Source organism: Pseudonocardia kongjuensis, from assembly GCF_039526905.1.
In the GTDB taxonomy this organism is placed as follows: domain Bacteria; phylum Actinomycetota; class Actinomycetes; order Mycobacteriales; family Pseudonocardiaceae; genus Pseudonocardia; species Pseudonocardia kongjuensis.
This window is the reverse complement of record NZ_BAAAJK010000005.1, coordinates 8,463-64,184: the sequence shown is the minus strand read 5'-3', so window position 1 is coordinate 64,184 and position 55,722 is coordinate 8,463. Positions and strand designations below refer to the sequence as shown.

General features: G+C 73.4%; 53 protein-coding genes. 35 read left to right on the top strand and 18 right to left on the bottom strand.

What is annotated here, in order from left to right; genetic code table 11:
• Positions 1–116: 116 nt before the first annotated feature.
• Genes ABD160_RS06710 through folP form a run of 5 tightly spaced genes read left to right on the top strand, consistent with a single transcriptional unit; the run spans position 117 to position 4,927 of the window.
• Complete coding sequence (locus ABD160_RS06710; protein ID WP_344019487.1) at positions 117–1,478, top strand: aminomethyl transferase family protein; 1,362 nt, start codon at positions 117–119, stop codon at positions 1,476–1,478.
• Positions 1,478–2,419 carry a formyltetrahydrofolate deformylase gene (gene purU / locus ABD160_RS06705; protein WP_344019485.1) on the top strand — a complete coding sequence of 314 codons (942 nt, stop codon included), beginning with the start codon at positions 1,478–1,480 and terminating at the stop codon, positions 2,417–2,419. Before ABD160_RS06710 ends, purU begins: the two co-directional genes overlap by 1 nt.
• Positions 2,416–3,261 carry a bifunctional methylenetetrahydrofolate dehydrogenase/methenyltetrahydrofolate cyclohydrolase FolD gene (folD, locus tag ABD160_RS06700; RefSeq protein ID WP_344019483.1) on the top strand — a complete coding sequence of 282 codons (846 nt, stop codon included), beginning with the start codon at positions 2,416–2,418 and terminating at the stop codon, positions 3,259–3,261. The genes purU and folD overlap by 4 nt, the downstream gene beginning before the upstream one ends.
• Positions 3,258–4,079, top strand: a complete 822-nt coding sequence (locus ABD160_RS06695) for a methylenetetrahydrofolate reductase (protein WP_344019481.1) — start codon at positions 3,258–3,260, stop codon at positions 4,077–4,079. Before folD ends, ABD160_RS06695 begins: the two co-directional genes overlap by 4 nt.
• An 11-nt stretch (positions 4,080–4,090) precedes the next feature.
• On the top strand, positions 4,091–4,927 hold the full coding sequence (folP, locus tag ABD160_RS06690; RefSeq protein ID WP_344019840.1) for a dihydropteroate synthase: 837 nt from the start codon (positions 4,091–4,093) through the stop codon (positions 4,925–4,927).
• Here folP and ABD160_RS06685 read toward each other — a convergent pair.
• From ABD160_RS06685 to ABD160_RS06660, 6 genes are all read right to left on the bottom strand, one after another.
• On the bottom strand, positions 4,870–5,376 hold the full coding sequence (locus ABD160_RS06685; protein ID WP_344019479.1) for a flavin reductase family protein: 507 nt from the start codon (positions 5,374–5,376) through the stop codon (positions 4,870–4,872). The two genes, folP and ABD160_RS06685, sit on opposite strands and share 58 nt — an antisense overlap.
• Positions 5,373–6,032 carry a nuclear transport factor 2 family protein gene (locus ABD160_RS06680; protein WP_344019477.1) on the bottom strand — a complete coding sequence of 220 codons (660 nt, stop codon included), beginning with the start codon at positions 6,030–6,032 and terminating at the stop codon, positions 5,373–5,375. The genes ABD160_RS06685 and ABD160_RS06680 overlap by 4 nt, the downstream gene beginning before the upstream one ends.
• On the bottom strand, positions 6,029–6,946 hold the full coding sequence (locus ABD160_RS06675) for a fumarylacetoacetate hydrolase family protein (protein ID WP_344019475.1): 918 nt from the start codon (positions 6,944–6,946) through the stop codon (positions 6,029–6,031). The genes ABD160_RS06680 and ABD160_RS06675 overlap by 4 nt, the downstream gene beginning before the upstream one ends.
• 15 nt (positions 6,947–6,961) lie before the next feature.
• Positions 6,962–8,200 (bottom strand): FAD-dependent monooxygenase, encoded by a 1,239-nt coding sequence (locus ABD160_RS06670; RefSeq protein ID WP_344019473.1) that lies wholly within the window; start codon positions 8,198–8,200, stop codon positions 6,962–6,964.
• Positions 8,197–9,285, bottom strand: a complete 1,089-nt coding sequence (locus ABD160_RS06665) for a cupin domain-containing protein (RefSeq protein ID WP_344019471.1) — start codon at positions 9,283–9,285, stop codon at positions 8,197–8,199. Before ABD160_RS06665 ends, ABD160_RS06670 begins: the two co-directional genes overlap by 4 nt.
• Positions 9,286–9,402: 117 nt before the next feature.
• Positions 9,403–10,314: a MarR family winged helix-turn-helix transcriptional regulator gene (locus tag ABD160_RS06660; RefSeq protein ID WP_344019469.1), complete on the bottom strand. Its 912-nt coding sequence runs from the start codon at positions 10,312–10,314 to the stop codon at positions 9,403–9,405.
• A 239-nt stretch (positions 10,315–10,553) separates the two neighbouring features.
• Between ABD160_RS06660 and ABD160_RS06655 the strand changes: the two genes are divergently transcribed.
• Both ABD160_RS06655 and ABD160_RS06650 read left to right on the top strand, forming a co-directional pair.
• Entirely contained in the window at positions 10,554–11,684 is a 1,131-nt protein-coding gene (locus ABD160_RS06655) for an LLM class flavin-dependent oxidoreductase (protein ID WP_344019467.1), read from the top strand.
• Positions 11,684–13,177: an aldehyde dehydrogenase family protein gene (locus tag ABD160_RS06650; RefSeq protein ID WP_344019465.1), complete on the top strand. Its 1,494-nt coding sequence runs from the start codon at positions 11,684–11,686 to the stop codon at positions 13,175–13,177. Before ABD160_RS06655 ends, ABD160_RS06650 begins: the two co-directional genes overlap by 1 nt.
• Positions 13,178–13,245: 68 nt before the next feature.
• Here ABD160_RS06650 and ABD160_RS06645 read toward each other — a convergent pair whose 3' ends face one another.
• Entirely contained in the window at positions 13,246–14,172 is a 927-nt protein-coding gene (locus ABD160_RS06645) for a MarR family winged helix-turn-helix transcriptional regulator (RefSeq protein WP_344019463.1), read from the bottom strand.
• Positions 14,173–14,316: 144 nt separating this feature from the next.
• On the opposite strand from ABD160_RS06645, the gene ABD160_RS06640 reads away from it, so the two are divergent.
• The 11 genes from ABD160_RS06640 to ABD160_RS06590 all read left to right on the top strand — a co-directional run bounded on the left by ABD160_RS06640 (position 14,317) and on the right by ABD160_RS06590 (position 27,289).
• Positions 14,317–15,105: an SDR family NAD(P)-dependent oxidoreductase gene (locus ABD160_RS06640; RefSeq protein ID WP_344019461.1), complete on the top strand. Its 789-nt coding sequence runs from the start codon at positions 14,317–14,319 to the stop codon at positions 15,103–15,105.
• 23 nt (positions 15,106–15,128) lie between these two features.
• A complete protein-coding gene (locus ABD160_RS06635; RefSeq protein ID WP_344019459.1) occupies positions 15,129–15,992 on the top strand; it encodes an alpha/beta fold hydrolase in 864 nt (287 codons plus the stop codon).
• Positions 15,961–16,947 carry an ABC transporter permease gene (locus tag ABD160_RS06630; RefSeq protein WP_344019457.1) on the top strand — a complete coding sequence of 329 codons (987 nt, stop codon included), beginning with the start codon at positions 15,961–15,963 and terminating at the stop codon, positions 16,945–16,947. Before ABD160_RS06635 ends, ABD160_RS06630 begins: the two co-directional genes overlap by 32 nt.
• Positions 16,944–17,816, top strand: coding sequence for an ABC transporter permease (locus tag ABD160_RS06625; RefSeq protein ID WP_344019455.1), 873 nt, complete (start codon positions 16,944–16,946; stop codon positions 17,814–17,816). The genes ABD160_RS06630 and ABD160_RS06625 overlap by 4 nt, the downstream gene beginning before the upstream one ends.
• The gene (locus tag ABD160_RS06620) at positions 17,813–19,450 is read left to right on the top strand and encodes a dipeptide ABC transporter ATP-binding protein (protein ID WP_344019453.1); all 1,638 of its coding nucleotides are present in this window, start codon (positions 17,813–17,815) and stop codon (positions 19,448–19,450) included. Before ABD160_RS06625 ends, ABD160_RS06620 begins: the two co-directional genes overlap by 4 nt.
• On the top strand, positions 19,447–21,036 hold the full coding sequence (locus ABD160_RS06615; RefSeq protein ID WP_344019451.1) for an ABC transporter substrate-binding protein: 1,590 nt from the start codon (positions 19,447–19,449) through the stop codon (positions 21,034–21,036). The genes ABD160_RS06620 and ABD160_RS06615 overlap by 4 nt, the downstream gene beginning before the upstream one ends.
• A gap of 5 nt (positions 21,037–21,041) precedes the next feature.
• Entirely contained in the window at positions 21,042–22,049 is a 1,008-nt protein-coding gene (locus ABD160_RS06610; protein ID WP_344019449.1) for a ketopantoate reductase family protein, read from the top strand.
• Positions 22,046–23,296 carry a dipeptidase gene (locus tag ABD160_RS06605; RefSeq protein WP_344019447.1) on the top strand — a complete coding sequence of 417 codons (1,251 nt, stop codon included), beginning with the start codon at positions 22,046–22,048 and terminating at the stop codon, positions 23,294–23,296. Before ABD160_RS06610 ends, ABD160_RS06605 begins: the two co-directional genes overlap by 4 nt.
• A gap of 23 nt (positions 23,297–23,319) precedes the next feature.
• Positions 23,320–24,516, top strand: a complete 1,197-nt coding sequence (locus ABD160_RS06600; RefSeq protein ID WP_344019445.1) for an LLM class flavin-dependent oxidoreductase — start codon at positions 23,320–23,322, stop codon at positions 24,514–24,516.
• A 112-nt stretch (positions 24,517–24,628) separates the two neighbouring features.
• Positions 24,629–25,963 carry an SLC13 family permease gene (locus ABD160_RS06595; RefSeq protein WP_344019443.1) on the top strand — a complete coding sequence of 445 codons (1,335 nt, stop codon included), beginning with the start codon at positions 24,629–24,631 and terminating at the stop codon, positions 25,961–25,963.
• Between the two features lie 54 nt (positions 25,964–26,017).
• Positions 26,018–27,289, top strand: a complete 1,272-nt coding sequence (locus ABD160_RS06590; RefSeq protein ID WP_344019441.1) for an MFS transporter — start codon at positions 26,018–26,020, stop codon at positions 27,287–27,289.
• On the opposite strand, the gene ABD160_RS06585 is transcribed toward ABD160_RS06590, so the two are convergent.
• Complete coding sequence (locus ABD160_RS06585; protein WP_344019439.1) at positions 27,290–28,006, bottom strand: TetR/AcrR family transcriptional regulator; 717 nt, start codon at positions 28,004–28,006, stop codon at positions 27,290–27,292. It lies immediately after the preceding gene.
• An 87-nt stretch (positions 28,007–28,093) separates the two neighbouring features.
• On the opposite strand from ABD160_RS06585, the gene ABD160_RS06580 reads away from it, so the two are divergent.
• From ABD160_RS06580 to ABD160_RS06565, 4 genes are all read left to right on the top strand, one after another.
• Positions 28,094–28,837, top strand: a complete 744-nt coding sequence (locus ABD160_RS06580; protein WP_344019437.1) for an SDR family oxidoreductase — start codon at positions 28,094–28,096, stop codon at positions 28,835–28,837.
• A gap of 34 nt (positions 28,838–28,871) precedes the next feature.
• On the top strand, positions 28,872–29,774 hold the full coding sequence (locus ABD160_RS06575; RefSeq protein WP_344019435.1) for an SDR family NAD(P)-dependent oxidoreductase: 903 nt from the start codon (positions 28,872–28,874) through the stop codon (positions 29,772–29,774).
• 67 nt (positions 29,775–29,841) lie between these two features.
• A complete protein-coding gene (locus ABD160_RS06570) occupies positions 29,842–30,420 on the top strand; it encodes a GNAT family N-acetyltransferase (protein ID WP_344019433.1) in 579 nt (192 codons plus the stop codon).
• A 308-nt stretch (positions 30,421–30,728) separates the two neighbouring features.
• Positions 30,729–31,901: a DUF418 domain-containing protein gene (locus ABD160_RS06565; protein ID WP_344019431.1), complete on the top strand. Its 1,173-nt coding sequence runs from the start codon at positions 30,729–30,731 to the stop codon at positions 31,899–31,901.
• Between the two features lie 21 nt (positions 31,902–31,922).
• Here the strand turns inward: ABD160_RS06565 and ABD160_RS06560 are convergent, their stop codons facing one another.
• Complete coding sequence (locus tag ABD160_RS06560; RefSeq protein WP_344019429.1) at positions 31,923–33,038, bottom strand: type I restriction endonuclease; 1,116 nt, start codon at positions 33,036–33,038, stop codon at positions 31,923–31,925.
• Between the two features lie 334 nt (positions 33,039–33,372).
• On the opposite strand from ABD160_RS06560, the gene ABD160_RS06555 reads away from it, so the two are divergent.
• Positions 33,373–34,470 (top strand): tartrate dehydrogenase, encoded by a 1,098-nt coding sequence (locus ABD160_RS06555; RefSeq protein WP_344019427.1) that lies wholly within the window; start codon positions 33,373–33,375, stop codon positions 34,468–34,470.
• Between the two features lie 40 nt (positions 34,471–34,510).
• On the opposite strand, the gene ABD160_RS06550 is transcribed toward ABD160_RS06555, so the two are convergent.
• Positions 34,511–35,416 (bottom strand): LysR family transcriptional regulator, encoded by a 906-nt coding sequence (locus ABD160_RS06550; RefSeq protein WP_344019425.1) that lies wholly within the window; start codon positions 35,414–35,416, stop codon positions 34,511–34,513.
• A 91-nt stretch (positions 35,417–35,507) separates the two neighbouring features.
• Here ABD160_RS06550 and ABD160_RS06545 point away from each other — a divergent pair, with 91 nt between their 5' ends.
• From ABD160_RS06545 to ABD160_RS06535, 3 genes are all read left to right on the top strand, one after another.
• Positions 35,508–37,130 (top strand): SLC13 family permease, encoded by a 1,623-nt coding sequence (locus tag ABD160_RS06545; RefSeq protein WP_344019423.1) that lies wholly within the window; start codon positions 35,508–35,510, stop codon positions 37,128–37,130.
• 71 nt (positions 37,131–37,201) lie between these two features.
• Positions 37,202–37,984: a maleate cis-trans isomerase family protein gene (locus ABD160_RS06540; RefSeq protein ID WP_344019421.1), complete on the top strand. Its 783-nt coding sequence runs from the start codon at positions 37,202–37,204 to the stop codon at positions 37,982–37,984.
• 58 nt (positions 37,985–38,042) lie between these two features.
• Complete coding sequence (locus ABD160_RS06535) at positions 38,043–38,750, top strand: GAF and ANTAR domain-containing protein (RefSeq protein ID WP_344019419.1); 708 nt, start codon at positions 38,043–38,045, stop codon at positions 38,748–38,750.
• A gap of 66 nt (positions 38,751–38,816) precedes the next feature.
• Here ABD160_RS06535 and tatA read toward each other — a convergent pair whose 3' ends face one another.
• From tatA to ABD160_RS06520, 3 genes are all read right to left on the bottom strand, one after another.
• Entirely contained in the window at positions 38,817–39,056 is a 240-nt protein-coding gene (gene tatA / locus ABD160_RS06530; RefSeq protein ID WP_344019417.1) for a Sec-independent protein translocase subunit TatA, read from the bottom strand.
• A gap of 49 nt (positions 39,057–39,105) precedes the next feature.
• Positions 39,106–40,095: a ferritin-like domain-containing protein gene (locus tag ABD160_RS06525; protein WP_344019415.1), complete on the bottom strand. Its 990-nt coding sequence runs from the start codon at positions 40,093–40,095 to the stop codon at positions 39,106–39,108.
• Between the two features lie 518 nt (positions 40,096–40,613).
• Complete coding sequence (locus ABD160_RS06520) at positions 40,614–41,312, bottom strand: helix-turn-helix transcriptional regulator (protein WP_344019413.1); 699 nt, start codon at positions 41,310–41,312, stop codon at positions 40,614–40,616.
• A gap of 212 nt (positions 41,313–41,524) precedes the next feature.
• Here ABD160_RS06520 and ABD160_RS06515 point away from each other — a divergent pair, with 212 nt between their 5' ends.
• On the top strand, positions 41,525–42,271 hold the full coding sequence (locus ABD160_RS06515; protein WP_344019411.1) for a hypothetical protein: 747 nt from the start codon (positions 41,525–41,527) through the stop codon (positions 42,269–42,271).
• Positions 42,272–42,389: 118 nt separating this feature from the next.
• On the opposite strand, the gene ABD160_RS06510 is transcribed toward ABD160_RS06515, so the two are convergent.
• A complete protein-coding gene (locus tag ABD160_RS06510; protein ID WP_344019409.1) occupies positions 42,390–43,055 on the bottom strand; it encodes a CPBP family intramembrane glutamic endopeptidase in 666 nt (221 codons plus the stop codon).
• Between the two features lie 131 nt (positions 43,056–43,186).
• Between ABD160_RS06510 and ABD160_RS06505 the strand changes: the two genes are divergently transcribed.
• Complete coding sequence (locus ABD160_RS06505) at positions 43,187–44,353, top strand: sensor histidine kinase (RefSeq protein ID WP_344019407.1); 1,167 nt, start codon at positions 43,187–43,189, stop codon at positions 44,351–44,353.
• Complete coding sequence (locus ABD160_RS06500; RefSeq protein WP_344019405.1) at positions 44,341–45,030, top strand: response regulator; 690 nt, start codon at positions 44,341–44,343, stop codon at positions 45,028–45,030. The genes ABD160_RS06505 and ABD160_RS06500 overlap by 13 nt, the downstream gene beginning before the upstream one ends.
• Positions 45,031–45,050: 20 nt before the next feature.
• On the opposite strand, the gene ribB is transcribed toward ABD160_RS06500, so the two are convergent.
• The 4 genes from ribB to ABD160_RS06480 all read right to left on the bottom strand — a co-directional run bounded on the left by ribB (position 45,051) and on the right by ABD160_RS06480 (position 49,224).
• The gene (gene ribB, locus ABD160_RS06495; protein ID WP_344019403.1) at positions 45,051–46,127 is read right to left on the bottom strand and encodes a 3,4-dihydroxy-2-butanone-4-phosphate synthase; all 1,077 of its coding nucleotides are present in this window, start codon (positions 46,125–46,127) and stop codon (positions 45,051–45,053) included.
• A gap of 14 nt (positions 46,128–46,141) precedes the next feature.
• Positions 46,142–46,636: a flavin reductase family protein gene (locus tag ABD160_RS06490; protein ID WP_344019401.1), complete on the bottom strand. Its 495-nt coding sequence runs from the start codon at positions 46,634–46,636 to the stop codon at positions 46,142–46,144.
• Between the two features lie 189 nt (positions 46,637–46,825).
• A complete protein-coding gene (locus ABD160_RS06485) occupies positions 46,826–48,190 on the bottom strand; it encodes a spinster family MFS transporter (protein ID WP_344019399.1) in 1,365 nt (454 codons plus the stop codon).
• Between the two features lie 68 nt (positions 48,191–48,258).
• Complete coding sequence (locus tag ABD160_RS06480; protein WP_344019397.1) at positions 48,259–49,224, bottom strand: sugar-binding transcriptional regulator; 966 nt, start codon at positions 49,222–49,224, stop codon at positions 48,259–48,261.
• Positions 49,225–49,670: 446 nt separating this feature from the next.
• Between ABD160_RS06480 and ABD160_RS06475 the strand changes: the two genes are divergently transcribed.
• The 6 genes from ABD160_RS06475 to ABD160_RS06450 all read left to right on the top strand — a co-directional run bounded on the left by ABD160_RS06475 (position 49,671) and on the right by ABD160_RS06450 (position 55,654).
• The gene (locus ABD160_RS06475; RefSeq protein WP_344019395.1) at positions 49,671–50,786 is read left to right on the top strand and encodes a zinc-binding dehydrogenase; all 1,116 of its coding nucleotides are present in this window, start codon (positions 49,671–49,673) and stop codon (positions 50,784–50,786) included.
• A 121-nt stretch (positions 50,787–50,907) separates the two neighbouring features.
• Positions 50,908–52,197, top strand: coding sequence for an MFS transporter (locus tag ABD160_RS06470; RefSeq protein ID WP_344019393.1), 1,290 nt, complete (start codon positions 50,908–50,910; stop codon positions 52,195–52,197).
• A gap of 148 nt (positions 52,198–52,345) precedes the next feature.
• On the top strand, positions 52,346–53,092 hold the full coding sequence (locus ABD160_RS06465) for an SDR family oxidoreductase (RefSeq protein ID WP_344019391.1): 747 nt from the start codon (positions 52,346–52,348) through the stop codon (positions 53,090–53,092).
• Positions 53,093–53,245: 153 nt separating this feature from the next.
• Positions 53,246–53,575: a hypothetical protein gene (locus tag ABD160_RS06460; protein WP_344019389.1), complete on the top strand. Its 330-nt coding sequence runs from the start codon at positions 53,246–53,248 to the stop codon at positions 53,573–53,575.
• Positions 53,576–53,756: 181 nt separating this feature from the next.
• The gene (locus ABD160_RS06455) at positions 53,757–54,176 is read left to right on the top strand and encodes a PEP-utilizing enzyme (RefSeq protein ID WP_344019387.1); all 420 of its coding nucleotides are present in this window, start codon (positions 53,757–53,759) and stop codon (positions 54,174–54,176) included.
• A 47-nt stretch (positions 54,177–54,223) separates the two neighbouring features.
• A complete protein-coding gene (locus tag ABD160_RS06450) occupies positions 54,224–55,654 on the top strand; it encodes a hypothetical protein (protein WP_344019385.1) in 1,431 nt (476 codons plus the stop codon).
• The last annotated feature ends 68 nt before the right edge of the window (positions 55,655–55,722 follow it).

The following is a 55,722-nucleotide window of genomic DNA, read 5'->3' as shown; positions in this document are numbered from 1 at the left end:
GAACGTATGCGTACGGTCGTCCCTCGTCAATCCATTGCTTGACCGAACACTACTGCTCAACTACCGTCCGCCGAGTTAGTACGTATACGGACTGAGCCTCGACGATGGAGACGACGATGCCCGAGAGCCTCGAGGCGAAGCTGGCGCGGGTGGGCGACCCGCTGCGGATGCTGCGCCACTCGCCCGCCAACCGGTTCCGCTTCGACTACCCGGACCAGATCACCAACTGGCAGGACGAGCAGGCGGCCTGGCGCACGACGGCGGTGCTGTTCGACCAGAGCCACCACATGACCGACGTCTACTTCACCGGCCCGGACGTCGACCGGCTGCTCACCGAGTCCGGCACCAACAGCTTCGCGACCTGGGCGCCGAACAAGGCCAAACACCTCGTGGCGTGCACCGAGGAGGGCCGGATGATCGGCACCGCCGTGCTGTTCGGGCTCGGCGAGAACGAGGTCAGCGTGGTCGGCCCGACCGCCACCGCGAACTGGCTCACCTACCGGGCCGAGACCCAGGGCTACGACGTCGAGATCGTCCGGGACGAGCGGACCGCGGACCAGCCGCCCGGCGGGCACCGCAGGCTGTTCCGCTTCGAGATCGAGGGCCCCACCGCGCGGGCGATCCTGGAGAAGGCGCACGGCGGCCCGCTGGACCCGGTCCGGTTCTTCGGGATGACCTCGTTCACCCTCGGCGGGCGGCCGGTGCGGGCCCTGTCGCACACCATGGCCGGTGTCCCCGGCGCCGAGTCGATGGGCATGGAGATCTGGGGCCCCTGGGAGGACTACCGGCCCTGCTGGGACGCGCTCGTGGCGGCGGGGGAGGAGTTCGGGCTGGTCCTCGGCGGGGCGCTGGCGTACTACACCGGCGGCATCGAGTCCGGCTACGCCGCGCAGCCGACCCCGGCGATCTACACCGCGCCCGAGCTCAAGGGCTACCGGGAGTGGCTGCCCGGCAACGGGTACGAGGGCAAGCTGTCCATCGGCGGCAGCTACGCCGCGCCGACCGTCGAGGACTACTACACGACCCCGTACGACTTCGGCTACGGCCACCTCGTCAGGTTCGATCACGACTTCGTCGGCCGGGACGCCTTGCAGCGCGCCGCCGAGGGCCCGCGCCGGACGAAGGTCTGGCTGCGCTGGAACCCCGAGGACGTGGCCCGGATCCACGCCTCCAGCCTGTTCGACGGCGAGAAGCGGGCCAAGTACCTCGACACCCCGCTGGGCCGCTACTCCCGGATCCACCTGGACAGCGTGCTCGTCGACGACCGGCCGGTCGGGGTGTCCACGCTCTGCGGGTACACCGTGAACATCGGCTCCTGGATGTCGGTCGGCTTCCTCGACGAGGCCGCGGCCGCCGACGGCACCGAGGTCACGATCGTCTGGGGCGAGGAGGACGGCGGCACGCCGAAGCGCAACGTCGAACGGCACGTCCAGACCACGCTGCGGGCGCGCGTGAGCACCACCCCGCTGGGCCACTGATGGCCGGCGTGACGGCCCGGCGCAGCCGGGCGAGCGCCGCCGCGCTGACCGCGGGCGGCCCGGCCGCGGCCGGGCTCGACGGGACCACCGGGGTCGGCAGGCTGCTCGTGCAGGGGCCCGACCGGCCCGGGATCGTGTCGGCGGTGTCGGCGGTGCTGACCCGGCACGGGGCGAACATCGTCTCGCTGCGCCAGCACTCCACCGACACCGTCGGCGGGCAGTTCGCCCAGCGCACCGTCTTCGCGCTGCCCGATCTCGCCGCGGCGCGGCCCGCGCTGGCGGCCGACCTGGACCGGGAGATCGCCGGCGGGCTGGGACTGCGCTGGTCGCTGCACGACACCGCGCACCGCAAGCGGGTCGCGATCTTCGCCTCGCGCACCGACCACTGCCTGCTCGACCTGCTGTGGCGGTGGCGCCGCCGGGAGCTCCCGATCGACGTCACCACGGTCGTGGCGAACCATCCCGATCTCGCCGCCGAGGTCGAGCCGTTCGGCATCCCGTTCGTGCACGTGCCGGTCACCGGCGACAAGTCCGAGGCCGAGGCGGAGCACCTGCGATTGCTCGCCGGCCGGGTCGACCTGGTCGTGCTGGCCCGCTACATGCAGATCGTCTCGGCCGGCTTCCTGCAGCGGCTGGGCGCTCCGGTGATCAACATCCACCACTCGTTCCTGCCCGCGTTCATCGGGGCGGGGCCGTACGCGAAGGCCAAGGACCGCGGCGTGAAGCTGGTCGGCGCCACCGCGCACTACGTGACCGAGGACCTGGACGAGGGGCCGATCATCGAGCAGGACGTGGTCCGGGTGTCGCACACCGACACCGTGCAGGACCTGGTGCAGAAGGGCGCCGACGTCGAGCGCGCCGTGCTGTCCCGGGCGGTGCGCTGGCACTGCGAGGACCGGATCGTCGTCGACGGCAACCAGACGGTGGTGTTCGGCCGGTGACCGCCACCGTGATCGACGGCCGGATGGTGGCCCGCGGCGTCCGCGAGGAGACCGCCCGCCGGGCCGCCGCACTCACCACCGCACCGGTCCTGGCCACCGTGCTGGTCGGCGACGACCCGGCCAGCGGCGTGTACGTGGCGAACAAGCGCCGCTCCGCGGCCGCCGCCGGGATCGGCGACGTGCACCGGCATCTGCCCGGCACCGCGTCCGAGGCCGAGGTCGCCGCGGTGCTCGACGAGCTCGCCGCCGACGACCGGGTCACCGGGATCCTGCTGCAGCTCCCGCTGCCCGGGCATCTCGACCCGGCCCGGCTGGTCGAGCGGATCCCCCCGGAGAAGGACGTCGACGGGCTCACCACCCGCAGCCAGGGCCTGCTGGCCCGCGGCGAGCCCGGGCTGCGGCCGTGCACCCCGGCCGGGGTGATCGCCCTGCTCGACGCCGCCGGGATCGGGCTCGCCGGGCGCCGCGCCGTCGTCGTGGGCCGGTCCACACTGGTCGGGCGGCCGATGGCGCAGCTGCTGCTGGGCCGCGACGCCACCGTCACGATCGCCCACTCGCGCACCCGCGACCTGCCCGCGCTCACCCGCTCCGCGGACGTCCTGGTGGCCGCGGCGGGGGTGCCCGGGATCATCACCGGCGCGCACGTCGCACCCGGCGCGACGGTCGTCGACGTCGGGATCCACCGCACCTCCGACGGCCTGGTCGGCGACGTCGACCGGGCCGGCGTGGCGCCGGTCGCCGGCGCGATCACCCCGGTCCCCGGCGGGGTCGGGCCGATGACCATCGCGATGCTGCTCGCCAACACGGTGGCGGCGGCGCAGACCCGGGAGGCCGCACGATGACGTCGCTGCGCACCGCGCTGGAGACGATCGGCTACGAGGTCATGCCGTTCCGCGGGACCCGGGAGGCGGTGCTCGACCACGTCCCGCGGACGATCGGGCTCACCGTCACCGCCTCACCGCAGAAGGGCATCCAGGCGGGCGTCGACCTGGCCGTCCGGCTCGCCGCCGACGGCTACCGGGTCGCCCCGCACCTGTCCGCGAAGCTGGTCGCGAGCCGCGCGCACCTCGACGAGCTGCTGGGCCGGATCGCCGGCGCCGGGATCGACCGGCTGTTCGTGATCGGCGGCGACGGCGAGCCGACCGGCGACTACGCCGACGCGCTCACCCTGCTGCACGCGATCCGGGACGGCGGGCACACCTTCACCGACATCGGGATCGCCGGCTACCCCGAGGGCCACGCCACCATCCCGGACGAGAGCCTGCTCGCGGCGCTCAAGGCGAAGGCGGCGCTGGCCGATCACGTCACCACCCAGGTCTGCTTCGACCCGGTCGCGGTGTCGGCGTGGGCGCGCTCGGTCGCGGCGCACGGCGTCGGCATCCCGGTGCAGGTCGGCGTCCCGGGCGCGGTCGCCCGGCAGAAGCTGCTGCGGATCTCGGCGAGCATCGGCGTCGGGGACTCCGCCCGGTTCCTGCGCAAGCAGAGCGCGCTGCTCCGGCGGTTCTTCACCCCCGGCGGCTTCGACCCGACCCGGCTGGTCCGCGGCTTCCGGGCCGGCCTGGCCGAGCCGGCGAACCCGATCGCCGGGTTCCACGTGTTCACCTTCAACGACGTCGCCGGGACCGAGCGCTGGCGGCGCCGGATGCTCGAACGGTCGTGACCACCCGGGTGATGGGCATCCTCAACGTCACCCCGGACTCGTTCTCCGACGGCGGCCGCCACGACACCGTGGCGGCCGCCGTCGCGCACGGGACGGCGCTGGCCGCGGCCGGTGCCGACATCGTCGACGTCGGCGGGGAGTCCACCCGCCCGGGGGCCCGGCGGGTGCCGGTGGACGAGGAGCTCCGCCGGGTGCTGCCGGTGGTGCGCGCGCTGGCCGGCCGGGGGATCGCGGTCGGCATCGACACGATGCGCGCCTCGGTCGCGGAGGCGGCGCTCGCCGCGGGCGCGGTGCTGGTGAACGACGTCAGCGGGGGGCTCGCCGATCCGGGCATGCTCGGGCTCGTCGCCGCGGCCGACGTGCGGTGCGTGCTGATGCACTGGCGCGGGCACAGCGCGACGATGGACGACCGCGCCGTCTACGACGACGTGGTCGGCGAGGTCCGCGCGGAGCTGCTCGCCCGGGTGGACGCCGCGGTCGCCGCCGGGGTGCGCCCGGAGCGGATCGTCCTCGATCCCGGATTCGGCTTCGCCAAGCGTCCGCAGCAGGACGTCGCGCTGCTCGCCGGGCTGCACGCGCTGGTCGACACCGGCTTCCCGGTGCTGGCCGGCACCTCGCGCAAACGCTTCGTGGGCGGGCTGACCGGCCGGGCCGCGGCCGTCGACCGGGACGCGGGGACGCTGGCGACGGTGGTGCTCGCCGCGCAGCAGGGCGTCTGGGGTGTGCGGGTGCACGCCGTCGGCCCGGCCCGGGACGCGATCCGGGTGGTCGACGCGGCGTGCACCCGCGCTCAGGACGCGGCGGCCGACGGGTGCGCGAGGTGGGTGCCGAAGGTCCGCGCGTGGTAGGTCAGCGGCTCGACGTCACGCGACTCGGCGGTGAGCACGTCGCCCAGCACGATCAGGTGGTCACCGCCCTGGTGGACGCCCGCCACCCGGCACCCCACCCAGGCCGCCGCCCCGGCGAGCCGGGCCGCCCCGTCCTGCTCGGACCAGGCCACGTCGGCGAACCCGTCGGCGCCCTTGCGGGCGAACCGCAGCGCCAGATCGGCCTGCCCGGTCCCGAGCACGTTCACCCCGAAGGTGCCGGTCCGGCGGACCAGCGCGAGCAGGTCCGAGCCGGCGTCGAGGGACACCAGCACCATCGGCGGGCTCATCGACAGCGAGGTGAAGGCGCTGACCGTCGTCCCGTGCGGCCGGCCGCCGGCCACCGAGGTGATCACCGAGACCGGGGTGCAGACGCCGGCCATCGCCGCGCGGAACGCGGTCTGCAGGGCGGCCGCCGGGTCGCCGGTCACCGGGCGTCCCCGTCGAGGAGCCAGCCGCCGTGCCCGGCGAGCAGCGCGTCCACCAGATCGGGCCGGTCGACGCCGGGCAGCCCGGCGGAGACCGGGTAGCCGGCCGCCGACATGACGCGCTGCAGGAAGCCGTAGCTGGACCGGGCCTGCTCCGGCACCGGCAGCGGCGGGACCGCGGTGCCCGGCTCGACCGGCGCCAGGCCGTCCCGGATGTAGATCATGTCCATCGAGACGATCCGCCACCGGCCGTCGACCTCCTCGGCCCGCCAGCACAGCCGGCCGCGGCTGACCAGGTCGATCCCGACGCCGTCGGCGGTCGTCCGGATGTGCACCGTGCAGGAGGCGTCGGCGAGTGCCCGCCGCCCGTTGACGACGACGGCGACCGCCCCGATCTCGTGGAACGACGGGGTGCCGCCGCGGTCGGCGCGGGCCCGGGCGTTGGCGACGAAGTCCGCGCCGGAGCCCTCGAACCAGGACACCCGCACGCAGGAGACCGGCGCGAACGCGGCCGCCATGACCGCCCAGTGGCCGAGGTCCTTGGCGGTGCGCTCGGCGAGCAGCACGGTGCGCACCGCCTCGGCCCGCGCGGCGAGCGGGCCCTGGTCGGGGACCCGGTCGTCGAGCAGGGCCAGCCCGGTGGCGCTGAGCGCGGTCACCGCGCGCCGCGCTCGGCGACCGGGGTGAGCGCGCTCGGCGGGACCGGGCCGCGCCGGGCGCCCCGGGTGGGGCAGGCGACGGCGCCCGCGGCGGAGACGCCGACCCACAGCGGGTCCAGGCCGGTGATCGCGAGATCGATCCGGTCGCCGTCGAACACCTCGCCGACGCCCTCCGGGGTGCCGGTGGTGACGACGTCGCCGGGGTGCAGCGTCATCACCGACGACACGTAGGCGATCAGCCGGGGCAGGCCCCAGATCAGGTCGGACAGGTCGGCGCGCTGGCGCAGCACGTCGTTGACCGACAGCCGCAGCTCCAGCTCGTCGATCGGCGGGACCTCGTCCGGGGTGACGACGGTCGGACCGAGCGGGGTGAACGTGTCGAAGGACTTGCGCACCGAGCGGTCCTCGCCGCCGCGCATGGTCATGTCCATCAGGCAGGTGTAGCCGAAGACGGCGTCGAGCGCCTCCTGCTCGGACACGTTCCGGGTGGTCCGCCCGATCACGGCGGCGAACTCGCCCTCCTGGTCGAAGCGCCGGTCGGTGTAGGGCAGCCGGACGGTGCCGCCGACCGGCACGACCGAGCTCGGCGCCTTGAGGAACACGCCGAGCGCGTCGATGTGCGCGGACTCGTTCATCTCGGCCTGGTGGGCGCGGTAGTTCACCGGCGCGGCGACGATCTTGGTCGGGTCGGGGACGGCGGCCAGCGGGGTCGTGGTGGCGGCCTCGACCTCCGGGGCGCGGGCGAGCAGGCCGGCGATCGCGCCGGCCGGGACGCCGCCGATCAGCCTGCGGATCGGGCTGCCGGCACCGGCCGGGAGCAGGTCGGTGAGGTCCCGGATCGTCGCCGACGATCCGCTCTCGACCGCACCGACCCGCGGCGATCCCGCGGCGTCGAGGAAGGACAGGTAGCGCATGGGGACTCCGGATGGTCAGCGGGTGACGGCGGGCGCCGGCCCGGCCACGGTCAGGGCGGGCGCCGCGGACCCGGCGGCGGCGGGGGCGTAGAGCCAGTCGAGCTCCCGGTAGTCGTCGGGGGCGCGCCGGCCGAGCACGCGCTCGCGCAGTGCCAGCACGAGCGGGTCGTCGGTGTGCCAGAGCTCGCCCCACGGCCGGGCGGAGGTCTGGCAGCGGGCGGTGCGGGGGAGCCGGGCCGCCTCGAACTCGCGGTAGGCGCGGCCGAGGTCGACGCCGTCCGGTCCGGAGTGCAGCCCGAACCGGTAGCCGAGCTCGACGGCGTCCTCCAGGGCCTGGCAGGCACCCTGCCCGAGGTACTGCAGCATCGGGTGGGCGGCGTCGCCGGTCAGCACCAGCGGGCCGTTGATCCAGGTCGGGGCGGGCGCCCGGTCGAACATGGCCCAGTGCCGGGACCGGCCGATCCGGGACACCGCGTCGCGCACCGGGGGGCACGCCGTGGCGAACGCGGCGTCGAGCTCCTCCGGCCCGCCCCACTCGCCGGGCCCGGTCCGGCCCTGCGCGAAGTTCCGGCTGCGGAACACCGCGACCTGGTTGTACAGCTCGCCGCGGCGCACCGGGTACTGCATGAGGTGGATGCCGGGGCCGATCCAGAGCACCACGTCGTTCGAGCTCGCCGACTGCCCGGCCAGCTCGCGCGGCACGGTGCCGCGGTAGGCGGCGTAGCCGCTGCAGACCGGCTCGTCGTCGTGCACGTGCCGGCGCAGCGTCGAGTGCAGCCCGTCCGCGCCGATCAGCGCCGACGCCTCGTAGGAGGTCCCGTCGGCGCAGGTGAGGCCCGCGCCGTCCGGGCGCAGCTGCACGTCGGTCACGCTGCGGCGGGTCTCCAGGGTGATCGACGGGTGCCGCCGGCAGTGCTCGACCAGGGTCTCCAGCAGGTCGTGCCGGTGCAGGACGAGATACGGGTAGCCGTAGCGCTCGTCGAAGGCCGGGCCCAGGTCCAGGGTGGTGATCAGCCGGCCGGTGAGCGCGTCGCGCAGCTCGGCGCGCTCGGGCCGCACGGCCAGCGGCAGGATGTCGTCGAGCACGCCGAGCGCGTCCAGCGCGCGGCTGGCGTTCGGGCCGAACTGCAGGCCGGCGCCGATCTCGGCGAACTCCTCGGCCCGTTCCAGCAGCCGGACGGGCCGGCCGTTGCGGGCCAGCGACAGCGCGGTGGCCAGGCCGCCGATCCCGCCGCCGACGACGATCGCGCTCATCGCTGTGCCCCGGCGAGGACGGCGGTCGGCAGCGGGGCGCCGAGGGTCTCGGTGCGCATCAGGCCGAGGCTCTCCAGGACGGGTGCGTCGCTGGTGCTGAACACATCCGTCTCCTCGGTGGCGTGGACGGCCCACGGCGTCCAGGACGGGACGGCCAGGATGTCGCCGGGCTCCACGGTGAACACCTGGTCGCCGATCGCGATCTCCCCGGTGCCGTGCAGCACGCACAGCACCCGGCCGCCGGTCTGCCGGGCGGTGCCGGTGGACGCCCCGGCGCGCACCCGGGCGATCTCGCACCGCATCGTCGGCATCACGTCGCCACCGCGGACCGGATCGCCGTAGCGCAGGGCCGCGGATCCGGTGCCGGCCGTGTCCAGCAGCGCCGACAGCGCCCGGTCGGTGTCCGCCCAGCGATAGGCCAGCAGCGGTGACCGGTGCGCGGGCAGCGCGGGCGCGCCGACCGGGGTGAGGCCGGGGCCGCCGCCGAACCAGCCCTCGGAGTCCGAGCGCGGCGCGGTGCGGGTGTCCGCCTGCTCCGACGGGCCCTCCTCGAAGAACACCGCGTCGAGCGCGGCGACGACCGGGAGGTCCAGCACGTCCATCCAGATCATCGGCCGGTCGCCGGGGTTGTGGTGCTCGTGGAAGGTCCAGCTGGGGGTGAGCACGAGATCGCCGGTGCCCATGTGCAGCGGGTCGCCGTCGACGAGGGTCCACACGCCCTCGCCCTCGACGATGAACCGCAGCGCGGCCGGGGTGTGCCGGTGCGCCGGCGCCACCTCGTGCCCGCGCAGGTACTGCACGGCCGCCCACAGCGTCGACACCGCGTAGGGGGCGCCGCCCAGGCCGGGATTGCAGCACGCGAGGACCCGGCGGTCGCCGCCGCGGTCCACCGGGACCAGGTCGCCCGCCCGGGCCCCCAGCTCGCGCAGCTCGCGGCCGGCCCACCGGAAGGGCACCCCCGCGACGCGCGGCTCGCGGGTCAGCAGCCCGGACAGCTCCCACAGCGGCTGGACGGACCGCGCGGCGAGGTGACCGTAGAGCTCGTCCAGCTCCGGGTCGGTCGCACTGAAGCGCCGAGTCGCCATCTCCACTCCGATCTGGCTGAAAAAGTATGTACACGTACTAACTCAGCAGACCGTACGTCGGAGCATGTGGGGCGTCAAGCGCCGGGGGACGGACCGGCGGAATGTTCCGTGTACCGGCTATTCCGAGTAGGCCAGTGCGCGCAGCCCGTCGAGCAGCGCGGACCGCTGCTGCGCGTCGAGCGGCGCGAGCACCCGCTCCTGCACCCGCCGGACGGCCGGGGTGAGCTCGGTCAGCTCGGCGCGCACGGTGTCGGTGAGGCCGAGCAGCCGCCGCCGGGCGTCCGCGGGATCGCGGGTGCGGCCGACCCAGCCGCGCGTCACCAGCCGGCGCACGATGTCGGCCATGCTCGACTTGTCCACCGAGGCGAGCTCGGCGGCGGTGCCCTGGTCGATGCCGTCCGGATGGGCCCAGAGGGCGCTGAGCACCGCGTACTGCGGGGCGGTCATCGTGCGGCCGACCTCCTCGCCCCAGGTGATCGTGTGCACCTGCTGGGCCCGGCGGATGAGGTGGCCGGGGGTGTTGCCCAGGGTGAGGACGGACGCGTCGGCCCGGCCCGGGACCGGCGGGTCGCCCTCGTAGGCGACCAGGCGCAGCGCGGCGAGCATCGCCTCGGCGTCGGCGGCGGACAGCGGTTCGAGCAGCCGCTGCTGCACCAGCGCGACCCGCCGGGTCACGTCCGCGAGCGCGGTGCGGGCGAGCGGGGTCAGGCGCAGCGTCTTGCGCCGCGCGTCGTCCGGGTCGCGGGTCCAGCGCAGCCAGCCCTGGCCGTCGAGCCGGGCCACGATGTCGGCGGTGCTGGACTTGTCCAGCGAGGCGCGTTCGCCGACCGCCCGCTGGTCCAGGCCGTCGTCCGCGCCGATCGCGCAGATCACCGCGTACTGGGGGCCGGTCAGGTCGCCGTGGAACTCCTGGCTCCACAGCAGGGTGTGCCGCTGCTGGGAGCGGCGGATGAGGTGACCGGAGGCCTCGCTCAGCGACAGCATCGGCGCCGAGGTCGCCCCGGCTGGACCGGGCCGCAGGTTCGTCACGCCGGGAGATCCTTCACTGCCGTCGCCTTCCGTGTACAAGCGACCCTAGCGTACATAGATAGATGATATACGGAGTATTTCGATGAGGCGGGTAACGCAGCCGGTAGGAGGCGATTGACACGGGGTCGCGGGTCCTCGTAGCGTCACCATCGATCCGTACACGTTGTTTTTCGACGGCGCAGAGTCGTCGGTACAGGCAACGATCGACCGGGAGTACCAACGCCGTCGAGGAGGACGCCGTGACCACTGCAAGCACCGCCGGGGCGCGCCATCCGGTCTTCAACGACCGGACCCTGCGCCTGGGGACGTTCTCGTCGAACCTGAGCGGGGGCTGCGCGATCTCCACGATCGACGGCGTCCTCGAGGCGACCTGGGACCAGACGCTGTCCCTGGCCCGGATGGGCGACGAGATGGAGTTCGAGGCGCTCGTGCCGGTCGGCCGCTGGCGCGGCTTCGGCGGCGAGACCAACTTCAACGGCGCCGGCTTCGAGTGCTTCACCTGGGCCGCCGGGATGGGCAGCGCCACCGAGCGGGCCGGGCTGTTCGTCACCTCGCACGTGCCGACCATCCATCCGGTGATGGCGGCGAAGCAGGCGACCACCATCGACCACATCTCCCGCGGCCGGCTCGCGCTGAACATCGTCACCGGCTGGCACACCCCGGAGATCGAGATGTTCGGGGTCAAGCAGCTCGCGCACGACGACCGCTACGCGGTCGCGCAGGAGTGGGTCGACATCGTCCGCCGGCTCTGGACCGCCGACGAGCCGTTCAGCTTCGACGGGAAGTACTTCCGGGTCACCGACGCCGCGATCGCGCCGAAGCCGGTCCAGGGGCCGCACCCGGTGCTGATGAACGCCGGCGGCTCGGGCCCGGGCCGGCACTTCGGCGCCCGCAACTGCGACGTCGTGTTCGTCAGCGCCGATCTCGCCCAGCAGGACCCGCAGGCGATGCGCGCCAAGGTGGACGACTTCAAGCGGCTGGCCCGGGAGGAGTACGGCCGCGAGATCAAGGTCTGGACCAACGCCTACATCGTCCAGGAGGACACCGAGGCCGAGGCGAAGCGCTTCCTCGACCACTACGTCAACGAGCGCGGCGACTGGGAGGCGGCGCAGAACCTGGTCACCAGCATGGGCCTGAACTCCCAGTCGTTCGACCCGGAGACGCTGCAGGAGATGAAGTTCCACTTCATCGCCGGCTGGGCCGGCTACCCGATCGTCGGCACCCGCGAGCAGGTCGCCGAGACGCTGATCGCGCTGAGCACCGAGGGCGGGCTCGACGGGGTGCTGCTGTCCTGGCCGCGCTACGTCCAGGACATGGCGCGCTTCCAGGCCGAGACCCATCCGCTGCTGGTCGAGGCGGGGGTGCGCTGATGACGGTCGTCTCCCCGCCCGATGCGCTGGCCGCCAACGAGCGGCGGGCCGCCGAGCTGCTCGACCGGGAGTGGTCGCTGCTGATCGGCGGCGAGCTGGTCGGCGCGCAGAGCGGCCGGACGTTCCCGGTGCGCAGCCCGTACACCGGCGAGGTGCTCGCGCACGTGCCGGACGGCGGCCGCGCGGACGCCGACCGGGCGGTGGCGGCCGCGAGCGCGGCCTTCCCCGGGTGGTCGGCGCGCAGCGCGGGGGACCGGGCGGCGGCGGTGCACGCACTGGCCGACGCGATCGAGCAGCGGGCCCGCGACTTCGCGCTGCTGGACACGGTGGACGGCGGCTCGCCGATCGCGATCATGTCCGCCGACGTGCACGCCGCGGTCGCGGCGCTGCGCTACTTCGCGGGCCTGGCCCTCGAGCTCAAGGGCGACACCGTCCCGGCGAGCACCAACCTGCACTTCACCGAGCGGCAGCCGTACGGGGTGGTCGCCAAGATCATTCCGTTCAACCATCCGTTCATGTTCGCCGCGGGCAAGATCGCCGCGCCGCTGGTCGCCGGGAACACGGTGGTGCTCAAGCCGGCCGAGGCGACGCCGCTGTCGGCGCTGCTGCTCGCCGAGGTCTGCCGGGACGTGCTGCCGGCCGGGGTGGTGAACATCGTCGTCGGCGACGGCGTCGAGGTGCCGGACGCGCTGGTCCGGCATCCGGACGTGTTCCGGATCGGCTTCACCGGCAGCGAGCCGGTGGGCCGGGCGATCCAGCGCGCCGCGGCCGAGGTCGCGGTCAAGGCGGTCACCCTGGAGCTGGGCGGCAAGAACGCGCTGATCGCCTTCCCGGACGCCGATCTCGACGAGGTCGCCGAGGCCGCCGTGCGCGGGATGAACTTCACCTGGTCCGGCCAGTCCTGCGGGTCCACCTCGCGGCTGCTCGTGCACGCCTCGGTCGCCGACGAGCTGGTCGCCCGGATCGCCCGGCTGCTCGCCGACCGCGAGTACCGGCCGCCGCTGGACCCGGCGGCGGTGCAGGGCACCCTGGTCAACCGCACCCAGTACGACCGGGTGCTCGGCTACCTCGCCACCGCCCGCGCCGAGGGGGCCCGGGTGGTCACCGGCGGCGGGCCGCCGGAGGGGGCCGGGGACGCCCTGTTCGTCGCGCCCACGGTGCTCGACGACGTGCGCCCCGACCACCGGGTGGCGAACGAGGAGATCTTCGGCCCGGTCCTCACGGTGCTGCGCTGGACCGAGGAGGCCGAGGCGGTCGCGCTGGCGAACAGCGTCCGCTACGGCCTGACCGGCAGCGTGTTCACCGACGACGTCCGGCGGGCCCATCGCGTCGCGCGGGCGCTGGAGACCGGCTTCGTGTGGATCAACACGGCCGGTCCGCACTACCTCGGCCTGCCCTACGGCGGCTGGAAGAACTCGGGCACCGGCACCGAGGAGGGGCTCGACGAGCTGCTCAGCTACACCCGGGTGAAGTCGGTGACCGTCGCGCTGTAGTCCGCTCCCCGCGCAGCGAGGGGCCCACCGTCCGGCACGACGGTGGGCCCCTCGCTGCGTGCCGGGGGTCAGCGCAGGACGACCCGGGCGAGCAGCCGCAGGAAGTCCCGGGTCGCCGCGGCGTCCAGCGGGCGCAGGTGGTCGGCCTCGATCTCGGCGCGCAGCGCCTCCGACCGCACCAGCAGCTCCCGGCCCTGCGGGGTCAGCGCGAGCAGCCGCTGCCTGCGGTCGTCCGGTCCGGTGCGGACGGTGAGCAGGCCCTTGCGGCGCAGCCGGGACACCAGCCCGGCCACCGACGTCGCGTCGATCGCGAGACCGTCCCCGACCTCCCGCTGCGGGCGGTCCGGCCGGGCGTCGACCACCCGCAGCAGCGCGTGCGCGCTGGGCGTGTGGGTGCCGGCGCGGGCGGTCCAGGCCGATCCGTACCGCTGCAGCCCGACCCGGACGAGCCGGCCGAACGCGTGCGTCTCGCGCACGGCGGACGCCGCCTCCGGGGTCCCGTCGAGGGTGCCGGCGTGCCGGCCGCGGTCGCTGAACGCGGTGCGGTCGAGATGGGTCAGCAGCCGGTCCCGGGCCGGCGGGTCGAGCACCGCGAGCATCGCCTCCTCGGCGGCGTGCAGCCGCTCCAGGTAGCGCTCGACCTCCCGCGCGGCCGGGGCGGTGGCGTGGTGGAAGGCGCGGCGGCGGTCCTGCTCGCCGGTCACCGCCACCACCTTGCCCTCCCGGGCGAGGCGGGCCAGCTGCACGCTGCTCGTCGCCGGGCTGAGCGAGGCCAGCTCGCACACCTGCCCGAGCGTCGCGCCCGGGACCCGGACCACCGCGAACAGCACCGAGAACTGGGCCGGGGTGAGCTCCGCGGGCCCGCCGGCGTACCGGGCCTGGGCGGTCTGCACGGCGCTCTTGGCGGTGCGCAGGAGGAACCCGACGTCCGCGGCGAACAGCTCGTGGAGCAGGGCGCCCGCGGGGCCGGCACTGCCGGATGACTGCGACGACACCCGCCGAGACTAGCATGTTGTTCGTGTACGAATTAATTGTTACGGCCCTGGTAAGTCGCTAGGAGCCTGTTGACGACCTGGTGGCCTGCCCATACTGTCCACATCGCTACGTACACGAACAATTGGCAGGCGAACGGAGTTCACATGACAGCGGACGGGGCCCGGGTGGTGCTGGTGACCGGGGCCGGAGCCGGCATCGGGCGCGCGGTCGCGGATCGGTTCGCGGCGCGGGGCGATCGGGTCGCCCTGCTCGACGTCGACGCCGGCCGGGTGACCGCGGCCGCGGCCGAGCTCGTCGGCACCGGCGCCGACGCGGTCGCGGTGACCGCCGACGTCGCCGATCCGGCGTCGGTGTCCGCCGCGTTCGACGAGGTCGTCGCCCGGCTCGGCCGGCTCGACGTGTGCGTGAGCAACGTCGGCGTCGCCAGCAGCACCCCGCTGCTGGACATGCCCGACACCGAGTGGCGACGGGTCGTCGGGACCAACCTGGACGGCACCTTCCACGTGCTGCGCGCGGCCGCCCGGCAGATGGTCCGGCAGGGCGACGGCGGCCGGATCTGCTGCGTCACCAGCTTCGCGGCCCGGTCCGCGCGGCGCGGCGCCGGTCCGTACTCGGCGTCGAAGGCGGGCCTGGAGATGCTCGCCAGGGTGGCCTGCCTGGAGCTCGCCGAGCACCGGATCACGGTCAACCTGGTCTCGCCCGGCTTCGTCGACCACGGCCGGCGCGCGGGCATGGGGGAGTTCGTCACCCCCGAGTACGCGGCGGCGATCGCCGCGACGATCCCGTGGGGGCGCACCGCGACGACCGCGGACGTGCTGCCCGCGATCGAGTTCCTGTGCTCGGCCGAGGCCGGGTACGTCACCGGGGCGCTGCTCAGCGTCGACGGTGGCGGCAGCGCCGGCCGGTTCGCGCTGCCGCGCAACAACGGATGAACCCCCGAGAGGACGCCCCAGCGATGAGCGACTGGAAGTACACCACCGTCGACGGTTACCGGACGCGGTACAAGGACGAGGGCACCGGCGATCCGATCGTGCTGTTCCACGGCGGCGAGTTCGGTGCGGGCGGCGCGGACACCTGGCGCGACGAGATGATCGACGTGCTGGTCGCGGCCGGGCACCGGGTGGTCGTGGTGGACCGCCTCGGCCAGGGCATGACCGACAATCCCCGGACCGACGACGACTACCGGATGTCGGCGGTGGTCGCGCACGCGACCGCGTTCGTCCGGTCCCTCGGGATCACCGGCGCCACCCTCGGCGGGCAGTCCCGCGGAGCCTTCGTGGCCTCCCGGATCGCGCTGGAGAACCCCGATCTCTGCGCCCGGCTGGTCATCGTCAACAGCGCGACGATCTCGGTGAAGTACCCGGCCGAGGGGGTGCCCGGAACCCTCACCCACAAGACCTACGCGCAGACGATGACCGGCGACGTGCCGACCGATCTGCGCATCATGTCCTCGACCTTCGAGCACCTCACCGACGAGTTCGTCGCGTCCCGCGTCGAGATCTCCGCCCTGCCCAAGTCGCAGGAGGCCCGGACCGCGTTCAAGCGGGTCGCCGAGGAGATGTACGCCGAGTTCGAGGTGCTCAAGAACCAGGTCCTCAAGTGGTTCATCGGCGGTGGGCACCGCAAGCCGACCCTGATCCTGTGGGGGGTCGGGGACCCCACCACCCGGTCGTCGGACGCCCTGGACCTGTTCGACGTGATGCAGCCGCACGTCGACGCGCTGCGCCTGCACATGATCAACCGGTCCGGTCACTGGCCGCACCGCGAGTACCCGGTGGAGGTGGCGGATGAGATCCGCGACTTCGTGGCCCGCCATTGACCCCCGGGTCCGCTACCTCGGGTCGCGGATCCTGCAGGGCCTGTTCGTGATCTGGGCGGCGTTCTCGCTGACCTTCCTGATGCTCTGGTGGCTGCCCGGCGACGCGGTCGTCGCCCGGCTCGGCGGCACCGGCGAGGGCGCCGACGTCCCGCCGGAGCAGGTCGCCGCGCTGCGCGCCGAGTACGGGCTGGACCGCCCGCTCCCCGTGCAGTACGGCGAGCAGCTGCGCGGGCTGGCGACCGGTGACCTCGGGGTGTCGGTGCGCACCGGCGTCCCGGTGACCGAGGTGATCGGCGGCGCGCTGCCGCCGACCCTGCTGCTCGCCGCCACCGCGCTGGGCGGTGCGGTGCTGGCCGGCACGCTGTTCGCCCTGGTCGCCACCGCGGTCCCCGGCCGGGTGGCGCGCCGGGTGCTGATCGGTCTGCCCGCGGTCGGGATCTCGGTCCCCACCTTCTGGGTCGGGCTGGTGCTGCTCACCGTGTTCAGCTTCCAGCTGCGCTGGTTCCCCTCGGTCGGCGACGCCGGCCCGGCCGGGCTGGTGCTGCCGAGCGTGACCCTGGCCCTGCCGGCCGGGGCGATGTACACCCAGATGCTCATCGCGAGCATGCGGGAGTCGCTGGCCGAGCCGTTCGTGGAGACCGCGCGGATGAAGGGCCTCGGCCCGGTCGCCGTGCACGTCCGGCACGCCGCCCGCACCGCGCTCGTCCCGCCGGTGACGATGCTCGGCCTGCTGGTCGGCAACGTCGTCGCCGGCGCCGTGGTGATCGAGACGGTGTTCTCCCGCGCCGGGCTGGGCCGGGTCACCGTCGACGCCGTCGACCTGCAGGACATCCCGGTCATCCAGGGGCTCGTCGTCGTCGGCGCGGTGGTGTACGTGCTGGCGGGCCTGCTCGTCGACCTGCTGTACCCGGTGCTCGACCCGCGGGTGCGGCTCACCTCCGGGGCCGGCCGATGAGCGCCCCGGCGACGGCCGCGCCGACCCCGGCCACCGATCCGGCGCTCGCGGCGACCGCGGGCCCGCGCCGCGGCCGCCGGCCGCGGGCACTGACCGCGGTCGGCGTGGCGGTGCTGCTGCTCGCCTTCGCCGCGGCCTTCTTCCCGACCCTGTTCACCTCGGTGGACCCGCAGCTCGCCGTGCCGGCCGACCGGCTCCAGCCGCCGAGCGGACGGCACTGGTTCGGCACCGACCAGCTCGGCCGCGACCAGTTCGCCCGGATCGTGCACGGCGCCCGCGCCTCGCTCGGCAGCGCGGCGATCGCGGTCGCGATCGCCCTGGTCGCGGGCACCGCGCTGGGGCTGGTCGCCGGCTTCCTCGGCGGCGTGGTGGACGCCGCGGTGATGCGGCTGCTCGAGGTGGTGCTGGCGATCCCGCCGCTGCTGCTCGCCCTCGCACTGGTCTCCGCGCTGGGCTTCGGCACCGTGAACGTCGCGGTCGCGGTCGGGGTGGTGAGCACCGCGGCGTTCGCCCGGCTGGTCCGCGGCGAGGTGCTGCGGATCCGCTCGATGGCCTTCGTCGAGGTCGCCCGGTCCGCCGGGTTCGGCCGCGCGTCGGTGCTGCGCCGGCACGTCCTGCCGCACACCCTCGGCCCGGTGCTGGTGCTGGCCACGCTGGAGTTCGGCACCGCGCTGCTCGCGATCTCCACGCTCAGCTTCCTCGGCTTCGGCACCCCGCCGCCCGCGCCCGAATGGGGCTCGCTGGTGTCGGCGGGCCGCGGCTTCCTCGGCACGGCCTGGTGGATGTCGGCGATGCCCGGCCTGGTCATCGCGGTCGTGACGTTGACGGTCAACCAGCTCGCCCACTCGGTCGAAGGAGGACGTCGATGACGGCGGCCACGGACCCGCGTACCGATCCCGCCGCCGCGGGCACCGGCCCGATCCTCACCGTGCAGGGGCTGCGAGTGTCCTACGGCCGGACCGCGGTCGTGCACGGCGTGGACCTGACGGTGCAGCCGGGCGAGGTCGTCGCGCTGGTCGGCGGCTCCGGCTCCGGCAAGAGCACCGTCGCGACCGCGATCACCGGGATGCTGCCGGCCGGCGGCCGGATCGACGACGGCCGCATCCGGTTCGCCGGGCGCGACCTCGCCCGGGCGACCGAGAAGGAGTTCCGGCAGGTCCGGGGCTCGCAGATCGGGCACGTGCCGCAGGACCCGATGAACTCGCTGAACCCGGTCCTGCGGGTCGGCGACCAGATCGCCGAGGTGCTGCGGGCGCACGGCGCGGCCGGCCGGGCGCAGGCCCGGGAGGCGGCCGTCGCGCTGCTCGCGGACGCCGGGCTGAGCGAGCCGGCGGCCCGCGCCCGGCAGTACCCGCACCAGCTCTCCGGCGGCATGCGGCAGCGGGTGCTGATCGCGATGGCGTTCGCCTGCCGGCCGCGCCTGGTGATCGCCGACGAGCCGACCAGCGCACTGGACGTGACCGTGCAGCGGCGCATCCTCGACCACATCGAGGAGGTGCGGGCCCGGCACGGCACGGCGGTCCTGATGATCACCCACGATCTCGGCGTGGCCACCGACCGGGCCGATCGGGTGGTCGTCATGAACGACGGCCGGGTGGTCGAGGCCGGGACCAGCGCGGACGTGCTGCTGCGCCCGCGGGAGGACTACACCCGCCGGCTGGTCGCCGCGGCGCCGGCCGCGGTCCGGCGCCCGCCGGTGGACGGCCCGGACCTGCTCGAGGTGCGCGGGCTGACCAAGGACTTCGCGCTGCCGCGCACCGCGGGCGGCGCCCGCTCGGTGCGGGCGGTGGACGGCGTGTCGTTCGGCGTGCCGCGCGGCTCGACGTTCGCGATCGTCGGCGAGTCCGGCTCGGGCAAGAGCACCGTCGCCCGGATCGTGATGGGCCTGGAACGGCCCACCGCGGGCGAGGTCCGCCTCGCCGGGGAACCGGTCTCCGGGACCGGGCGCGACCGGGGCCGGCGGCTGCAGATGGTCTACCAGAGCCCGTACGCCTCGCTGGACCCGCGGTTCAGCGTGGGCCGCTCCATCGCCGAGCCGCTGGACGGCTTCCGGATCGGCACCCGGGCCGAGCGGTCCGCGCGGGTACGCGAGCTGCTCGACCAGGTCGGGCTGCCCGCGGCCACCGCGGCCGCGCACCCCCGGGAGCTCTCCGGCGGGCAGCGGCAGCGGGTCGCGATCGCCCGCGCGCTGGCCGTGCGGCCGGAGGTCGTCGTGCTCGACGAGGCGGTCTCCGCGCTGGACGTGCTGATCCAGGCCCAGATCCTGGACCTGCTGCGCGAGCTGCAGACCGGGCTCGGCCTCACCTACCTGTTCATCAGCCACGACCTCGGCGTGGTCCAGCAGGTCTCGGACCGGGTGCTGGTCATGCAGCACGGCCGGGCCGTCGAGACCGGGACCGCCGCCGACGTCCTCACCGATCCCCGCACCGCGTACACCCGCGAGCTCGTCGGCGCCATCCCCGGCCGGCGGCTCCTCACCCCAGCAGACGAGGACCCCCGATGATCATCGGTACCCGACGGCGGCCGGTACTGGCCGCCACCGCACTCGCGATCGCGATGCTGCTCACCGGCTGTGCCGGCGCGGCCGGGCCGGCCGGCCCGGCCGGCGGCGAGCCGGTCCGCGGCGGCACCGCCGTGATCGGCACGCCGGTCGATCCCGGCTGCATCGACCCGCACCAGCTCCAGCAGCGGGCGATGCTGTCCATCACCCGCCAGGTCACCGACTCGCTGGTGCACCAGGACACCGACACCGGGCGGATCGAGCCGTGGCTGGCCGAGTGGACGGTCGGCCCGGACGGCCGCAGCTACACCTTCGACCTGCGCGACGACGTCACCTTCAGCGACGGCACGCCGCTGACCGCCGAGGTCGTGAAGGGCAACATCGACGCCGTCCTGGAGATGGGCGCCCGGGCGATCGTCGCCGGCCCCTACCTGCGCAACGTGCAGGAGGTGACGGTCGACGCCCCGGACCGGGTCACCATCGCGCTCGCCGAGCCGGACGCGCAGCTGCTGCAGGGCCTGTCCACGCCGTCGCTCGGGATCGTCGGCGCCGCCACCCTGGCCGGCTCGCCGGACGACCGGTGCCGCGGCGGCATCGTCGGGACCGGCCCGTTCACGCTGACCGACTTCGTGTCCGGGCAGCGGGTCGAGCTGGCCCGCCGGGACGGGTACGCCTGGGCGCCCGCCGCCTTCGCCAACCAGGGCGAGGCGCATCTCGACACCGTCGAGTTCCGCCAGTTCCCGGACGCCTCGGTCCGGCTCGGCAGCCTGCTGTCGAACCAGATCGACCTCACCGTCGAGATGCAGCCGCAGGACATCGCGCAGGCCGAGGCCGCCGGGATGACGCCGGTGCTGCGGCCGAACCCCGGGTTCACCAACAGCCTGTTCGTCAACGCCGACCGGGCGCCGCTGGACGACCCGGCGATCCGCGAGGCCCTCCAGGTCGGGTTCGACCGCGCCGTGGTGGTGCCGACCGCGCTCGACGTCACCGACATCCCGTCGACCGCCGTGCTGTCCAGCACCACCCCGATGTACACCGACATGGCGGACCGGCTCGGGTTCGACGCCGCCCGGGCGACGCAGGCCCTCGACGAGGCGGGCTGGGTCCCCGGCCCGGACGGCGTCCGGGTCCGCGACGGGCAGCGGGCGAGCTTCGACGTCATGTACTTCACCCCCATCTACCTGCTCTACGTGCCGCTGCTGGAGCTGATGCGCCAGCAGTACGGCGAGATCGGGATCGAGATGAACCTCGAGCCGGTGCCGCTGGCGGTGGGCACCGAGCGGCAGCGCAACCTGGACTTCGACGCCCGCATGTCCGGCCTGACCCGGGCCGATCCGGGTGTGCTCGAGTCGCAGATCTACCGCGGTGACGACGAGCTCAACGCGGTGCTGACCGCGCAGCGGCAGGCGACCGACGAGGACCGCCGCCAGGAGCTGGTGGACGAGGCGAGCGGGATGATCCTGGACCGCGGCTACAACATCCCGATCCACGAGCTGATCCTGCCGATGGCGGCCAACCCGCGGGTGCAGGGCGTGGAGCTGGACGCGACCAACGGCCTGCTGCTGTCCGGCCTCTGGCGGGCCGGATGACCGCGGTGACGGTCGTGGGGTGCGGGGCCGTCGGCGGCACGCTGGCCCTGCACCTCACCCTGGCCGGCGCCGAGGTGACGGTGGTCGAGCGGGACACCGCGCACCGCGACGCGATCGCCGCCCGCGGGATCACCGTGACCGGCGCCGACGGCACCGCCACCACCGTCCGCCCGGCCGCCGTGGTCGATCCCGCCGACCCGCTCACCGGGGTGCGCTGCACGACCGTGCTGCTCGCGGTGAAGTCGCAGGACACCCTGGCCGCGGCCGGCTGGGTGGCACCCCGGCTCACCGCCGACGGCCACCTGGTGTCCTGCCAGAACGGCGGCAACACCGACGTGCTCGCCGGGGTGGTCGGGCCGGACCGGGTGCTCGGCGCGTTCGTGGACATCGCCGCGGACGTCGTCGGGCCCGGGACGGTGCGCAGCGGCGGCGTGACCCGGCTGGTCGTCGGCGAGCCCGGCGGCGGCCCGGGCCACCGGGCCGCCGCGCTGGCGGCGCTGCTGCCGGAGGTGGTGCAGACCACCGACGACGTGCGCGGACTGATCTGGTCCAAGCGGGTGCTCGCCGCGATGTACACGCTGACCGCCCTGGTCGACGCGGACACCGCGGACGTGATCGACCGGCACCGCGACCTGATGCTCGCCGTCGCCGCGGAGGTCCGCGCGATCGCCGCCGCCGAGGGCGTCACGCTGCGCGATCTCGGCTACTTCGACCCGGCCCGGCTGGCCGACGATCCCGGCGGCTGCCTGGACGATCTCGTCGCCTGGCAGCGCGGGGTGACGAAGGTCCGGGTCGGCCCGTTCCGGGACATCGCCGTGCGCGGGCGGCGCACCGAGGCGCACACCGAGCTGGCCGACCTGCGCCGGGCCGCCGCCGCGCACGGCCTGCCGGCGCACCACCTCGCCCGGCTGGACGGGCAGCTCACCGAGCTGGAGTCCGATCGCCGGTCCTTCACCCACGACAACCTCCGGCCGGCCGAGTGGCCGGCGCCGATCGGACAGGAGATCGCATGACCCAGCCCGCGACGACCCGCTACCGGGGCTACCGCTCCTTCGACTACCTGCGGCCCGGCGAGGACTTCCGGCGCTACGACCTGGTCCCGCAGCGCAACCGGGTCGGTGAGTACGTCGTCGAGCTCGACGACGCCGGGCGCGCCCGGTTCGACCGGCTGCTCGCCGAGCACCCGGTGATCAGCCTGCACGACCACGTGACCGTCTACCCGTCCCGACCGTCGGAGATCGCCGCGTACTGCCGCGACGGCCGGGTCGAGGTCGGCTACGAGGGGCTGAGCCGCTCGGGCCTGACGGCCGTGTTCGACAACCTCAACGGCCCCACCGGCTGTGTGACCAGCGCGCACGGCTGGAAGTGGTCGGACACCGTGCACGAGATCGGGCTGCGGCTCGCCGACCTGGCCAAGCAGGACTTCGTCGTGCTCGCGACGACCGTCGAGGACATCCTCGCCGCGCAGCGCGACGGGCGGGTGGCGATGGTGCTCGGGCTGGAGTCCGCCACCATGATCGAGAACGAGCTGGACCGGCTGGACATGCTCTACGGCTTCGGCATCCGGCAGATGGGCCTGGTCTACAGCGACGCCAACGGCCTGGGCGGCGGCCTGAAGGAGCACCGCGACGGCGGGCTCACCCGGTTCGGCCGGTCCGCGGTCCGCCGGATGAACCAGCTCGGCATGCTGATCGACGTCTCGCACGCCGGGGACCGGACCAGCCTGCAGGCCTGCGAGGTCTCCGAGACCCCGGTCGTCGCCACGCACGCCGGTGCGCGCGGCGTGTGGGGCTCGGAGCGGATGAAGCCGGACGTGGTGCTGCGCGCGATCGCGGACTCCGGTGGCGTGATCGGGATCGAGGCCGCGCCGCGGTCGACGGTGTCCCCGCAGCACCCGAAGCAGCGGATCGAGTCGGTGCTGGACCACTTCGAGTACTGCGTGGACCTGCTCGGCATCGACCACGTGACGTTCGGCCCGGACACCATCTACGCCGACCACTCGGCGTTCCACGAGGCGATGCCGATGGTCTTCCGCAACGCCGATCCGGCCGGGCCGCCCGCCGACGACGCGATCAGCCGCACCGGCGTCACCAACCCGGTCCCGGATCCGGTGTCCCACGTGGAGGGCGTCGAGGACCCGACCGAGGCGATGCGCAACCTGCTGGCGTCGCTGGTCGCCCGCGGCTACGCCGACGAGGACCTGCAGAAGGTGGCGGGCGGCAACACGCTGCGCGTCCTGCGGCAGGTCTGGCCCCGATGAACCCCCCGACGAAGGAGCAGCCGATGTCCACCACAGCCCGCCCGCTCGCCACCGGGCGCCGCACCCCGAAGCCCCGCCTGCACGACGGGACGATGCGCTTCGGCCTGATGTGGCCGAACTCGCCGTCGCCGTTCGTGACGTCCCGGACGATCGCCGAGGCGAACCCGGACGTGCTCGACGTCGACACGCACGTCGAGCTGGCCCGCACCGCGGAGGAGGCCGGCGTCGACTTCGTGTTCTTCGCCGACGGCTACACCCACCACGGCGAGCACAACGCCCGCGTCGGGCACGGCGAGCCGTGCGTGTCGGCGCCGATCTGGGCGCCCATCGTGATGTCCGCGACGCAGCACATCGGCGTGGTCACGACCATGCACGCCCGCTACCTGTCGCCGGTCGTGCTGGCCCGGCTCGGTGCCAATCTCGACGTGCTCAGCGGCGGCCGGTGGGGCTGGAACATCGTGCCCGGCTCCAAGGGCTCCGAGGCCGAGCTGTTCGGGATGGAGATCGGCGAGCACGACGACCGGTACGCCGCGGTGGCCGAGACGCTGCAGGCGGTCCGCGCGCTGTGGGGGGCGAAGGGGAGCCCGATCGAGTTCGAGGGCCGGCAGCACACGCTGCGCGGCACCCCGCGCGGCCCCTATCCGGTGCAGGACTCCCCGCTGATCTTCAACGCCGGGGTGTCGCCGGCCGGCCAGGCGTTCCTGGCCCAGCACGCCGACTACGCCTTCTACGCGGTGGTCGACGACCAGGAGAAGGTCCGCGCGACGGTCCGGCAGGTCGCCGACCGGGTCGCCGAGGCCGGGCGGGAGCCGGGCTCGGTGGGCATCGTCGGGTCGATCGGCGTCGTCCTGGACTCGACCACCGAGGCCGCCAAGGAGAAGCTGGAGTGGATCTCCGCCCAGGTGGACCTGGACGCGGCCCGCGGCTGGGCACGGACCTTCCTCGCGGGCAGCCAGTCCTACCGCAAGGACTTCGGTGACGACGTCGACCGGGTCGCCAGGCGGATCGGCCTGGCGGCCGGGGCGCGCATGCTGGTGGGCAGCCCGGCCGACGTCGCCGAGCAGCTGATCCAGTCCTATCGCGACACCGGCCTGGCGAACTACATGCTCACCTTCCCGCTGTGGGCGCCGTCCGAGGTGGCCCGGCTGCGCGAGGTGCTGCCGCATCTGGAGCGGGCCGGGGTGTGGCGGCCGCCGGCCGCCCGGAACTACTCATGGTAGCTACACCAACTATTCCGTTCGGCCGTTGACGAGCAGGTGAAAGCTCCGTAGATTTCCCAATCACTCCGTATACGTACAAACTCAGAGTGGTCGAGGAAGGACGTTGACGTCCATGCACATCGATGTGCTCGCCGGTCTCCTGCTCGTCGCGGTGTTCGTCCTCGGGACGACCACCCGCGCCAACATCGGGGTCCTCGGCCTGCTGGCCGCCTTCGCCCTCGGCGGGTTCGCCATGGGGGAGAGCACGACCGAGATCCTGGCCGGGTTCCCGGCGTCGCTGTTCCTGCTGATCCTCGGGGTGACCTACCTGTTCTCGGTCGCCAACAGCAACGGGACGATGGAGTGGGTGATCGGCGTCGCCGCGCGGGCGGTCCGCGGGCGCGCCGTCGCGGTGCCGACGGGCCTGTTCGCCGGGGCCGCCGTGATCACCGCCTTCGGCGCCCCGGCCCAGGTGGCCGTCGTGATGCTGGCCCCGATCGGGATCCGGCTGGGCCGGTCCTGCGGGATCAGCCCGTTCGTCGCCGGGCTCATGGTCATCCTGGGGGTCTGCGGCGGCAGCTTCTCGCCGCTGAACATCCTGGCGGCCATCGCGAACCAGAGCATGCGGGACAACGGGCTCGAACCGCAGCCGGCGGCGCTGTTCGCCGGGGTGCTGGCGGCGAACCTGGTGCTGGCGGCGTCGGTGATCGTGTTCGAGGGGTTGCGGGCCCGGCGGCGGACGGCCCGTCCGGTGCCCGCGGCGGTCGGTCCGGCCGGCCCCGCCGGCTCTGCCGGCTCCGCCGGCCCCCTCGGCTCTGCCGACTCCGCCGGCTCTGCCGGTCGGGGCGGCTCGCTCGACCCGGTCGACCTGCCGCCGCGCCGGCCGATCGACCTGGCGGTGGCGGCCACGCTGGCCGGCTTCCTGTTCGTGCTGCTCGGCTCGGTGGCCCTGGAGCTGGACCTCGGTGCGCTCGCGCTGGCCGTGGCGCTGCTGCTGCACCTGCTGTTCCCCCGCCCGGACGCGATGGACGGCATCAACTGGAACGTGCTGCTGCTGATCTGCGGGCTCGTCACCTACATCGCGGTGATGACCCGCGCGGGCACCTTCGACCGGGTCGCCGAGGGGCTCGCCGGTGTCGGCTCGCCGGTCGTCGCGGCCCTGCTGGTCTGCTTCGGTGCGGCGCTGGTGTCCGCCTTCGCGTCCAGCACGGCCACCATCGGCACCGCGGTGGTGCTGGCGGTCCCGCTGATCGCCGACGGCGGCCTGGGCGCCGTCGGGCTGGTGATCGCCATCTGCCTGTCCTCGACGCTGGTCGACGCGAGCCCGTTCTCCTCGGTCGGTGCGCTCACCGTCGCCGCGGCGCCGAAGGGCAGCGCGCCGCGGCTGTTCCGCGCCCTGCTGATCTGGGGCTTCAGCATGATCCTCGTCGCCCCGGTGCTGTCCGTGCTGGTCTTCGTGGCCCTGTAGCGCCACGAGATTCCGTCGCTGTTCCCCGTTCAGAGTCGAGAGGGTCCCCGTCACATGTCCACAGTCGACACGTCTGCACCAGGGTCCGAGTTCCGGCGGCACTGGCGCGCACTCAGCGCCGCGACGATCGGCACGGCCACCAGCATCGTCGTGCTGCCGTTCTACACGAACGGCCTGTTCATCCCCGAGCTCGAGGCCGAGTTCGGCTGGACCCGCGCCGAGCTCACCTCGCTCCCGCTGATCGGGTCGGTGATCCTGATCCTGACCGCCCCGCTGGTCGGCGTCGTCGTCGACCGGTTCGGGGCGCGGGTACCGGCCTCGCTGTCGCTGGTCGCGCTCGCGGCGTCGTTCCTGCTGCTCAGCCTGAACGGCGGGTCGTTCCTCGGGTACGCCGCCGTCTTCGCCTCGATGTACCTGCTGGCGTCCGCGTCGACCGCGGTGTCGTTCAGCCGGGTCATCAACGAGCGGTTCGACCGCAGGCGCGGCATCGCGCTCGGGATCACCTTCGCCGGTGGCGGCGTGGTCGCCTTCCTGGCGCCGCGGCTGCTCGGCACCACGATCGCCGAGAACTGGCGGGCCGGATACCAGATCCTCGGCATCGTCACCCTGGTCGGCGCGCTGCTGGTGCTGCTGCTGATGCCGGGCCGGGGGGACCGGGCCGGCGGACCGGCATCGACCGGCCCGGGCATCCCGGCGACGGTGATCCGCGGGTCGGTCTGGTCGGTGGTCCGGACCTCGCTGTTCGTCCGGCTGTCGCTGGTCTTCCTCACGCTGTCGCTGGCGGTGGGCGGGATGACCTCGCACCTGGTGCCGCTGCTGCGCGACTCCGGTGTGGACGCCGGCTCCGCAGCGGCGACCGCGAGCCTGATCGGCATCGCCATCATCGTCGGCCGGCTCGGCGTCGGCCTGCTCGTGGACCGGTTCTTCGCCCCGTACGTCGGGATCGGCGTGCTCGTGCTCGCCTCGCTCGGCTATCTCGTGCTGCTCGTCGGCGGGCCCGGCTTCGCGGCGGCCGCCGCGGTCGGCATCGGCCTGGCGCTGGGCGCTGAGGTCGATCTGCTCGGCTACATCACCGCGCGCTACTACGGCATCACGCACTACAGCCGGATCTTCGGGATGCTGTACGCGGCGTTCACGCTGGGGATCGGCGCCGGGCCGCTGCTGCTGGCCGAGCTGCGGGCCGCCACCGGCGGCTACGGCCTGCCGCTGATCGTGTCGCTCGGGTTCCTCGTGTTCGCCGCCGTGCTGCTGGCCACGCTGCCCCGGTTCCCGGTCGCCGGGACGGGCGCGAGCGAGTCGCCCGTCCCGCAGCCGGCGACCCGGTGATCAGGACAGCCGGGCCAGCCACTCGTCGAGCAGCAGCCGCTCGCCGGGGCTGAACGTCGCGTCGTCGGGCAGCAGCCGGGACAGCGCGACCGCGTGCCGCGCGACGTCCCGGCCGGACTGCGGGGTGGCGCCGGTGGTGACGGCGGCGAGCACCGCCTCCCGGCACGTCACCGAGACGGACATGTCCCGCTGGTCGGCGGGCAGCGCCATTAGGGTGAGCGTCACCCCGCAGCCTGCCGAGTGGATGACCTGCGCGGCCCGGTCCACGTCCTGGGTCAACCGGCCGGCCTCGGCGACCCGTTCGACGAGGGTCCGCAGGATCCGCGCGGCGGCGTCCAGTGCGGGCTGCGGCACGCCGGGGGTGTACCGGCCGTAGGCCACGGCGTAGACCTGCGGGTGGTCGAGCCCGTAGCCGACGTGCAGGTCCCATCCCGCGCGCAGCGCGTCGACCGGGTCGTCGGTCGGCGGGAGATCGTGCTTCGCGGCGATGTACCGGTCGAAGCCGCGCGCCGTGGCGGCCCGGACCAGCTCGTCCATGTCGCCGAAGAGCCGGTAGATGGTCATCGGCCGGACGCCGGCCTTCGCGCTGACCGCCCGCGTCGTGACGGCGTCCGGACCCTCGGAGTCCAGGAGTTCCAGGGCGGCCGTCTCGATCGCCTCCCGGCGGCCGGCCGTCTCCGGTCGTGCCGGCCCCGGGGGTGCCTGCTCCACGTTCATGAGGTCAACGGTACCGCTTTTCTGTTTTCGTTGGTAACGTTGCCAGCGGCCACACGGAAGCGTGGTCGCTGACAACAAGGAGATGTGATGACCGAGAACCATCTGACGACCCGCGTCGCGATCGTGACCGGGGGCTCGCGCGGGATCGGCCGCGAGGTCGCCGAGCGGCTCGGCGCCGACGGGCTGGCGGTCGTCGTCGGGTACCGCAGCGACGACCGGTCGGCGGCCGAGACGGTGGCCGCCGTCGAGGCGAAGGGCGGCCGGGCGCACGCGGTCCGGGTCGACGTCGCCGACGAGACGTCGGTCGCGGCGCTGTTCGACGAGGCCACCGAGCGGTTCGGCGGGGTCGACGTCGTGGTGAACGCCGCCGGGGTGATGATCCTCGGCCCGCTGGCCGACTTCGATCTCGACGCCTTCGACCGCATGCACCGCACGAACGTCCGCGGCACCTTCGTGGTGGACCAGCTCGCGGCCCGGCAGGTCAGGCCGGGTGGCGCGATCGTCAACTTCTCCACCTCGGTGAAGAAGCTCGCGCTGGAGACCTACGCCGCGTACGCCGCGTCGAAGGGCGCGGTCGACGCGCTCAGCCTCATCCTGGCCAAGGAGCTGCGCGGCCGGGACATCACCGTCAACGCGGTCGCACCCGGTCCGACCGCGACCGAGCTGTTCCTCGACGGCAAGTCCGACGAGGTCGTCGCCCGGATGGCGAAGCTCAACCCGCTGGAGCGGCTCGGCACGCCCGGCGACATCGCCGAGGTCGTCTCGCTGCTCGCGGGAGCGGGCCGCTGGATCAACGGCCAGGTGCTCTACGTCAACGGCGGAATGGTCTGAGGACCCCCGCACGAGAAGAAGGAGGGCCACCACGATGGCTCGGGTACTGATCACCGGTTCCGGAACCGGGATGGGCAGGTTGGCCGCACGCACCCTCGCCGCCCGCGGGCACACGGTGTACGCGTCGATGCGGGATCCGCGCGGACGCAACCGCACGCGGGCGGCCGACCTCGAGGGCTGGGCCGGCGAGCACGGCCACGACCTGCGGGTGGTGGAGCTCGACGTGCTGGACGAGGCGTCGGCGGCCGCGGCCGTCGGGCAGGTCGTCGAACGGTCCGGCGGTCTGGACGTGGTCGTGCACAACGCCGCGCACCTGTACGTCGGGATCACCGAGGCGTTCGATCCGGAACAGGTGCTTTGCGCGTTCGACACCAATGCGGTCGGTGCGCTGCGGGTGAACCGCGCGGTGCTGCCGGTCATGCGCCGGCAGCGGTCCGGCCTGCTGGTCTGGGTCGGCAGCGGCACCAGCTTCGTCGTCCCGCCGTTCCTGGCGCCCTACACCGCGGCGAAGGCGGCGTTCGACTCGTTCGCCGAGTCGGTCGCGGTGGAGGTGGCCCGGTACGGGATCGAGACCTCGATCGTCGCGCCGGGGCCGTTCACCGAGGGCACGGAGCACTTCCCGAACGCCGCCGCGCCGCGCGACGAGCAGGTCGCCGACGCCTACCGGGAGCTCTACGGCGAGACCCTGGCGCGCAACGGCGAAGCGACCGAAGGGCTGTTCCCGGCCGGGGTGGAGCAGGACGTGCAGGCCGTCGCGGACGAGATCGCCCGGGTCGTCGGCCTGCCGCGGGGGAGCCGGCCGTACCGCACCTCGGTGGACTTCTCCGACTTCGGCGACGAGCCGGTGAGTGCGGTGTCGGTGGCGCAGCGGGCCCGGTTGCTCACCCGGATGGGGCTCGCCGACGTGCTCGACCCGGTTGGTCACGGGGCGGAGTGAGGCCGGCGGCCCGGACCGTCCCGCGTCGCGGCGGGCCGGGTCCGGGCCGGACGCCTATCCTCGCCGGGTGCCCTTCGACGTCCGCCCGGCGGTCTCGTTCGACGACGTCGCGACCCTGCTCGGTCCGCGGAAGAACCCGGACGCGAGCGTCTGCTGGTGCCTGTCGCACCGGCTCCCGGCGGCGCAGCACCGGTCGCTGGTGGGGCGGGCCCGCGGGGAGTACGTCCGGGAGCTCACCGGACGCGAGCCGGCGCCCGGCGTGCTCGCCTACGACGGCGACGACGTCGTCGGCTGGGCCGCGGTCGCCCCGCGGGCGGAGCTGCCGTTCGCCCGGTCCCGCACGATCCCGCGGATCGACGATCTCGACGTCTGGTCGGTGTGGTGCTTCCGGGTCCGCGCCGGGCACCGCGGCCGCGGGATCGCGCACGCCCTGCTCGACGGCGCGGTGGCGTTCGCCCGCGGGCACGGCGCGCCCGCGGTGGAGGGCTACCCGGTCGACAACGGCGGGCGCAAGGTCGACCTGACGATGGCCTACGTCGGCACCCGGGCGCTGTTCGAGGCGGCCGGGTTCACCATGGCGTCGCCGACGTCGGGGGTGTCCGGCGGGTTCCCCCGGGTGGTCATGCGGTTGCTGTCGCCCTCCTGATCTGGGCGGACGACACGGCGCCTGCCGATCGGGGGCCCCGGATCGGACCCGACGCTCCGCGCGTCACATCCGCGAGCACCTGACACCGGCGTCAGCTCCTGGCGTCGCGACGGTGACGGGAGAACCGCGGGCGGCCGAGGCGCTGGTGGAGTCGCAGCGCGCGTCCGGCAGGGTCGTCATCGACATGACGCTCTGACCCGGCCCGGATCAGCTCCGTCCGACGGCTCGGGCGACCCCGACTTCGGTCGGACGCGCTCGGGCCGCCCGGCCGATCCGCGGCACCGGCCGGCCGCCCTACCGTCCGGCCCATGTCAGGACCTCGCGGCGTGACCGCGCCGACGCCGGCCTCGGAACGCCTGCTCGCCCCGGACCTCGCGCGGGGGGTGATGCTGCTGCTCATCGCGCTCGCGCACTCGCGGATGCTGCACGCGGGCGGCAACTCGCTGACCACTCCCGCCGGGGGCGGCCCGGCCGACGTCGCCGTGCAGTGGCTGCTGACGTCCTTCGTGGACGGCCGGGCCGCGCCGCTGTTCGGGCTGCTGTTCGGCTACGGCCTGGTCCAGATGACCCGGCGGCTGACCGGGCCCGACGGCGACCCGGCCGGGGCCCGGCGGCTGATCCGCCGGCGCGGGATCTGGCTGGTCGTGTTCGGCGTCGCGCACGTGGTGCTGCTCTACGCCGGTGACGTCATCGGCGCCTACGGCGCGTTCGCGGTGATGTTCGCCGGTGCGGTGAGCTGGCCGGGCCGCCGGTTGTGGGTGGTCACCGGGGTGACACTGGTGGTCGGCGTGCTCGCCGCCACCGCGCTCCAGTTCGCGGCCGGTGCCGACGTGCCGCTGCCGGTCGGGCCGACCCTCCTCGACAGCGCGGCGCTGCGCGCGATGGCGCTGCCGGTGCTGCCGGTCGCCGCACTGGCGGTGGCGCCGTCGGTGCTGCTCGGGATCTGGGCCGGCCGGCAGCGCCTGCTGGAGGACGCCCGCCGGGTGCCGCTGCTGCGCCGGGTCGCGGTGATCGGGTTCCCGGTCGCCGTGCTGGGGGCGCAGCCGGTCGCGCTGCAGGCCGTCGGTCTGTGGAGCCCGGGCAGCGCCGCGGTCGGCGCCCTCGCGGTGGCGGTGTTCGCCGTGACCGGCATCGCGGGCGGGCTCGCGTTCATGGCGGTCATCGCGCTCGTCGCCGGCCGGATCGGGGACCGGCGCGGCCCGGTGACGACCGCGCTGGTGGCCTGCGGCCGCCGGTCCATGACCTGCTACCTCGCCCAGTCGCCGGTGTGGCTGGTGATGACCGAGCCGTCGCTGCTCGACCTCGGTGGCCGGCTGGGTGCGGCGACGGCCGCCGCGGTCGCCGTCGCGACCTGGATCGGCACCGTCGTCGTCGCCGACGTGCTGGGGCGGGCCGGGCGGCGGGGGCCGGCGGAGACCCTGCTGCGGTACCTGACCTACGGCGGCCGGCGCGGTGTCGCGGAATCCTCCCGGCTCGGCTAGACCCCGGGCCCGTCCTGCCGCTCAGCTCAGGTAGAACGCGACCGTCTTCCGGAGCGCGTCGGCGTGGTGGTAGATGTCCTGCGGCGAGTCGATGGGAAGGCGTGTCTCGCTCTTGTTCTCGTCGAACACGCCGAGGTACTTCTGCGCACGGTTGAACCAGAGCCGGGCGATCGGCCTGCGGTTGTTGTCGTCGAGGAGCACGCCGAAGTAGGTCTGGGTGTCGCGCGCCGCGACCCGTTCCACCGCGACCTCGCTGCAGACGATCGCGCGCACGATCTGGAAGCCCTCGATCTCCTCGTCGGTGGTGACCACGAGCCGGGTCGACCTGGTCTCCTCGGTCTCGTCGGCCGGGGCGGCGTCCTCGACATCGACGGCGGTGGCCGGCGCCGGTTCGGCCGACGCCGGGAGGGATGCCGCGGCGTCGTCGCCGAGCGCGGTCTTGAGCCGTGCGTTGACCTGTTCGTTGAGGAACTGCGTGGCAGCCTTGGGGACGAGTGTCTCGAACTGTTCGCGGACCTTGGAGGTCACGTTCTTCTCGTAGACCCGAGAGGCGAAGAACTTGATCCAGTCGGTGCTGGGGGTGCGGAACTCCGTGGCGAGGGCACGCTTGATCTGACCGATGTACTTGAGCTCGCCGGCGGCGTTGATCACCGAGTCGAGGTCGAAGGACTCCCTGGTCAGCTTCGCGAGCTCGGGTAGCAGGGTGACGTCGACGGCGGCCAGGTCGAGGACGAGGAACGGCTTGGCGTCCATCTTGTTGGGGGCGTCGAGATCGGTGTAGAACTCGTAGACCTCGCCGTTGGTCAGCACCGCGACCCGGGCGTTGGTGACCGCGAAGTACCGGAACAGCTGCGACGAGTGCTCGAGCCTGAGCGGCTGGCCGACCTTCTTGGCCTCGACGAGGATCTGCACCTGGCCACCGTGCACCAGGGCGTAGTCGATCTTCTCGCCCTTCTTGACGCCGACGTCGGCGGTGAACTCGGGGATCACCTCGGACGGGTTGAAGACGTCGTACCCCAGGACGGTGCCGATGAAGGGCATCACGAACGCGTTCTTGGTCGCCTCTTCGGTCTCGATGGCGGCCTTCTGCTGACGGACCTTGGTCGCCAGCTCGTAGACGCGGTCGTTGATGCTCAAGGCGGGGCCTCCTCGCGGTGCTGCCCCCGGGCGCGAGGGCCTGTCGCACAGGGCATCGGTTTCACGTCGACGGTCCGTTACGTCGTATTCCTCCCCCTCGTCAATTGTGATGAGGCGGTCACGGGAGGTGACCCGAGGGAGGGATCGGGGTGAGTGCGACCACGGTGGACGGGCTGCTCACCCCTGGCCCCGGGCCGGCCGCGACGCCGCACCGGGGCCCATCCTCCACGGATAGGCGGTCCCTATCGGCCACATCGGCAGCCGGTATTGGACCGGTCCGGCGGGCCGCGGCTTCACTGGCCGGAGCCCGAGATCCGACGAAGGAGTGTCACCGATGACCAGCCAGCCGACCGGCTCCCCACACACCTTCCGGATCGCCGCGATCCCCGCCGACGGGGTCGGGAAGGAGGTCGTCGTCGCGGGCCGGGCCGTGCTGGACGCGCTGGCGCAGCGCTCGGAGGGCCGTTTCGCGTTCTCCTGGACCGAGTTCCCGTGGGGGTGCGGGCACTACGAGCGCACCGGCCGGATGATGGACGACGACGGCCTGGAAACCCTGAAGGACTTCGACGCCCTCTACTTCGGCGCGGTCGGCTGGCCGACCGTCCCGGACCACATCAGCCTGTGGGGCCTGCGGCTGAAGATCTGCCAGAACTTCGACCAGTGGGCCAACGTCCGCCCGGTGCACTTCCACCCGGGCGTCGTCTCGCCGCTGCGCAAGGCCGACACCACCGAGCTGGACTGGGTGGTCGTCCGGGAGAACAGCGAGGGCGAGTACGCCGGGTTCGGTGGCCGGAACCTGTCCGGCCGCGGGCCGGGCAACGAGGTCGCGCTGCAGACCGCGCTGTTCACCGAGGCGGGGTGCGAGCGGATCATCCGGTTCGCCTTCGAGCTGGCGTCGACCAGGGCCCGCCGCAAGGTGTCGTCGGTGACCAAGAGCAACGCCCAGCAGTACGGCATGGTGCTGTGGGACGAGACGTTCGAGCGCGTCGCGCAGGACTACCCCGACGTGGAGACCGAGAGCGTGCTCGTCGACGCCATGTCGGCCAAGTTCGTGCTGCACCCCGAGGACCTGTCGGTGGTCGTCGCGTCGAACCTCAACGCCGATATCCTCTCCGACCTGGGCTCGGCGCTCGCCGGGAGCCTCGGCCTCGCCGCCTCGGCGAACCTCAACCCGGAGCGCCGGTTCCCGTCGATGTTCGAGCCGGTGCACGGATCCGCCCCGGACATCGCGGGCCGGGGCCTGGCGAACCCGATCGGCGCCGTCGGCAGCGCCGCGCTGATGCTCGAGCACTTCGGGCTGCCCGACGAGGCCGCGCGGCTGCAGAAGTCGATCGAGGCGACCACCGGCGCCGGGATCCTGACCCGCGACGTCGGCGGCGACGCCTCCACCGACCGGGTCGTCGAGGCACTGATCGACAACCTGGCGCTGTGACGCGGTGACGCCCGGTCCGGCCCGCCGGGCCGGACCGCGCTCACCCGTCCGCCGGGTCGGTGGCGACGTGCGCCGCGGCGAGATCGGCGAACGCGCGCGCCCCGGGCGTCAACCCGTCCGGCCGGTGCACCAGCGCCACGTCCAGACAGGACTGCGGCTCGATCCGCCGCACGGTGCAGCCCGCCCGCAGTGCCAGCTCCCGCCACGACTCGGGCACCACGGAGTGCCCGACGCCGGCCAGCACCAGCGGGAGCAGCGACGTGCGGTGGGCGACCTCGGCGACGACGCGCACCGGCGCCCCGGCGGCGAGCACGTCGTCGATCATCTGCCGCATCAGGCTCCCGCGGTGTGAGATGACCACGTCCAGCCCGGCCAGGTCGGACCGGGAGACGGGCGTGTCGGGGGTCGTTCCCGGCGGGGAGATGAGCACGAACGGCTGCCGCTCCAGCGGGAGGACGACCAGCTCGCCGGTGTGCGGCCGGCCGGACGCGCCCAGCAGGCCGATCTCGGCGGAGCCCGAGTGCACCGCGTGCACCACCTCCCCGGGGGTGAACGCGGCGGCGACCGTCGTCGTCATCGCCGGATGCCGTTCGTGGAACGCCCGGATCAGCGTGGTCAGCGGCTCGATCCCGGGCGAGGGCATCGAGACGATCTCCACCGTGCCGCGCTCCAGCTCCCGGGTGGACAGCACCGCCGCCCGCGCGGTCTCCAGATCACGCAGCACCCGCCGGGCCGGGCCGACCAGCTGGCGGCCCGGCTCGGTCAGCTGCACACCGCGCCCGACCCGGTGGAACAGGTCGGTGTCCAGCTGCCGCTCCAGCTGCTTGATCGCCTGCGACAGCGACGGCTGGGAGACGTGCAGCGCCTCCGCCGCCCGGCCGAACCCGCCGTGGTCGACGACGCCGAGGAAGTACACCAGCTGGCGGGTGTCCAGCGGATTTCCCATAGGCAGAGCCTATGCGAGCCAGAGGAAAGATGCGTTGGACCCATGAGTGACGGGCTACCACAGTGATCCCACACGACCGAGGGAGTTCGTTATGGCCGCAGTGACCGGGAGCGGGGAGCGGGTCCCGCCGGCCCGCACCGACGTGAACGCCGTCCTGCTCAAGGGTGGCGCCTACCGCAGCCTGGGCGAGCAGCAGCTGTCGCCCGCGGAGCTGCGGTTCGAACGGGGCAGGCGCACCGCCGGACTGTTCGTCGCACCGCTCGCCGCCCTGCTCATGTGGTTCGCCCCGCTGCCGCTCGATCCGGACCAGCAGGCGATCGCCGCCGTGCTCACCGGCGTGATCGTGCTCTGGTTCTGCGAGTCCGTGCCGATCCCGGTGGGCGGCCTGATCGGCGTCGCCGCGCTGGTGCTGGTCGGAGCGGCTCCCGCGGCGGACGTACTCGCCCCGTTCGGCTCGACGACGGTGTTCACCTTCATCGGCGCCTTCATCCTCGCCCAGTCGATGCTCAAGCACGGCGTGGCCCGCCGGGTCGCCTACTTCGTGCTCGCGCTGCCCGGCGTCGGCAGCTCCACGGTGCGGATCATCGTCGCGTTCGGGCTGGTGACCTGCGGGCTGTCGTTCTTCGTCTCGAACACCGCGACGGTCGCCATGCTGGTGCCGACGGCGCTGGGCATCCTCGCCGTCATCGCCACCCTGATGCAGGACCGCGGCCTGGTGAAGCCGGACTTCGACCCGACCCGCCTGCGGCTCTCCGCGGCGCTGCTGCTGATGCTGGCCTACGGCGCCGGCGTCGGCGGCCTGCTCAGCCCGGTCGCGACGCCGCCCAACCTGATCGGCCGCGGGCTGATCGAGGAGATGACCGGGGAGCGGATCAGCTTCGCCCAGTGGGTGCTCGCCGCCGCACCGCTGGCCGCGTCGATGTTCGTGGTTCTGGCCGTCGTCGTGCTGCTGGTGAACAAGCCCGAGGTGCGCCGGATCGAGGGCGTCGCCGAGTACATCGCCGAACGCCGGGCCGAGCAGGGCCCGATGACGCGGGCAGAGTGGAACACCGTCGTCGCGTTCGGTGTGACGGTGTCGCTGTGGCTGCTGCCCTCGGTCGTCGGCGGCATCGCCGGCTCGGAGTCCGCGATCTACGAGGCCGTCGACTCACGGTTGAACGAGGGCGTCGTGGCCGTGCTGGGAGCCTCGCTGCTGTTCGTGCTGCCCACCAACTGGGCCCGCCGGGAGGCGACGATCTCCTGGTCGGACGCCGCCCGGATCGACTGGGGCACGATCCTGCTCTTCGGGGCCGGCCTGGTGTTCGGCGCCATGCTCAACCAGAGCGGGCTGGCCGAGACGATCGGGCAGGGCCTGTTCGCCACGATGGGCGTGTCCAGCGTCTTCGCGATCACCGCGGTCTCGGTGCTCGTCGCGCTGCTGATCTCGGAGACGACGAGCAACACCGCGACGGCCGCCGTCGTCGTACCGATCGTGGTGCCGCTCGCCGCCGCGGCCGGCGTGGATCCGGTGCTGCCCGCTCTCGCGGCGACCTTCGCCGCGTCGTTCAGCTACATGCTGCCGATCGCGACGCCGCAGAACGCGATCGTCTACGGGACGGGCTGCGTGCCGATCCTCAGCATGGTGCGCACCGGGCTGGTGCTGAACCTGCTCGGGTTCCTGCTGCTCGTGACGATCCTGCCGCTGTCCGCGGGGATGGTCGGGATCGGTTCCTGACCGTCGAAATATTGACTGTACCGTCAATTCGAGGCAGGGTGCTGTCCGACGCGGATCCCCGAGGAGGAGAGATGACCGCACCGGCAGTCCCGCACCACCGGATCGGGCTCGTCGTGCCCAGCTCCAACGTCACCGTCGAGACCGAGATGCCGGCGCTGCTCGGCCGGCACGCCGGCGCCACGTTCTCGTTCCACGCGAGCCGGATGCGGATGCACACGGTCTCACCGGAGGAGCTGCGCGCGATGAACGCCCAGCGCGGCCGGTGCGTCGACGAGATCGCCGACGCCGGGATCGACGCCGTGCTCTACGCCTGCCTGGTCGCGCTGATGGCCCAGGGGCACACCGACGGGCGCGGCGAGCACGACCACGTCGAACGGGCCGTGGTCGATCAGCTCGCCGACCGGGGACTCGCGGCCCGGGTCACCTCCAGCGCCGGTGCGCTGGTCACCGCGCTGACCGCGCTCGGCGCGTCCCGGATCGCGCTGGTGATGCCCTACCTGCGGCCGGTCGCCGAGCTCGTCGTCGGCTACCTGGAGGCGGAGGGGTTCACGGTCGCCGACTGGCGTGCGCTGGAGGTCGGCGACAACGCCGAGGTCGGCTGCATCGCCGGGGACCGGGTGCTCGGTGCCGCGCGGTCGCTGGACCTCACCGGGGCCGACGCGCTGGTGCTCTCCGCCTGCGTGCAGATGCCGTCGCTGGATCTGGTCCAGCGCGCCGAGGACGAGCTGGGACTGCCGGTGCTCTCCGCGGCGACGGCGGGCGCGTTCACGCTGCTGCGCAGCCTGGACCTGCCGGTCGACCTGCCCGGGGCCGGCGGGCTGCTGCGGCTGGACAGTCCGGTCGGGGCGCGCTGAACGGCGGATGTGCCGGGCGGGGGAGAACCGGAGGTCCACGGCGACCGAATGTCTGTGAATGGAGGACTCGAGCGCCCTGGACGTCGCGGCGGCGACGCTCGCGCTGGCCACGACGGACGCCCGGGATCCCGCACCCGCCCTCGGCAGGCTGGCCGAGACCGCGCACCTGCTCCTCGGGGTGACCGCCGGTGCCGCGCTGATCTCCGAGGGCGCCGTGCACGGTGTCGCCTCCGCCGGACCCGACGGCCCGTGCGGGGCGGTCCCCGCCGCCTTCGGCCAGGGCCCCGGCGGGGAGGCCGCGCGCAGCGGCCGCCCCGTCCTGTGTGCGGACCTGACCCGCGAACGCCTGCGCTGGCTGGCGTTCGTGGCGAAGGCGGTGACGGCCGGTGTCACGGGGGCGTGGGCGCTCCCGATCCGGTCCGGCTCCGGGACGACCGTCGGGGCGCTGCTGCTGCTCGGCGGGCGGGACACCGTCCCGGACCTGCGCGCCGCCGATCTGCTGGCCGGTGCGACGGGCGGTGCGATCGGCTACGCGGCCGAGCTCGACCGGATCGACCTGGAGCGCAGGCAGCTGCAGGACGCGTTGCGCAGCCGGATCCCGATCGAGCAGGCCAAGGGGGTCCTCTCGGCGCAGACCGGCCTGGGCATCGACGACGCCTTCGGGCTGCTGCGTGCACACGCCCGTCGCGGCGGGCACTCGCTGAGCGAGGTCGCGGCGGCCGTCGTGGACCGGCGGATCGGCCCGGCCGAGTTCACGCCCGAGTAGGCCCCGGACGCACGGATGCCCCGCCGCCCGGAGCGGGCGGCGGGGCATCCCGGGCGTGCAGCCGGGTCAGACCTCGGTGGGCACGGTCCGGGCGGACGTCGGCTCGCGGCCGGTGTCCGTCCGCTCGGCGGCGGGCAGCTCGCCGGAGCGGGCCGCCTCGTCGTCGCGCAGGCCCCGCATCTCGCCCTTGAGCACCCGGGTGGACTGGCCGAGCGACCTCGCCAGCTCCGGCAGCTTCTTCGCGCCGAACAGCAGCACGAACACGGCGATGACGATCAACCAGTGGGTGGGACTCATGGCGCCCATCGGCGTCTCCTTCGGAACAGGCGATTCGGTGTGCGGGACCCGCGCGGACTCAGCCGTTCGCGTCGCTGGTGTTGACCTCGCCGTTCACCCCGGCCGGGAAGAACCCGCCGGAGGTGACCGAGTCGGGGTTCAGGTAGGCGATGTTGAGGACCTGGCCCGGGGTGCGCGAGAAGGCGATCGAGTTCTCGTCGGCCGGCACGATGTTGGCGTTGCCGTTGCGGTCCACGATTCCCTGGTCGAGATCGGACGGGCCGTCGAGCGAGTCGCGGGCGTCGGAGATCTGCCCGACGACGTCGGCGGTGCCGCCCTGCAGCAGCAGCGTGCGGACCAGGCCGGCGTGGTAGGCCTCGACGGCGAGGATGCCGGCCGCCGCCTCCAGGAACGTCTTGTTGTCGATCAGCGGCGCCGCGCCCTTGTAGGCGGTGACGCCGACGTCCTCGAAGATGAAGGCGCCGAGCAGGAAGCTCGTCTCGTCCTTGAACGGGTCGAAGGTCTGGCCCGGCTTGATCACGCCGGCCGCGGTGGCCGCGGCGGTGAAGGCGTCCTGCAGGTCGATCGCCGGCCGGGAGACCTTCGCGTCGCCGAGGGCGGCCCGCAGGAAGTCGACGTGCGCCCGCTCGTCCTGGGCGATCTCCTCGGCGTACTGGCGGCCGATCTTGGTCTCGAAGGCGACCTGGTAGCCGCCGGTGACCCCGCCGAGCTCGCCGCGGCCGTCGATCTGGGAGTCGGCCAGGCCGGCACCGGTGACCGCGCGCAGGTAGAACTCGGCCTCCAGGTACTCCAGGTTGAGCGCGAAGTTGAGCACCGCGGCGTCCGACACCTGGGACTCGCTCCCGGAGCCGGATCCGGAGCCGCCGAGGACGCCGCCGAGCAGGCCACCGTCGGAGGCCGACGCGACGCCGGCACCCAGGACGCCCAGGCCGGCGACACCGGCGCCGGTCAGCCCGGCGGCCCGGAGGAACCGGCGACGGTCCATCGCGTTCTCGGAGCTGCGCTCGATCGAGTCGTGCAGGAACTTCTTGGTGAATCCGTGGAACACGAGGTCTCCTCGTGCAGGCCCGGCGCGGGGGACGACCGGGGTCCGGGGTCGTCGCGTGTCGGCCGGGCGGGGGACGGGCACGTGCGTGATGCCCGTCCCCCCACAACGACTCGGCCGCGCAACGGTTACGGATCTACAGCGGGCAGCGGGCGGCGCCAGGTCCTGGATGCGGGTGGGCGGCCTGCGGCCCTCCGTCCATGATCCCTGTTTCGGGAGTGTGGGAGCGCTGTCGCGGCACGAGGACTCCCGAAACAGGGATCATGAACCTGGGGGCGGGTCGGCGGAGAGGTGCTGGTGGCGGAGCAGCGGTGCCTCGGGGCTCGGTCGCGAAGCGGATCGACCGACCCGGGACCGTGATCGGGCTGCTGGTCGCGCCCCTGCTGCTCGCGCCGCTGCAGGCCGCGGGGGAGGAGTTGCGCGGTCTGGTCCTCCGGGTGGCCGACGGTTGGGCCCGTGGGGCGCGGGCCGGTCCGGTCGTCGGCATCGCCGCCGCGCTCATTCCCACGGGCGGGTGGCCGTCACGCCGTGAGCTCGCGGTATCCGGTCGGGCAGTCGCACGTGGTCGGACGGCCGTCCCGCACCACCCCGCCGTGGCACCGGTCTCCGGTGGCGGGCCGGCCGGTGCGCGAGTCGTGGCACCAGGCCATGCAGCCGCAGGTCCGGCACTGCGGGAGGTGTCCTTCCGGGATGTCGAGCAGGCGGTGCTCGCCGCGCAGGTCGGCGAAGAACTGTTCGACGGCGGCGCGGAAGTAGATGCCGCGGCGTACCGGGGCCGGGAACTCGTCGCGTTTCATGTAGCGGTACGCCATCGCTCGCTTGACCCCGCCGATCTCGCAGATCTCCTCGATGCCGACGACGTCGGGGAATCGGCGGATCGCGAGTCGACGATCCATCGCGGCGACGGTGAGGCACTCCATCGCCGCGACGTGCCAGCCCTCGCCCTCGGGGCCGAGGTGCCGCTCGGCCGCGGCGGCCAGCTCGGTGAGCAGGTGCGGAACCCTGGTGTGCCCCGTGCGGGCGGCCGGGGGATGGAACGGCACCAGCAGGTCGACGGTGGAATACGGCCCGGTGAGGGACCAGGTGCCTGCCCCGGGTGCGGCGCCCGGTGCGAACTCCTCGATGACGCCGTCGATCAGGGCTCGGGGATCGCCGTCGAACGGTGGGTCGAAGTCGAGCGTCATCGACAACGACACCGGGCGCGGGGCGGGAGCGGTCATGTTCCGAGACGCTAGCGAGGAGTAGACAATTCGTCTACTCCGGCGAGCGCGGCTCGGTCGGGGGTCGGGCCCGGGTGCCGGCGCGCATTTGCGAGACATGCTCATCAATAGTGACGACGCTGTTCGGCGGCCCGTAACGAGGCGAACGGCCCCTCGATCACATCGGCGAGCGCGGCGACCGCCGCCCCACCTGACACGCAGGGACCGCAGCCATGAACTCGATCGCCCGAACCCTCGCAGCCACCGCCGTCGGCGTCACCCTCGCCGCCGGGGTCCTGACCGCCTGCGCGACCCCGCACACCGAGCAGGGGTTCGTGTCCGAGATGCGTGCCGGCATGAGCGACACCGAGAACGCCGCCGTGTCCGACCAGCAGATGATCGCGGCCGGTCGGATGCTGTGCTCGTTCCCCGGTGCACTCGAGGCGGCACGCACCGAGCACTCCGACCGGATCGCGACCGTCGAGACCTACTGCGACGTCCTCCGCACGGAGATCCCCGCGGCCGATCCGATGGCGTGGGTGCCGGAGGCCGGGGCCACGGCGGCCGAGCCGATGCCGCCCGCCGAGGTCCCGGTCACGACCGGGACTCCGTTCTCGGTGAACTACGGAGGGACCGAGAACGCCCTCGACGTGACGATCACCGGGGTCAGTCGCTGCTCGTCGTACCTGATCCTGGACGTGCGCCTGGTGACCGGCTCGATCTACAGCGAGAACGACTCGTGGGCGAGCGGCTCCGGGATCGAGTGGCTCGACTCCTCGGGTGTCACCCGCCAGGCCTCCGACGCCTTCGTCGGGGACCAGTGCTTCGGCTACGACGAGCAGCTGCCGTACGCGTACGACCGCAAGCCGGGGCGCACCTACGTCGGCAAGCTCGCGTTCGAGATCCCGTCGACGGCGACGCAGCTGATGTTCGACGGGACCGACGGGGTCACCCGCACCCTGGCGATCTCCGGCACCTGAGCAGCCGTCCCCGGCGCCGGCGGCGCAGGTTCATGATCCCTGTTTCGGGAGTCCTCGTGCCGCGACAGCGCCCCCACACTCCCGAAACGCGGATCATGAACGCAGGTGGGCGGCCCGCTCAGGCCGCGCCGGTGGACGCCAGGACCGCAACGGTCATGACGAGGTTGTGGACGGCGTGCGCCGTGACGGCCGGCCACAGCGATCCGCTGCGCCGGCGCAGTTCCGCGGTGACCAGGCCGAGGACCAGCGCGGTCACGGCGGCGGGCGTCGGGCCGTGCGCGGCGGCGAACACCAGCGCGCTGCCCAGCACCCCGGCCACGGCGCCGTGGCGCAGCAGGACCGTCGTGACGATCCCGCGGAACAGCAGCTCCTGCCCCACCGGCACGACGAGCACCACCAGCAGCAGCGCCGCCGCGGCCGGGAGCCCGCCGGCACCGGCGGCGGGTCCCGGACCGAGCGCGGCGGCCACCCCGATCGAGACGAACGAGCAGACCAGGCCGGCGGTGGCCGCGACGACGAGCTGGTCCCGGGTCGTCCGGACCAGCCCGAAGGCCGCCCACGGGCGGACCCGGACCCGCGCGGCCGCGGCGAAACCGGCCAGCCCGGCGACCCCGGGGAGCGCCACCAGGACCAGGTCGTGCAGCACGGGACCGAGCGCGATCTGGTGCTGCGCGAGCAGCGGCGGCACCCGGAAGGCGACCACCCCCGCGATCACCAGCGCGACGACGGTCTCCGGCCATCCCGGTGGCGGGGCCTGCGTGCGGAGGAACGTCGAGCCGGACATGGCGCCGACGGTAGGGGCGCCGCCGGGTACCACGGATCGGCTGAGCGGCGAGGCCGTTCCGACCGAAGTCGGAGTGCCGAGAGCCGTGCGACGGAGGAACCGGCCCGGCCGCGCGGCCTAGGCTCGGCGCCGTGGAACCGGATCCGGACCGACGGCGCGGCGCCTGGCGGCCACGGGTCACCGACGTCGCGCTGATCGTGCTCTGCGCGCTGGTCGGGCTGTACGCGGCGGCCCTGCGGCTGGCGGTCCCGGGAGCGGTGCCGCCCGCCCTGGTCTACGCGGACATGGCGATCGGGCTGCTCGGCTGTCTCGGCCTGTGGTGGCGGCGGCGCCACCCGCTGCACGTCGCCACGGTGCTGATCGTCCTGTCCACGTTCTCGGAGGTGGCGTCGATCGCGGCGCTGGCCGCGGTGTTCACCGTGGCGAGCCGCTGCCCCACCCGGACGGCGGCGGCCACCGCGCTGGCGAGCCTGCTCGCGCTGGGCCTGTACTTCGTGCTGCGCCCGGAACCGGCGGTGCCGCTGTGGGCGCTGGTCGTGCTGCTGGTCACCGTGCACGCGGCCGTGGTCGGGTGGGGCATGCTGGTCCGCAGCAGACACGAGCTCATCGAGTCGTTGCGCGAGCGGGCCGCCGCCGCCGAGATCGAGGCCGCGCTGCGCTCCGAGCGCGCCCAGCACGAGGCGCGCGAGACCCTCGCCCGGGAGATGCACGACGCCCTCGGGCACCGGTTGTCCCTGCTCAGCGTGCACGCGGGGGCGCTCGCCTACCACCGGGGCGCCTCGGCGGAGGAGGCCGCCCGGGCCGCGGACGTGATCCGGGAGAACGCGCACCGCGCCCTGCAGGACCTGCGCGAGGTGATCGGCGTGCTGCGCGCCCCGGTCGGCGAGGTCCCGCTGCCCGACGTCGGGGACATCGGTGAGCTGGTCGGCGAGACCGTCCGCGCCGGGACGCCGGTCGAGCTGCACGACGAGCACGGTGTGACGACCGGGGGACGGCCGGTCCCGGCGACCGCGGGCCGCACCCTCTACCGGTTCGTCCAGGAGAGCCTGACCAACGCCCGCAGGCACGCCCCCGGCGCCCCGGTCGTCGTGCGCATCACCGGCGCACCCGGCGACCGGATCGAGGCCGAGGTGGAGAACGGCGCGCCCACCGGTCCGGCTCCGGCCGCGCCGGCCGGCTCCGGCGCGGGCCTGCGCGGCCTCGCCGAGCGGGCCACGCTGGTCGGCGGCGCGCTCGAGCACGGGCCGACCGGCTCGGGCGGCTGGCGGGTCGGGATGCGGCTACCGTGGCCGCCGTGACCGACGGTGCCGGGCCGACCATCGACGTGCTCGTCGTCGACGACGACCCGGTCGTCCGGTTCGGACTCACCATGATGCTGCGCGGTGCGCCCGATCTGCGGGTGGTCGCCGAGGCGGGCGACGGCGCCGAGGCGATCGAGCTGGCCCGGCGGCACGCGCCGCACGTGGTGCTGATGGACATCCGGATGCCCGGCACCGACGGGCTCACCGCGACCGAGACGCTGCGCCGGCACCCGGGGGCGCCGCAGGTCGTCGTGCTCACCACCTTCGACGCCGACGAGCACGTGCTGCGCGCGCTGCGCGCCGGTGCGGCCGGGTTCCTGCTGAAGGACACCCCGCCGGACGAGCTGGTGCTCGCCGTCCGGCACGCCGCGCAGGGCCGCCCGGTGCTCTCGCCGCAGGTGACCCGGCGGCTGATCGACCACGTCGCCGGGTCCACCCGCGACAGCGCGCGGGAGACCGCGCGCCGGCGGCTGGGGCTGCTCGCCGACCGGGAGCGGGCCGTCGCGCTGGAGCTGGGCGCCGGGCGGTCCAACGCCGAGATCGCCGCGCGGCACCACATCAGCCTCGCGACCGTCAAGACGCACGTGTCGGCGATCCTGACCAAACTGGACCTGAACAACCGGGTCCAGGTGGCGCTGCTGGTGCACGACGCGGGGATCGAACCGCCCGGCTGACCGGACGCCCGCGCCGGGGGTCAGCCGGCGAGCCGCCGCACCGGCCCGGTGACGACCGGGGCGCCGGACCGCGACCGCAGGTCGGCCAGGATCCACTCGGCGACGATCGGGAGCCGCCCGTCCCGGCCGGTGACGGCCGGATCGGACTGCAGGCCGCAGGCCCGCACCCCGCCGACCGGGCGCAGGTAGGTGATGATCCCGCGACCCTCGGCGGCGAACCGGGCCATCGCCTCGGTGAGCGACCGCCCGCAGTCGCAGGAGCTGGCCCGCAGCACGTCGCCGCTGAGGCACTCGACATGCACGTGCACCGGGGTGTCCTCGGTGACGTCGTCGAGCTCGCCGGCCAGCAGCGCGACGTGCTCGGCGCCGTCGGTGGCCCGGTACCCGACGGCCCGGAAGTGGCCGTGCTCGGTCGGCAGCGCGGTGGTGACGACCCGCTCGACCTGCGCCTCGGTGCGCAGCCGGTACCGGATGATGTCGTCCACCGACACCAGCGCCAGGCCGTGCTCGTCGGCGAAGCGGTTCAGCTCCGCGCCGCGGGCCATCGTGCCGGGCCGCTCGGTGGAGACGATCTCGCAGAGCGCGCCGGCCGGCGGCAGCCCGGCGAGCCGGGCCAGGTCCACTGCGGACTCGGTGTGCCCGGGCCGGGTCAGCACGCCGCCGGGGCGGGCCCGCAGCGGCACCACGTGCCCGGGCCGGACGAAGTCGCGCGGGACCGACGTCGGCGCCGCGAGCGCCGCGATCGTCGCTGCCCGGGCGGTCGCCGAGATCCCGGTCCCGGTGCCGGCCCGGTCCACGGTGACCCGGTAGGCGGTGCTGAACCGGTCGCCGTCGCGATGGTGCATCGGCGGGAGGTCGAGCCGGTCGCACTCGTCGTCGGGCAGGGCGACACAGATGAATCCCGAGGTGTGCCGCACGGTGAAGGCGACCAGCGCGGGGGTGGCGAGCGCGGCGGCGAAGATCAGGTCGCCCTCGTCCTCGCGGTCGGCGTCGTCCACGACGACGACGGGCTGACCTGCGGCGATCGCGACGAGCGCGGCGCGCACGCGGGCTTCGGCGGGATCGGTGCCGGGGGAGACGGTGTCGAGCGGGTGCACGGGGGGCTCCGGTGTCAGATCGCGGCCAGGCGCCGGAAACGGCTGCCGTGGAAGACCAGGGGAGGGGTCGCCGGATCGGCACGGATCCCGTGCACGTTCAGCAGGATGATGTCGTGGTCGCCGCTGGGGACCTCGGCGTGGACGGTGCAGTCCAGCCAGAGCGTCGCGCCGTCGACGAACAGTGCGCCGTCGGGGGCGACCGTGGTCGGGGTGCCGGCGAACCGGTCGCCCTTCTTGCTGGCCAGCCGGCCGCAGGCGTCGTCCTGGCCCTCGGCGAGGACGCTGAGCCCGAGCCGGGGGAGCCCGCGCAGCTTCGGCCACGTGGTGGAGCTGTGCTGCATGCACACCGACACCAGCGGCGGCTCGATCGAGACCGAGGTGAACGAGCTCGCGGCCAGCCCGACCGGGACACCGTCGACCTCCGCGCACACCGCCGTCACGCCGGACGGGAAGCAGCCGAAGGCCTGGCGGAGCTGTTCACCGGCGGTCACCGGCTCGATCACGGACATCGCTGCCTCTCCCTCCGGTGCCGGCGGCGGTGCCTGCACCCGTCCGCCGACGCTAACCGGGCGACCGGCGGTGTGACTGTCCTGAAAACGTACGGTCGTATCCATTCAACGCCGGATGACCTCCGTTCACGCTGTGACGCAGGTGTGACGAGTGTCCCGGAAGCGCTGGGGCAAGGGGGTTGACTCCGGTCAGCCCGCCTCCACCGCGGCCTTCATCGCGGCGTTGTCGCGGCCCACCCGGGACGCCGCCAGGAACAGCCCGACCGCGGTGATCGCCATCGAGATCGGGACGATCACGGCGAGCGCCTGGCGCAGCCCGGTCGCCGCCGCCTCGGCCTCCCCGGCCCCGGCGGCCAGCGCGGTCGCGGCGAACGAGTCGGACAGCGCACCCGCGATGACCGGGCCGATCGCGCCGCCCAGCAGGTAGAAGGCGGCGAAGAAGACGGCCGTCGCGGTGGACCGCAGCCGCGGCGGGACGACGTCGGCGACCGCCGGGTAGGCGGAGGTGTAGTACAGGTACTGCAGCAGCCAGCCGGCGCCGAACAGCAGCACGAACAGCCCGGTCGCGTCCGGGCCCAGGGTCAGCGCGGTCCAGGTGAGCGGCACCGACAGCAGCGTCGCGACCGCACCGACCATGACCCGGGCCCCGGTGGACCGCCCGGCCGCCCGGTCGGACACCCAGCCGCCGACCAGCAGCCCGATCAGGCCGGTGATCCCGACGACGACGCCGGTCAGCACCGCGGCGGTGGTGAGCGAGACGCCGAAGTAGCGCTGGAACAGCGGGACGGTGAACGTGTTGACCGAGTAGGCGGCCAGGTTGGCGCCGATCCCGGCGATGATCAGGCACCACATCGTCGGCACCGCGAGGATCCGCCGGAACGGCCGGTCGACCTTCTCCGCGGTGGTGGGCGCCGCGATCTTCTCCGACGCGCCCCGGCGCGGCTCGCGGACCAGGAAGAAGCCGATCGCGATCAGCAGGCCGGGGATCGCCGCCAGCACGAACGGGGCCCGCCACGAGTCGAACGCCTCGGTGATCGCGCCGACCGAGAAGTACGCCAGGATCAGCCCGACCGGCAGGCCCAGCTGGAACAGGCCGAACGCGCGGGCGCGCTTGTGGGCCGGGTAGAGGTCGGCGATCGTCGAGTTGGCGGCCGGGGCGTAGCTCGCCTCGCCGATGCCTACCCCGACCCGCATCAGCAGCAGCGAGACGTAGTTCCAGGCGGCGCCGCTGGCCGCGGTCAGCAGGCTCCAGGCGACGATGCCCCAGCCCATGATCCTCGCCCGGGACCGGTTGTCGGCCAGCCTGCCCAGCGGCAGCCCGAACAGCGCGTAGACGACGGTGAACGCCGCCGCGAGCACCCCGATCTGCAGGTCGGACAATCCGAACTCGAGCTTGATCGGCTCGGCGACGATCGCCGGGATGGCCCGGTCGTAGAAGTTGAAGGTGTTCGCGGCGAACAGCAGCAGCAGGAACCGGCCGGCGTTGGACGCCTGCGCCCCCTGCTCGTCCTTCTCGGTGGGCAGGAAGTCCTCGCGTGGGCGTCCGCTCGTCATCGACCCCTCCGTTACCGGTGTCCACATCCTTGTGGTCGGGGACAGCCTGCCCGAACCGGACGGATCCGTCACCGGGGTGCGAGCGGCTCCCCGGCGTGTCCGAGCAGCGCGTCGGCCGTCGCGGCGTCGCAGACCAGCGTGTGCACCAGGCCGGACCGGAGCACCGCGTCGGTGGCCGCGGCCCGCTCCGGGTCCCGGACCAGCGCGACGACCTCGCCCGCCGCGCGCAGCTGGGCCTCCCCGATCGCGACCAGGTGCCGGGACAGCCCGGTGTCGAGCACCCGGCCGTCCGGATCGACGAGCAGCCCGACGATCTCGCCGCACGCCCCGCGCCCGCCGAGCCGCCTGCGCTCCTGCGTGCTGAGCACGTTGTGCACGGTCGAGCCGCCGTCGCGCCAGGCGCCGATCCCGACGACGGCGGTGCCGAGCTCGCCGAAGCGGGCGTAGGCGTCGGCGACGCCCGGCTGCTCGCGCAGGGTGCGGGCGGTCTCCGGGTCGGGGAGCACGAGCGGGGCGTAGATCGGGTACGCCTCACCGCCGCAGAGCGCGGCCGCCCGGAACACCGCGGTGGCCGATCCGTCCCGCCGCCACGGCAGCGAGTAGGCGCCGCACAGCTGGACGACCGTGCAGCGGGCGAGCCGGTGCAGGTGCCCGACGACGTCGTTGACCGTCCGGGACCAGGCCAGTCCGAGCACGTCGCCGGGCCGCACGGTCTCGCACAGCAGGTCCGCGCCCAGCGCGGCGACCCGGTCCGGCGCCGTCCGGGCCGGGCCCTCGGCCGTGACGAGCGCCCGCCGCAGCCCGTAGGCGGCGCCGAGCCGCGCCGACCGGGCGGCGTCGAGATCGGCGCCCGGGTCGATCGCGACGCGGACGATCCCCCGCTCCTGCGCGGCCTCCAGCAGGCGCGCCACCCGGAACCGGCTGAGCCCGGTCTCGGCGGCGATCGTCACCTTCGTCTGCTGCCGCCGGAAGTACCGGTCGGCGATCTCGGCGACCTGCAGCCGGTGGGCCGGACCCCAGTCGAGCGCGCTCATATGAGCACAGTAGTGCGGGCCATCGGTGCCCTCGCTGTCGCGGAATCGTCGGTGACGTCTGATGGAGGGAGTGCGACGACGCTCATCCGAGAGCATCACGCGCCGGTCGTCCCGATCGCCCGGGCCACAGCGGTCCGGCGGATGTCGCGTTCCCCAGGAGCCGTCGGAGCACGCCGACCGCGATGAGGATCCGGTCCGCGCCGATAAACCGTGTACGGATGGTTCGGTCACGATGCTCGGGTTGTCGGCACCGGGAGTGCCCGCCGACGACCAGTCTTGACTCGTCCGCGGAGGGGACGTACGTTCGGCGCGAAATAGTTGGTATACGTACTTATCGAGCTGGTTCTGGTCGACCGTGGGGTGACCGGCAGTGCTGCGTCCCCGGCACCCGGCCGGATGCGGACGGCCGAGCAGCCGTCCGACGGGTTCACCGGAGGAAGGGCGTCATGACCTATCCCAGGACGTCACCGGCCGCCGTGCTGCCCGCGTTCGGTGGGCCGACCGAGATCCGTGAACTGCCCGTACCTCCGCTGGAGGACGACGCGCTGCTGGTCGAGGTCGAGGCCGCGACGCTGTGCGGCACCGACGTGCACATCGCCGACGGCGACCTCGCCGGCCCCGGCTTCGCCCAGGTCCCCCTGGTGCCGGGGCACGAGATCGTCGGGCGTGTGGTCGCCCGCGGACGGGACCGGCGGACCGACTCGCTCGGCCGCCCGCTGCGGGAGGGCGACCGGATCGCCTGGGCCTACGCCTGGTGCGACCGGTGCTACTGGTGCACGGTCGCCAAGCAGCCGACGCTGTGCGCGAACCGGATGATGTACGGCTGGGGGCCCTCGGACACCGCGCCGTACCTGACCGGCGGGTTCTCCCGGTACTGCTACGTGCGGCCGCGCTGCCGGACCGTGCTCGTCCCCGAGTCGCTCCCCGCACCGCTCGCGGCGTCGGCGACCTGCGCCCTGCGCACCGCGATCCATGCCTTCGAGGCGCTCGGGCCGCTGCACTCGTCGGACACCGTCGTGATCCAGGGGGTGGGGCCGGTCGGGCTCTACGCGCAGGCGTGCGCGGTCGCGGCCGGTGCGGGGCAGGTCCTCGCGTTCGGCGCGCCCGCCGGCCGGCTGGACGTCGCGTCCCGATGGGGTGCCACCCGGGCGGTCGACCTGAGCGCCACCAGCGCCGAGGAGCGGCTCGAGACGGTCCGCGCGCACACCGACGGGCGCGGCGCCGACGTCGTCGTCGAGTGCGCCGGCGTGGCCGACGCCTTCACCGAGGCCGTCGACCTGGTTCGTCGCGGTGGCCGGATCGTCGTCGTCGGCGCCGCCGATCCGCGGCCGAGCCTCGTCCCGGCGACCACGTTCAATCTCCGGCAGGTCTCGGTCGTCGGGACCGTCTCCGCCGACATCTCCCACTATCACCGGGCGTTCGCGTTCCTGGAACGGCATCGGGACCGCTTCGACTTCCCGGCTGTTCTCGGCGATCCCTTCCCGCTCGACCGCGTGGACGCGGCGCTCGACTCGGTGCGGACGGGCGGGATGAAACCCGTCGTCCTGCCGAGCGCCGCCTGACCGAGCGCGCCGGAACCGTGCACATCCGATCTCGACTCGACGAGGAGTGGCCATGACAGCACCTGGGACGGGAAAGGATGCGGTCGAGGGCGGACGGTGGTCCGCACCGAAGATCGCAACGGTGTCCCTGGTCGGCACCACGATCGAGTACTACGACTTCTTCATCTACGGCACCGCCGCCGCTCTGGTGCTGGGCCCGCAGTTCTTCCCGAGCGAATCCCCGGTCGCGGCCACCCTCGCCGCGTTCGCCACCTTCGCGGTCGGCTTCCTGGCGCGTCCGCTCGGTGGCGTCGTGATGGGCCACTACGGCGACCGGGTCGGCCGCAAGCACATGCTGATGATCTCGCTGCTGTTGATGGGAGTGGCGACCGCGCTCATCGGGCTGCTCCCCAACTACGCCTCGATCGGCGTGCTCGCCCCGGCGCTGCTGGTGTTCCTCCGGTTCGTCCAGGGGTTCGCCGTCGGAGGCGAGCTCGGCGGCGCCGTGCTGATGTCGTTCGAGCACGCACCCGCCCGGCGGCGTGCGCTCTACGGCTCCTTCCCGATGATGGGCCTTCCGCTCGGCATCGTCCTGTCGACCCTGGTGTTCCTCGTCGTGCAGGCGCTCGTGCCGGCGGAGTCGTTCGACACCTGGGGATGGCGGATCCCGTTCCTGCTGGCCATCGTCATCGTGGGTCTCGGTGCGGCGCTGCGCGCGAAGGCCGCGGAGAGCCCGGAGTTCGCGGCCGCCAAGGCCCGGGGAGACGTGCGCCGGGCACCGATCGTCGAGATCTTCTCGACCTCCCCGCGGGAGGTCGCGCTCGGGGCGGTCGCGATGATCGCAGGGCCCGCGCTCGGCTATCTCATCCTGGTCTACCTGCTGTCCTACGGCACGACGGAGCTGGGGCTCAGCAACGCGACCATGCTCTCGGTGATCGTCATCGCGGCCCTGATCTGGGTCGTGATGGTGCCGCTGACCGGCGTGCTCGCCGACCGCTTCGGTCGCAAGCCGGTGTTCGTCGTCGGCTGCGTGGTCGCCGGCGCATGGGCCTTCCCGCTGTTCGCGCTCGTCGACACCGGCGACTTCGGTCCGATGGTGCTCGCGGCATCGATCGGCGCGGCCGGTGTGGCGATGATCAACGGCGTGCAGGGGGCGCTGCTGTCCGAGGCGTTCCCGGTGCACCTGCGCTACAGCGGCATCTCGCTCACCGTCCAGATCGGGACGATGCTCGGGGGTGCGATCGCGCCGCTGGTGGCCACCGCGCTCCTGGCTGCCACCGGCAGCTCGTCGTCGATCGCGCTGTACATGGTGATCGTCGCGGTGATCAGCCTGGTCGCCGTCCTCCGGCTGAACTCCGCACCGGACCGGTTCCGGAACCAGGCGGACCCGACGCCGAGGGCCGGACGGGCCACCGAGACCCCAGCCTCGTGAGGGCCGCACGGGTCCGCTGCCCTCCGGTGCCGGGGACACCGGTACCTGGCGGTCCATATAGTGTGTACACCGATCATATCTAGGGACGGCATAATCCCAGTTCAGAGCCGACCAGTGGGCATGTTAGTCCGTATGCTAACCTTTATCGATGGAGATCACCGGACGCACTGTCTTCATCCCCGGATCGACGAGTGGGATCGGCCGCGCTCTCGCTGTCGCCCTGCACGAGCGCGGCAACACGGTCATCCTCGGCGGACGCCGCAGGGACCGCCTGGACGAGCTCACCGCAGCGCACCCCGGCCTCGACGCGGTCGTGATCGACACCGCTGATCCGGAGAGCATCCGGAAGGCCGTCGCCGAGGTTCTCGACCGGCACCCGGATCTCGACGTTCTCATCGCGATGGCCGGGATCATGAAGGCCGAGGACTGGCGAACCCCGGAGGGCTTCCTGTCCTCCGCGGAGGACGTCCTCACCACGAACCTGCTCGGCCCGATCCGGTTGATCGCCGCACTGGTCGAGCACCTCCGGGGCCGGCCGCAGGCTGCGATCCTGACCGTGTCCTCGGGGCTGGCCTTCACCCCGCTGGCCGTGACCCCCAGCTACAACGCATCGAAGGCGGCGGTGCACGCACTGACCGAATCGCTGCGGTTGCAGCTCGCCGACACGTCGATCGCCGTCCGCGAGATCGTCCCGCCCGCGGTCCGCACCCCGCTGATGCCCGGCCACGAGGACAACGAAGCGGGGATGCCGCTCGACGAGTACGTGGCCGAGACGATCGCCCTGCTCGAGGGGGACGACCGCGAGATCCTCGTCGAGCGGGTGAAGCCCCTGCGCTATTCCGAGGTGCGCGGCGAGTACGAGCAGACCGTCGCGCTGCTCAACGGCGGTCACTAGATCTCACCCACCGATGCGCCGATCTCGGCCGAGAGCGCTCATATGAGCACCACAGCCCGCCGATTTCGGCGCTTCGTTGACCTCGTCGCGGGTCGGATCATCTACTGGACCGCGAGCACACCGCTCATCTGAGCCGAGGGGAGCGCCGCGACCGTGACCGACGTCGTCTGCTCCCGGGCCCGGACGGAACCGGCCACGCCGGGCGGCCTGCTGCTCGTCGGCCCCGACGACGGCTACGGCGACATCGCCCTGGAGCGGCTCACCCTCACCGGCACCTGGCACGGCGGGGCGCGCGCGGCGGACCGGCTGCTGGTCGTGCTGACCGGGACCGTGCGGGTGCTCGTGGCCGGCGGCCCGGTCGTGACGCTCGGGCCGAACGAGGTCGTGCACGTCGGGCACGGGCGCGGCGTCGCGGTCGAGTTGCCGGACGGCGGCACCACCGAGCTGATCCTGCTCGCCGCGCCCGCCTCGTCGTCGGGCTGACGCCGCCGCGCGTTCCCCCGGGGCTGTCCCCGCAGGACAAGTGTCACCAACACTTTTGTCCGCGGGTTCCATCGGACAGCGTGGTCGTTGACGGCACTGTGACCCACGCAACGTCGTGATGCCGACGTCCGGCAGATCCTCGGGCAGGCGACAGTCCCACAGAGTTCAAGGAGGAACTTCCATGGCCGAAGTGCTGGCGGAGGGCTACAACGTCTTCGACACCGCCAAGTCACCCAGCGGGACCGTGAAGTACCTGTCCTCGCCGGCAGACGTGATCTCACTGATCCAGTCCGGCAAGCTGGGCGAGCACATCCTGCTGGTCCAGGGCGGGACGACGACCTTCCTCGCACCGGCGCTCAGCATGGGCGCACTCGGCGTGATCACCATGTCCGGCGCCCCCGAGTCGCACCTCGGGATCCTGTCCCGCGAGTTCCAGACCCCCTGCGTGATGACGGCCTACCTGACCTCCAGCGAGTCCCGCTACGTGGTCGGCGCGACCGATCCCTCGCACTTCGAGGAGATCGCCACGGCGCTCGACGGCCGCAAGGTCCGGCTGGACTGCACCGACCACGAGGTCGGCCGGGTCGTCGCGGACGACTGACCACCTCCCCTCCCGCACGCCGCCGATCCGGACAGGAGCACAACGCAGTGACGACCACCGAGGGCAAGAAGGCGACCTACAAGAAGCGCTACGAGGAGGGCGACGACGGCCTCCGGTTCCAGGACCTCACCTACACCGGCAACTTCGTCGGGCTGGAGCCCGTCACCGACGGCATCAAGGGCGACAAGATGCTGAAGGCCCGGGCGAAGTCGGGCGTGCTGGAGAAGGTGTCCAAGGACGACGTCCTGAACCCGCAGTTCAGCATCGACGAGCTCAACGACCTGAACAACTACCTCGCCTGGAACATCTGGGACGTGCTGGTCATGCGCGCCACCGAGGGCGTCAGCGGCATGATCCCGCGCCAGGAGTACGAGATCCTGGCCTTCATGCACGAGTTCTACCGGTGGCCGGAGATCCTGCGGATGACCACCCGGGAGGTCGGCGCGCAGGGCGTCATGGACATCGGTGCGTCCGCCCGGCGGGAGATCGGCACCAAGGTCAACTCGGTGCACGACTGGTGCATCGGCGCGGTCGGCTTCGGGATGGGCCGGTGCGGCCTGCTCGCGCTGGAGGCGATCGGGCCGGACGACTACGTCGCCGAGTCCAACGAGATCCTCAAGTTCATGCAGCGCGTGCTGTGGGGCAAGCGCCAGGACGGCTTCATCCTCAACTCCCAGGACCGCTACCGCTGCCGGATCCACGAGGAGGACTTCCTCCAGCAGCTGACCGCCCAGGTCGAGACGCTCGAGCCCGGCAGCCCCAAGCACGGGGCGTTCACCCAGTTCAACGCCGCCACCGAGCTGCTGGCGTTCCTGCACCACTACGACAACCGGCTCGGCCTCGGCGACACCGGCCCCTACGAGCTCCCGGACGGCAACCTGCTGATCCTGCGGGACCTGTTCGTCAACGAGGAGATCTACCACTGGTCCGACGTCAGCGAGGACGCCCGGCTGCCGCACGCCTACACCCTCGCGATGATCATCGACCCGGAGCGGATGGGCCTGGAGGAGATCCGGGTCAACGACATCTCGACCACCTTCACCCGGCCGAAGAACTACATCGAGGCGATCATCGGCGGGGCGGTGTTCGCCCGCGAGAAGTGGGACACGCCGATGGGCGAGGTCTACCCGATCAAGATCGACGAGCTCGGCGACCACCTCGGGCGGGTGCAGCAGGCGACCCTGAAGCTCTACACCAAGACGTCGAAGATGTGCCGGCGTGACCTGATCTGGAACGGCCAGTACGTCTACTACATCGACATGATCCTGCCGCACCTGCGCAAGGCCGGAACCTACGAGAAGGCCTGCCGCGACTACGACCTGTGGGAGATCGACCAGCGCGTGTCGAACTACTACTACGACATCACCAAGCGCGGCTTCGCCCAGGAGACGGTGCCCAGCAAGATCTTCTCCGGGGCCGGTTACCTGCCCTTCTCCGACGACGCGGACCTGCGCAGCTCCAAGGGCCGCTGGCTCTGACCTCCGGGTGACCGCGCCGCCCCGGCGGCGGTGCGGTCCGACCACCACGAGCCGACCCGGCCGGGGGG

Coding starts and splice junctions, on each gene's coding strand:
- ABD160_RS06520 (WP_344019413.1), bottom strand. CDS start 41,312: ATGACCGCTCCCGCCCCGCGCCCGGTGTCGTTGTCGATGACGCTCGAC.
- ABD160_RS06595 (WP_344019443.1), top strand. CDS start 24,629: ATGCACATCGATGTGCTCGCCGGTCTCCTGCTCGTCGCGGTGTTCGTC.
- ABD160_RS06615 (WP_344019451.1), top strand. CDS start 19,447: ATGATCATCGGTACCCGACGGCGGCCGGTACTGGCCGCCACCGCACTC.
- ABD160_RS06555 (WP_344019427.1), top strand. CDS start 33,373: ATGACCAGCCAGCCGACCGGCTCCCCACACACCTTCCGGATCGCCGCG.
- ABD160_RS06625 (WP_344019455.1), top strand. CDS start 16,944: ATGAGCGCCCCGGCGACGGCCGCGCCGACCCCGGCCACCGATCCGGCG.
- ABD160_RS06575 (WP_344019435.1), top strand. CDS start 28,872: ATGGCTCGGGTACTGATCACCGGTTCCGGAACCGGGATGGGCAGGTTG.
- ABD160_RS06480 (WP_344019397.1), bottom strand. CDS start 49,224: ATGAGCGCGCTCGACTGGGGTCCGGCCCACCGGCTGCAGGTCGCCGAG.
- ABD160_RS06605 (WP_344019447.1), top strand. CDS start 22,046: ATGACCCAGCCCGCGACGACCCGCTACCGGGGCTACCGCTCCTTCGAC.
- ABD160_RS06535 (WP_344019419.1), top strand. CDS start 38,043: ATGGAGGACTCGAGCGCCCTGGACGTCGCGGCGGCGACGCTCGCGCTG.
- ABD160_RS06665 (WP_344019471.1), bottom strand. CDS start 9,285: ATGGCGACTCGGCGCTTCAGTGCGACCGACCCGGAGCTGGACGAGCTC.
- ABD160_RS06710 (WP_344019487.1), top strand. CDS start 117: ATGCCCGAGAGCCTCGAGGCGAAGCTGGCGCGGGTGGGCGACCCGCTG.
- ABD160_RS06640 (WP_344019461.1), top strand. CDS start 14,317: ATGACAGCGGACGGGGCCCGGGTGGTGCTGGTGACCGGGGCCGGAGCC.
- ABD160_RS06545 (WP_344019423.1), top strand. CDS start 35,508: ATGGCCGCAGTGACCGGGAGCGGGGAGCGGGTCCCGCCGGCCCGCACC.
- ABD160_RS06635 (WP_344019459.1), top strand. CDS start 15,129: ATGAGCGACTGGAAGTACACCACCGTCGACGGTTACCGGACGCGGTAC.
- tatA (WP_344019417.1), bottom strand. CDS start 39,056: ATGGGCGCCATGAGTCCCACCCACTGGTTGATCGTCATCGCCGTGTTC.
- ABD160_RS06580 (WP_344019437.1), top strand. CDS start 28,094: ATGACCGAGAACCATCTGACGACCCGCGTCGCGATCGTGACCGGGGGC.
- ABD160_RS06675 (WP_344019475.1), bottom strand. CDS start 6,946: ATGCGCTACCTGTCCTTCCTCGACGCCGCGGGATCGCCGCGGGTCGGT.
- ABD160_RS06630 (WP_344019457.1), top strand. CDS start 15,961: ATGAGATCCGCGACTTCGTGGCCCGCCATTGACCCCCGGGTCCGCTAC.
- ABD160_RS06650 (WP_344019465.1), top strand. CDS start 11,684: ATGACGGTCGTCTCCCCGCCCGATGCGCTGGCCGCCAACGAGCGGCGG.
- ABD160_RS06465 (WP_344019391.1), top strand. CDS start 52,346: ATGGAGATCACCGGACGCACTGTCTTCATCCCCGGATCGACGAGTGGG.
- folP (WP_344019840.1), top strand. CDS start 4,091: ATGGGCATCCTCAACGTCACCCCGGACTCGTTCTCCGACGGCGGCCGC.
- ABD160_RS06600 (WP_344019445.1), top strand. CDS start 23,320: ATGTCCACCACAGCCCGCCCGCTCGCCACCGGGCGCCGCACCCCGAAG.
- ABD160_RS06590 (WP_344019441.1), top strand. CDS start 26,018: ATGTCCACAGTCGACACGTCTGCACCAGGGTCCGAGTTCCGGCGGCAC.
- ABD160_RS06695 (WP_344019481.1), top strand. CDS start 3,258: ATGACGTCGCTGCGCACCGCGCTGGAGACGATCGGCTACGAGGTCATG.
- ABD160_RS06540 (WP_344019421.1), top strand. CDS start 37,202: ATGACCGCACCGGCAGTCCCGCACCACCGGATCGGGCTCGTCGTGCCC.
- ABD160_RS06565 (WP_344019431.1), top strand. CDS start 30,729: ATGTCAGGACCTCGCGGCGTGACCGCGCCGACGCCGGCCTCGGAACGC.
- ABD160_RS06490 (WP_344019401.1), bottom strand. CDS start 46,636: ATGTCCGTGATCGAGCCGGTGACCGCCGGTGAACAGCTCCGCCAGGCC.
- ABD160_RS06670 (WP_344019473.1), bottom strand. CDS start 8,200: ATGAGCGCGATCGTCGTCGGCGGCGGGATCGGCGGCCTGGCCACCGCG.
- ABD160_RS06455 (WP_344019387.1), top strand. CDS start 53,757: ATGGCCGAAGTGCTGGCGGAGGGCTACAACGTCTTCGACACCGCCAAG.
- purU (WP_344019485.1), top strand. CDS start 1,478: ATGGCCGGCGTGACGGCCCGGCGCAGCCGGGCGAGCGCCGCCGCGCTG.
- ABD160_RS06510 (WP_344019409.1), bottom strand. CDS start 43,055: ATGTCCGGCTCGACGTTCCTCCGCACGCAGGCCCCGCCACCGGGATGG.
- ABD160_RS06550 (WP_344019425.1), bottom strand. CDS start 35,416: ATGGGAAATCCGCTGGACACCCGCCAGCTGGTGTACTTCCTCGGCGTC.
- ABD160_RS06585 (WP_344019439.1), bottom strand. CDS start 28,006: ATGAACGTGGAGCAGGCACCCCCGGGGCCGGCACGACCGGAGACGGCC.
- ABD160_RS06515 (WP_344019411.1), top strand. CDS start 41,525: ATGAACTCGATCGCCCGAACCCTCGCAGCCACCGCCGTCGGCGTCACC.
- ABD160_RS06485 (WP_344019399.1), bottom strand. CDS start 48,190: ATGACGAGCGGACGCCCACGCGAGGACTTCCTGCCCACCGAGAAGGAC.
- ABD160_RS06475 (WP_344019395.1), top strand. CDS start 49,671: ATGACCTATCCCAGGACGTCACCGGCCGCCGTGCTGCCCGCGTTCGGT.
- ABD160_RS06620 (WP_344019453.1), top strand. CDS start 17,813: ATGACGGCGGCCACGGACCCGCGTACCGATCCCGCCGCCGCGGGCACC.